This is a genomic window from Methylobacterium sp. Leaf111, assembly GCF_001423285.1.
In the GTDB taxonomy this organism is placed as follows: domain Bacteria; phylum Pseudomonadota; class Alphaproteobacteria; order Rhizobiales; family Beijerinckiaceae; genus Methylobacterium.
The window spans coordinates 1-57671 of sequence record NZ_LMNE01000001.1; the positions used below are offsets into that span (position 1 = coordinate 1).

General features: G+C 67.5%; 44 protein-coding genes and 1 pseudogene (1 of these 45 running past the window's edge). 24 read left to right on the forward strand and 21 right to left on the reverse strand.

Annotation, left to right across the window (positions count from 1 at the left end; translation table 11 throughout):
- The first annotated feature begins 3 nt into the window (after positions 1-3).
- From dxs to ASF41_RS00040, 8 genes and pseudogenes are all read left to right on the forward strand, one after another.
- Positions 4-1878, forward strand: a complete 1875-nt coding sequence (gene dxs / locus ASF41_RS00005; protein WP_082503984.1) for a 1-deoxy-D-xylulose-5-phosphate synthase — start codon at positions 4-6, stop codon at positions 1876-1878.
- Positions 1875-2162 (forward strand): annotated as a pseudogene (locus ASF41_RS00010) (transketolase C-terminal domain-containing protein); the annotation flags it as partial. The gene dxs and the pseudogene ASF41_RS00010, both read left to right, overlap by 4 nt.
- 162 nt (positions 2163-2324) lie before the next feature.
- Entirely contained in the window at positions 2325-3347 is a 1023-nt protein-coding gene (gene hpnA, locus ASF41_RS00015; RefSeq protein ID WP_056217413.1) for a hopanoid-associated sugar epimerase, read from the forward strand.
- A complete protein-coding gene (hpnC, locus tag ASF41_RS00020) occupies positions 3347-4258 on the forward strand; it encodes a squalene synthase HpnC (protein WP_056489783.1) in 912 nt (303 codons plus the stop codon). Before hpnA ends, hpnC begins: the two co-directional genes overlap by 1 nt.
- Positions 4255-5109 (forward strand): presqualene diphosphate synthase HpnD, encoded by an 855-nt coding sequence (hpnD, locus tag ASF41_RS00025; protein ID WP_056350290.1) that lies wholly within the window; start codon positions 4255-4257, stop codon positions 5107-5109. Before hpnC ends, hpnD begins: the two co-directional genes overlap by 4 nt.
- The gene (hpnE, locus tag ASF41_RS00030) at positions 5109-6413 is read left to right on the forward strand and encodes a hydroxysqualene dehydroxylase HpnE (protein ID WP_056489786.1); all 1305 of its coding nucleotides are present in this window, start codon (positions 5109-5111) and stop codon (positions 6411-6413) included. The genes hpnD and hpnE overlap by 1 nt, the downstream gene beginning before the upstream one ends.
- Positions 6414-6452: 39 nt before the next feature.
- Complete coding sequence (gene shc / locus ASF41_RS00035) at positions 6453-8450, forward strand: squalene--hopene cyclase (RefSeq protein WP_056217401.1); 1998 nt, start codon at positions 6453-6455, stop codon at positions 8448-8450.
- Positions 8451-8517: 67 nt separating this feature from the next.
- Positions 8518-9222: a phosphorylase gene (locus tag ASF41_RS00040; RefSeq protein ID WP_056489789.1), complete on the forward strand. Its 705-nt coding sequence runs from the start codon at positions 8518-8520 to the stop codon at positions 9220-9222.
- Between the two features lie 39 nt (positions 9223-9261).
- On the opposite strand, the gene ASF41_RS00045 is transcribed toward ASF41_RS00040, so the two are convergent.
- A complete protein-coding gene (locus ASF41_RS00045; protein ID WP_056489792.1) occupies positions 9262-10548 on the reverse strand; it encodes a DUF5666 domain-containing protein in 1287 nt (428 codons plus the stop codon).
- Positions 10549-10559: 11 nt separating this feature from the next.
- Positions 10560-11393, reverse strand: a complete 834-nt coding sequence (locus ASF41_RS00050) for a DUF6502 family protein (RefSeq protein WP_056269487.1) — start codon at positions 11391-11393, stop codon at positions 10560-10562.
- A gap of 200 nt (positions 11394-11593) precedes the next feature.
- Between ASF41_RS00050 and ASF41_RS00055 the strand changes: the two genes are divergently transcribed.
- Both ASF41_RS00055 and ASF41_RS26370 read left to right on the forward strand, forming a co-directional pair.
- On the forward strand, positions 11594-11821 hold the full coding sequence (locus tag ASF41_RS00055; RefSeq protein ID WP_056489796.1) for a hypothetical protein: 228 nt from the start codon (positions 11594-11596) through the stop codon (positions 11819-11821).
- Positions 11821-11952: a hypothetical protein gene (locus ASF41_RS26370; RefSeq protein WP_280138114.1), complete on the forward strand. Its 132-nt coding sequence runs from the start codon at positions 11821-11823 to the stop codon at positions 11950-11952. The genes ASF41_RS00055 and ASF41_RS26370 overlap by 1 nt, the downstream gene beginning before the upstream one ends.
- A gap of 267 nt (positions 11953-12219) precedes the next feature.
- Here ASF41_RS26370 and ASF41_RS00060 read toward each other — a convergent pair whose 3' ends face one another.
- The 3 genes from ASF41_RS00060 to ASF41_RS00070 form a co-directional block, all read right to left on the reverse strand.
- Positions 12220-13068 (reverse strand): BLUF domain-containing protein, encoded by an 849-nt coding sequence (locus ASF41_RS00060; protein ID WP_056489799.1) that lies wholly within the window; start codon positions 13066-13068, stop codon positions 12220-12222.
- 43 nt (positions 13069-13111) lie between these two features.
- Positions 13112-14836, reverse strand: coding sequence for a bifunctional diguanylate cyclase/phosphodiesterase (locus tag ASF41_RS00065; protein ID WP_056489802.1), 1725 nt, complete (start codon positions 14834-14836; stop codon positions 13112-13114).
- Between the two features lie 466 nt (positions 14837-15302).
- Positions 15303-15557, reverse strand: coding sequence for a hypothetical protein (locus tag ASF41_RS00070; RefSeq protein ID WP_056217382.1), 255 nt, complete (start codon positions 15555-15557; stop codon positions 15303-15305).
- 838 nt (positions 15558-16395) lie between these two features.
- Here ASF41_RS00070 and ASF41_RS00080 point away from each other — a divergent pair.
- The gene (locus tag ASF41_RS00080) at positions 16396-18627 is read left to right on the forward strand and encodes a VTT domain-containing protein (RefSeq protein WP_244479505.1); all 2232 of its coding nucleotides are present in this window, start codon (positions 16396-16398) and stop codon (positions 18625-18627) included.
- Here the strand turns inward: ASF41_RS00080 and ASF41_RS00085 are convergent.
- Entirely contained in the window at positions 18594-19379 is a 786-nt protein-coding gene (locus tag ASF41_RS00085) for an endonuclease/exonuclease/phosphatase family protein (protein ID WP_056489808.1), read from the reverse strand. The genes ASF41_RS00080 and ASF41_RS00085 overlap by 34 nt on opposite strands.
- A 17-nt stretch (positions 19380-19396) precedes the next feature.
- Complete coding sequence (locus ASF41_RS00090; RefSeq protein WP_056269502.1) at positions 19397-19648, reverse strand: hypothetical protein; 252 nt, start codon at positions 19646-19648, stop codon at positions 19397-19399.
- A 403-nt stretch (positions 19649-20051) separates the two neighbouring features.
- Between ASF41_RS00090 and ASF41_RS00095 the strand changes: the two genes are divergently transcribed.
- The 9 genes from ASF41_RS00095 to ASF41_RS00135 all read left to right on the forward strand — a co-directional run bounded on the left by ASF41_RS00095 (position 20052) and on the right by ASF41_RS00135 (position 30078).
- Positions 20052-21659, forward strand: coding sequence for an ABC transporter substrate-binding protein (locus ASF41_RS00095; protein WP_156653169.1), 1608 nt, complete (start codon positions 20052-20054; stop codon positions 21657-21659).
- Positions 21660-21951: 292 nt separating this feature from the next.
- On the forward strand, positions 21952-22932 hold the full coding sequence (locus ASF41_RS00100) for an ABC transporter permease (RefSeq protein ID WP_056489811.1): 981 nt from the start codon (positions 21952-21954) through the stop codon (positions 22930-22932).
- Positions 22929-23891, forward strand: coding sequence for an ABC transporter permease (locus tag ASF41_RS00105; protein ID WP_056489814.1), 963 nt, complete (start codon positions 22929-22931; stop codon positions 23889-23891). Before ASF41_RS00100 ends, ASF41_RS00105 begins: the two co-directional genes overlap by 4 nt.
- Positions 23892-23915: 24 nt before the next feature.
- Positions 23916-24899, forward strand: coding sequence for an ABC transporter ATP-binding protein (locus ASF41_RS00110; RefSeq protein ID WP_056489818.1), 984 nt, complete (start codon positions 23916-23918; stop codon positions 24897-24899).
- An 11-nt stretch (positions 24900-24910) separates the two neighbouring features.
- Positions 24911-25930, forward strand: a complete 1020-nt coding sequence (locus ASF41_RS00115) for an ABC transporter ATP-binding protein (protein WP_056269968.1) — start codon at positions 24911-24913, stop codon at positions 25928-25930.
- Positions 25931-25969: 39 nt separating this feature from the next.
- Positions 25970-27463, forward strand: coding sequence for an amidase (locus ASF41_RS00120; RefSeq protein ID WP_056491148.1), 1494 nt, complete (start codon positions 25970-25972; stop codon positions 27461-27463).
- A gap of 31 nt (positions 27464-27494) precedes the next feature.
- Entirely contained in the window at positions 27495-28388 is an 894-nt protein-coding gene (locus ASF41_RS00125; protein ID WP_056269517.1) for a polysaccharide deacetylase family protein, read from the forward strand.
- 92 nt (positions 28389-28480) lie between these two features.
- A complete protein-coding gene (locus ASF41_RS00130; RefSeq protein WP_056489823.1) occupies positions 28481-29227 on the forward strand; it encodes a PIG-L deacetylase family protein in 747 nt (248 codons plus the stop codon).
- Positions 29227-30078 (forward strand): galactosyltransferase-related protein, encoded by an 852-nt coding sequence (locus ASF41_RS00135; protein ID WP_056491151.1) that lies wholly within the window; start codon positions 29227-29229, stop codon positions 30076-30078. The genes ASF41_RS00130 and ASF41_RS00135 overlap by 1 nt, the downstream gene beginning before the upstream one ends.
- Before the next feature lie 12 nt (positions 30079-30090).
- On the opposite strand, the gene ASF41_RS00140 is transcribed toward ASF41_RS00135, so the two are convergent.
- Genes ASF41_RS00140 through ASF41_RS00150 form a run of 3 tightly spaced genes read right to left on the reverse strand, consistent with a single transcriptional unit; the run spans position 30091 to position 33336 of the window.
- Positions 30091-31152 (reverse strand): glycosyl transferase, encoded by a 1062-nt coding sequence (locus ASF41_RS00140; protein WP_056489826.1) that lies wholly within the window; start codon positions 31150-31152, stop codon positions 30091-30093.
- Complete coding sequence (locus ASF41_RS00145; protein ID WP_056489829.1) at positions 31149-32261, reverse strand: glycosyltransferase family 2 protein; 1113 nt, start codon at positions 32259-32261, stop codon at positions 31149-31151. Before ASF41_RS00145 ends, ASF41_RS00140 begins: the two co-directional genes overlap by 4 nt.
- The gene (locus ASF41_RS00150; protein WP_056491154.1) at positions 32254-33336 is read right to left on the reverse strand and encodes a glycosyltransferase family 4 protein; all 1083 of its coding nucleotides are present in this window, start codon (positions 33334-33336) and stop codon (positions 32254-32256) included. Before ASF41_RS00150 ends, ASF41_RS00145 begins: the two co-directional genes overlap by 8 nt.
- A 1012-nt stretch (positions 33337-34348) precedes the next feature.
- Here ASF41_RS00150 and ASF41_RS00155 point away from each other — a divergent pair.
- Positions 34349-35416 carry an HD-GYP domain-containing protein gene (locus tag ASF41_RS00155; RefSeq protein ID WP_056489833.1) on the forward strand — a complete coding sequence of 356 codons (1068 nt, stop codon included), beginning with the start codon at positions 34349-34351 and terminating at the stop codon, positions 35414-35416.
- A gap of 58 nt (positions 35417-35474) precedes the next feature.
- On the opposite strand, the gene ASF41_RS00160 is transcribed toward ASF41_RS00155, so the two are convergent.
- The 5 genes from ASF41_RS00160 to gltB form a co-directional block, all read right to left on the reverse strand.
- Positions 35475-36857 carry a class II 3-deoxy-7-phosphoheptulonate synthase gene (locus ASF41_RS00160; RefSeq protein WP_056269536.1) on the reverse strand — a complete coding sequence of 461 codons (1383 nt, stop codon included), beginning with the start codon at positions 36855-36857 and terminating at the stop codon, positions 35475-35477.
- Between the two features lie 182 nt (positions 36858-37039).
- On the reverse strand, positions 37040-37345 hold the full coding sequence (locus ASF41_RS00165) for an RNA polymerase sigma factor region1.1 domain-containing protein (protein ID WP_056269539.1): 306 nt from the start codon (positions 37343-37345) through the stop codon (positions 37040-37042).
- A 65-nt stretch (positions 37346-37410) separates the two neighbouring features.
- Entirely contained in the window at positions 37411-39714 is a 2304-nt protein-coding gene (locus ASF41_RS00170) for an FdhF/YdeP family oxidoreductase (RefSeq protein WP_056491161.1), read from the reverse strand.
- 115 nt (positions 39715-39829) lie between these two features.
- Positions 39830-41260, reverse strand: coding sequence for a glutamate synthase subunit beta (locus tag ASF41_RS00175; RefSeq protein WP_056350318.1), 1431 nt, complete (start codon positions 41258-41260; stop codon positions 39830-39832).
- Between the two features lie 197 nt (positions 41261-41457).
- Positions 41458-46173 (reverse strand): glutamate synthase large subunit, encoded by a 4716-nt coding sequence (gene gltB, locus ASF41_RS00180; protein ID WP_056489836.1) that lies wholly within the window; start codon positions 46171-46173, stop codon positions 41458-41460.
- 622 nt (positions 46174-46795) lie between these two features.
- Here gltB and ASF41_RS00185 point away from each other — a divergent pair.
- The gene (locus tag ASF41_RS00185) at positions 46796-47710 is read left to right on the forward strand and encodes a hypothetical protein (RefSeq protein ID WP_056489839.1); all 915 of its coding nucleotides are present in this window, start codon (positions 46796-46798) and stop codon (positions 47708-47710) included.
- 70 nt (positions 47711-47780) lie between these two features.
- On the opposite strand, the gene ASF41_RS00190 is transcribed toward ASF41_RS00185, so the two are convergent.
- The 6 genes from ASF41_RS00190 to ASF41_RS00215 form a co-directional block, all read right to left on the reverse strand.
- Positions 47781-48071, reverse strand: coding sequence for a formate dehydrogenase subunit delta (locus tag ASF41_RS00190; protein WP_056350325.1), 291 nt, complete (start codon positions 48069-48071; stop codon positions 47781-47783).
- A gap of 41 nt (positions 48072-48112) precedes the next feature.
- Positions 48113-48982, reverse strand: a complete 870-nt coding sequence (gene fdhD / locus ASF41_RS00195) for a formate dehydrogenase accessory sulfurtransferase FdhD (protein ID WP_056350327.1) — start codon at positions 48980-48982, stop codon at positions 48113-48115.
- Positions 48969-51830, reverse strand: a complete 2862-nt coding sequence (gene fdhF / locus ASF41_RS00200; RefSeq protein ID WP_056489842.1) for a formate dehydrogenase subunit alpha — start codon at positions 51828-51830, stop codon at positions 48969-48971. The genes fdhD and fdhF overlap by 14 nt, the downstream gene beginning before the upstream one ends.
- 13 nt (positions 51831-51843) lie before the next feature.
- Positions 51844-53403, reverse strand: a complete 1560-nt coding sequence (locus tag ASF41_RS00205) for an NADH-quinone oxidoreductase subunit NuoF (protein ID WP_056489845.1) — start codon at positions 53401-53403, stop codon at positions 51844-51846.
- Positions 53400-53873 (reverse strand): formate dehydrogenase subunit gamma, encoded by a 474-nt coding sequence (locus tag ASF41_RS00210; protein ID WP_056380087.1) that lies wholly within the window; start codon positions 53871-53873, stop codon positions 53400-53402. Before ASF41_RS00210 ends, ASF41_RS00205 begins: the two co-directional genes overlap by 4 nt.
- A 167-nt stretch (positions 53874-54040) precedes the next feature.
- Positions 54041-54949: a LysR family transcriptional regulator gene (locus ASF41_RS00215; RefSeq protein WP_056380118.1), complete on the reverse strand. Its 909-nt coding sequence runs from the start codon at positions 54947-54949 to the stop codon at positions 54041-54043.
- A gap of 314 nt (positions 54950-55263) precedes the next feature.
- Between ASF41_RS00215 and coxB the strand changes: the two genes are divergently transcribed.
- Both coxB and ctaD read left to right on the forward strand, forming a co-directional pair.
- Positions 55264-56103, forward strand: a complete 840-nt coding sequence (gene coxB, locus ASF41_RS00220; protein WP_055954876.1) for a cytochrome c oxidase subunit II — start codon at positions 55264-55266, stop codon at positions 56101-56103.
- 89 nt (positions 56104-56192) lie between these two features.
- Positions 56193-57671, forward strand: partial view of a cytochrome c oxidase subunit I gene (gene ctaD / locus ASF41_RS00225; RefSeq protein ID WP_056350335.1) — the 5' portion only. Its footprint extends 153 nt past the window's final position; 1479 of the gene's 1632 nt are visible here — the first part of the coding sequence; its start codon is at positions 56193-56195; its stop codon lies beyond the right edge, outside the window.

Genomic DNA, 57671 nt, shown 5'->3' on the forward strand with positions numbered 1-57671 from the left:
GCGGTGGCGGACGCGGTGCGCACCGAGATGATCGACGCGGTCTCGGTCACGGGCGGGCATCTGGGCTCCGGGCTCGGCGTGGTCGAGCTGACGGTGGCGCTGCACCACGTGTTCGACACCCCCGACGACCGCATCGTCTGGGACGTCGGCCACCAGGCCTAYCCGCACAAGATCCTCACCGGCCGGCGCGACCGCATCCGGACGCTGCGCCAGCCCGGCGGCCTGTCGGGCTTCACCAAGCGCTCGGAGAGCGTCTACGATCCCTTCGGGGCGGCCCATTCCTCCACCTCGATCTCGGCGGCCCTGGGCATGGCCGTGGCGCGCGACCTCGACGAGGCGGCGGCCAAGGCCCAGGGCGCGCCGGCGCCCAAGCGGCGCAACATGGTGGCGGTGATCGGCGACGGCTCGATGTCGGCGGGCATGGCCTACGAGGCCATGAACAATGCCGGCGCCCTGCACTCGCGCCTGATCGTCATCCTCAACGACAACGACATGTCGATCGCGCCGCCCGTGGGCGCCATGTCGGCCTACTTCGCGCGCCTGGCCTCGGGGGGCACCTACCAGTCCCTGCGCGAGACCGCCAAGCAGCTGGGCAAGCTCCTGCCCAAGGGCCTCTACCAGCGCGCGGCCGCGGCCGAGGAATACGCCCGCTCCCTGGTGGTGGGCTCGGGCACGATGTTCGAGGAGATGGGCTTCCACTATGTCGGGCCCGTCGACGGGCACAACCTCGACCACCTGCTGCCGGTGCTCAAGAACGTGCGCGACTCCGAGCAGGGTCCGATCCTGCTCCACGTCGTGACCCAGAAGGGCAAGGGCTACGCCCCGGCGGAAGCCTCCGCCGACCGCTACCACGGGGTCGTCAAGTTCGACGTGCTCTCGGGGGTGCAGGCCAAGGCCAAGCCGAACGCGCCGGCCTACACCCGGGTGTTCGGCGAGAGCCTGATCAAGGCGGCGGATGCCGACGACAAGGTGGTGGCGATCACCGCCGCGATGCCGGGGGGCACGGGCATCGACCTGTTCGGCAAGGCGCATCCGGAGCGCACCTTCGATGTGGGCATCGCCGAGCAGCACGCGGTGACCTTCGCGGGYGGCCTGGCGACGGAAGGCTACCGGCCGTTCGTGGCGATCTACTCGACCTTCCTGCAGCGGGCCTACGACCAGGTCGTGCACGACGTGGCCCTGCAGAACTTGGCCGTGCGCTTCTGCCTGGACCGGGCCGGGCTGGTGGGGGCGGACGGGGCGACCCATGCGGGCGCCTTCGACCTGGCCTATCTCTGCTGCCTGCCGAACATGACGGTGATGGCGGCCTCCGACGAGGCCGAGCTGGTGCACATGGTGGCCACCGCGCATGCGCACGACACGGGCCCGATCGCGCTGCGCTATCCGCGCGGCGAGGGCGTGGGCGTGGACCTGCCCGAGCGCGGATCGGTGCTGCCGATCGGCCGGGGCCGGATGGTGCGGGCGCCCGAGGGGGCGCGGGTGGCGCTGCTGAGCCTGGGCACGCGGCTGTCGGAGGCGCTGAAGGCGGCCGACGCGCTGGAGGCGGAGGGCATCGCGGTGAGCGTGGCCGATGCGCGCTTCGCCAAGCCGCTGGACGAGGCGCTGATCCTGGACCTGGCCGCGCGCCACGAGGTCCTGGTGACGCTGGAAGAGGGGTCGGTGGGGGGCTTCGGCGCCATGGTGCTGCACCTGCTGGCCGAGCGGGGGGCGCTGGATGCGGGCCGGGTCCGGGTGCGCACGCTGACGCTGCCGGACACCTACCAGGACCACAACGCGCCGGACGCCATGTACGCCGAGGCCGGCCTCGACGCCGCCGGCATCCTCCAGACCGTCAAGAACGCCCTGCCCGAGCGGAAGGCGCGCTGGACGAGGCGCTGATCCTGGACCTGGCCGCGCGCCACGAGGTCCTGGTGACGCTGGAAGAGGGGTCGGTGGGGGGCTTCGGCGCCATGGTGCTGCATCTGCTGGCCGAGCGGGGGGCGCTGGATGCGGGCCGGGTCCGGGTGCGCACGCTGACGCTGCCGGACACCTACCAGGACCACAACGCGCCGGACGCCATGTACGCCGAGGCCGGCCTCGACGCCGCCGGCATCCTCCAGACCGTCAAGAACGCCCTGCCCGAGCGGAAGGCGGGACAGTCGGGACGCCTGCGGCTCGCCTGAGCCGCCGGGCGGACGCACGGAGCATCCGGGCTTTGCGGCCCGGGTGTGTCCCCGTTGCGCTTGTCCGACACCGGTTTCGATGACAAAAGCGCGCCATCCTCGGGTCCGAAGTCCGCTTCGGGCTCCGCGCACGCACAAGATCCTCAGACCCTTACGAGAGAAATGCCACAGGCGACCCCTTCCGGCCCGTTCGATGCCGGCCCGGTTCTCATCACGGGCGCGAGCGGTTTCCTGGGAGCGGCCCTGGTCGACGTCTTCCGCAAGGCCGGCTTCCCCGTCCGGATCATGGTCCGGGCCACCTCGCCGCGCACCAACCTGACCTGGACCGACGTCGAGATCGTCGAAGGCGACATGCGCGACCGCGCGGCGGTGGCACGGGCTCTCCAGGGCCAGCGCTATCTCGTCCACGCGGCCGCCGACTATCGCCTCTGGGCTCCGGACCCGGAGGAGATCGTCGCCACCAACCGCGACGGCGCCGTGATCCTGATGGAGGAGGCCCTGCGGGCCGGCATCGAGCGCGTCGTCTATACGTCGAGCGTCGCCACCATCAAGCCGCACGACGACGGCGCGTCGGCCGACGAGACCCGTCCCCTCACCCCCGCCACGGCCATCGGCGCCTACAAGCGCAGCAAGGTCGTCTCCGAGCGCGTGGTCGAGGAGATGGCCGCCCGCAACGGCCTGCCCGTGGTCATCGTCAATCCCTCGACGCCGATCGGCCCGCGCGACGTCAAGCCGACCCCGACCGGCCGCATCATCCTGGAAGCCGCCTTGGGCCGGATGCCGGCCTTCGTCGATACCGGACTGAACCTCGCCCACGTGGACGACGTCGCCGCCGGCCACCTGCTGGCCCTCCGGCACGGCCGGATCGGCGAGCGCTACATCCTCGGTGGTGAGAACGTGCTCCTGTCGCAGATGCTGGCGGACATTGCCGGCATGGTCGGCCGCAGGCCCCCGACGGTGAACCTGCCGCGGGCGGTGGTCTACCCGATCGCCTTCGTCTCCGAGCAGATCGCCCGCTTCACCGGCAAGGCGCCCTTCGCCACGATCGACGGCATCCGGATGTCCCGCTACCGGATGTTCTTCTCCGACGCGAAGGCGCGGGCCGAGCTCGGCTATACCGCCCGGCCCTACCGCGAGGGCCTGTCCGACGCGATCGCCTGGTTCCGCCAGGAAGGACGCCTGTGATGAGCACGACGATCCAGACAGCCACCGAGGCGCGCACCGGCAAGGGCTACCGCGACGAGAACTTCCCCGTCGCGTCGCACCTGATCCATCCGAAGCATCGCGGCGCGATCCTGGCGTTCTACGATTTCGTGCGCGCCGGCGACGACGTCGCCGACCATACGGGCCTGACGTCGGAGCGGAAGATCGAGCTCCTCGACGCCCTGGCCGACGACCTGACGGGCACCCGCTCGGCCGATTCGGCCGCCGAACCCCTGCGCCGGGAACTCGCCGCCCGCGGGCTCGCGCCGACGCACGCCCTCGAACTCCTCGACGCCTTTCGCCTCGACGCGCGCAAGAGCCGCTACGCCGACTGGGACGAGCTGATCGCCTATTGCCGCCTGTCGGCCATGCCGGTCGGCCGCTACGTGCTCGACGTGCACGGCGAGGATCGCAGCGTCGTCTGGGGCCCGTCGGACGCGATCTGCGCAGCCCTGCAGATCATCAACCACCTGCAGGATTGCGGGAAGGATTTTCGCAAGATCGATCGGGTCTACCTGCCGCAGGAGACCCTCGACTCGCATGGTGCCGCGATCTCGGAGCTGGCCGCCGAGAAGGCCTCCCCGGCGCTCCGCGGCGTCATCCGCGAGCTGGCGCAGCGTACCATGGGGCTGCTCGACGAGGGCGCGGTGCTGCCCGACCTCATCGCCGACCTGCGCCTCAGCCTGGAGATCGCCGCCATCCATCGCCTCGCCGTCGTGCTGTGCAAGGGGCTGATGACGCGCGATCCCCTGAGCGAGAAGGTGCATCACGGCAAGGCCGCCTTCGCCCTGACCGCGTTCGGCGGCATCGCCGCGACCCTGGCGCGCCGACCCCTGCGAGGCCGGACCCTGAAGGTTCAGGCCGCGAAGGTCGCGCGAGGGAACCGGGCATGAGCGCAACCCTGTCTCCCGCCGCCGAAACCGCGTCCCCCCCGGTCGACGCCCTTCCGGCGAAATCTTCGTCGTTCTACACGGCGATGCGCCTGCTGCCGCCGGATCGCCGCGCGGCGATGTATGCGGTCTACGCCTTCTGCCGGGCCGTCGACGACGTCGCCGACGACGGCGGCCCCGCCCCCGTGCGCGCCGCGGAGCTCGACCGCTGGCGCGCCGACATCGACGACCTCTATGCCGGACGGCCGGCGCCGCGGGTGCAGGACCTCGTCGTGCCGATCCGCCGCTACGGTCTCCTGCGCGAGGACTTCCAGGCGGTGATCGACGGCATGGCGATGGATGCCTTCGAGGACATCGTCGCGCCCGACGAGGCCACCCTCGACCTCTATTGCGACCGGGTCGCCAGCGCGGTCGGCCGCCTGTCGGTGCGGATCTTCGGAATCGCCGAGAAGGAGGGCATCGCCCTCGCCCACCATGAAGGCCGTGCCCTGCAGCTCACCAACATCCTGCGCGACATCGACGAGGATGCGGAACGCAACCGCCTCTACCTGCCGCGCGAGAAGCTGGCCGCCATCGGCCTGACCGCGCCGACGCCGCAGGCCGCCATCGACCATCCGCGCATCGGCGAGGTCTGCATCGCCGTCGCCCGCGAGGCCGAGGCGCATTACCGGGCGACCTGGGACATCATCGCCAAGTGCCCGCGCAAGGTGACCAAGGCGCCGCGCCTCATGGCGGCGGCCTATCGGTTGTACCTCGACGCCGTCCTAGCCCGCGGCTGGGAGAAGCCCCGCGCCCGCGTCAAGCCGAGCAAGCGCGCGCTCCTCGGCGTCGTCCTCCGACACGGGATCGTCTGATGGTGGGCACGGTCCACATCGTCGGGGCGGGTCTCGCCGGGCTGTCCGCCGCCGTCTCACTGGTGGAGCGCGGTGCGCGCGTCGTCGTGCACGAGGCGGCCAAGCAGGCCGGCGGCCGCTGCCGTTCGTACTACGATCCGACCCTCGGGCTGACCATCGACAACGGCAACCACCTGCTCCTGTCGGGCAACACCTCGGCGCTCGCCTTCATGCGCACGATCGGTGCACCGGAGAGCGCCCTGTCCGGCCCGGACGAGGCGGCCTTCCCCTTCGCCGACCTGAAGACCGGTGAGCGCTGGACCCTGCGCCCCAACGCGGGGCGCGTGCCGTGGTGGGTCCTGCAGGCCTCGCGCCGGGTGCCCGGTACGGCGGCGCGCGACTACCTCGCGCCCCTGGGCATCCTGAAGGCCGCGGCCGGCAAGGCGCCGGGCCAGGGTGGCACCATCGGCGAGAGCATGGCCTGCGAGGGCATGCTCTACGACCGCCTGTGGCACCCGGTGCTGCTGGCCGCCCTCAACACCGATCCCAAGGAGAGCGACACCGGACTCGCGGCGACGATCCTGCGCGAGACCCTGGGGGCCGGCGGAAAGGCCTGCCGGCCGCTGGTCGCCGTCGGCGGCCTCTCGGCGGCCTTCGTCGATCCAGCGGTGGACTATCTGACCCGGCGCGGCGCGCAGCTGCGCTTCGGCCACCGCCTGCGCAGCCTCGCCCTCGGGGACGGCCGGATCGCCGGCCTCGTCTTCAGCGACGAGACCATCGCGCTCGCCCCCGAGGACTCGGTGGTCCTCGCCCTGCCGCCCTGGGTCGCCTGCGACCTGCTGCCGGGCCTGCCGACGCCGCAGAGCCACCGCTCCATCGTCAACGCGCATTTTGCTGTGATTCCGCCGCCGGGATCGCCGTTACTGCTCGGCGTGGTGAACGGAATGACGGAGTGGCTCTTTGCCTATCCGGATCGTCTATCCGTGACCATCAGCGGCGCCGATCGCCTCTTGGATGTGCCGCGCGAAGATTTGGGACGTCAGATCTGGTCCGAAATCGTGACTTTGACCGGTCTTGCACCCGAACTGCCCAGCTGGCAGATCGTCAAGGAGAAGCGGGCGACCTTCGCGGCAACGCCGGCCGAGGCCGCGCGGCGCTCCGGCGCCGTCACGGCCCACGAGAATCTCGTCCTGGCAGGCGATTGGACCGCGACCGGTCTGCCATCGACGATCGAGGGAGCCATCCGTTCAGGAACAACCGCCGCATCGGCCCTCGCCCGGAGGACCGGCACATGCGGACAGGCACGAGCGCGCGGCGCGGCGTGAGATAAGGCGGCCGCCTGCGCGGCCGGTGAGGCGAGGACGATGCGGGACGCATTCAGGAAGGTCGAGGCGCTGCAGCGCCCGAAGACTCAGGAGATCTCCCTCGAGGATGTCGAGCGGGGAGTCGTGCGCGCGACCCAGGCGCTGACGGCGCTGTCGCATGCCGACGGCCACCTGTGCTTCGAGCTCGAGGCCGATGCGACGATCCCGTCCGAATACATCATGTTCCACCAGTTCCGCGCCACCGAGATCGCGCCGGAGCTGGAGACCAAGATCGGCAACTACCTGCGCCGCACGCAGGGCAAGCACGGCGGCTGGGCCCTGGTCCATGACGGCCCGTTCGACATGAGCGCCAGCGTGAAGGCCTATTTCGCCCTCAAGATGAGCGGCGATTCGATCGAAGCCCCGCACATGCGCCGGGCGCGCGAGGCGATCCTGTCCCGCGGTGGCGCCGCCAATTCGAACGTCTTCACCCGCTTCCTCCTGGCCCTTTTCGGCGAGGTCCCGTGGCGCGCGGTGCCGGTGATGCCGGTCGAGATCATGCATCTGCCGAAGTGGTTCCCCTTCCACCTCGACAAGGTCTCGTACTGGGCGCGCTGCGTGATCGTGCCGATGCTGGTGATCCAGGCGAGGAAGCCGCTCGCCCGCAATCCCCGCGGGATCGGCATCCCGGAGCTGTTCGTCGCCCCGCCGCAGACCGTGCGCACCTGGCCCGGCAGCCCCCACGCGACCTGGCCCTGGACGCCGATCTTCGGTGCCATCGACCGGATGTTGCAGGTCTCGCAGGATTACTTTCCGAAGACGCCGCGGGCGCGCGCTACGGACAAGGCCGTGGCCTGGGTCAGCGAGCGCCTCAACGGCGACGACGGCCTCGGGGCGATCTTCCCCGCCATGGTCAACACCGTGCTGATGTACGATGTGCTCGGCTACCCGGCCGACCATCCCCAGGTGCGGATCGCCTGCGAGGCGATCGAGAAGCTCGTAGTCGTCAAGGAGCACGAGGCCTACGTGCAGCCCTGCCTGTCCCCGGTCTGGGACACGGCGCTGGCCGGCCATGCCCTCCTCGAGGCCGGGGGCCCCGACGCGGAGCATCAGGCCCGGCGCGGCCTCGATTGGCTGAAGCCGCTCCAAGTCCTCGACATCAAGGGCGACTGGGCCGCGGGCCGGCCGAACGTCCGCCCCGGCGGCTGGGCCTTCCAGTACGCCAACCCGCACTTCCCGGACCTCGACGACACCGCCGTGGTGGTGATGGCGATGGATCGCGCCATGCACCAGCACGGCCTCGTCGCCGACGTGCCGGATTACGGCAACGCCATCGCCCGGGCCCGCGAGTGGGTCGAGGGCCTGCAATCGAGCGACGGCGGCTGGGCCGCCTTCGACGCCGACAACAATCACCATTACCTGAATCACATCCCGTTCTCCGACCATGGCGCCCTGCTCGATCCGCCCACGGCCGACGTCACGGCCCGGGTCGTCTCGATGCTGGCGCAGCTCGGCGAGACCCGGGAGAGTTCCAAGGCCCTCGACCGCGGCGTCACCTACCTCCTGAACGACCAGGAGGAGGACGGCTCCTGGTACGGCCGCTGGGGCATGAACTTCATCTACGGCACCTGGTCGGTGCTGTGCGCCCTGAACGCGGCCGGCGTCGATCCGGCCTCTCCGGAGATCCGCAGGGCCGTCGCCTGGCTGATCCGCATCCAGAACCCCGATGGCGGCTGGGGCGAGGACGCCTCGTCCTACAAGATCGATCCGGCCTTCGAGCCCGGCTACTCCACCGCCTCGCAGACGGCCTGGTCGCTGCTGGCCCTGATGGCGGCCGGCGAGGCCGACGATCCGGCGGTGACTCGCGGGATCAACTATCTGACCCGCACCCAGGGCGCCGACGGTTTCTGGTCCGAGGAGCGCTACACCGCGACCGGCTTCCCGCGGGTGTTCTACCTGCGGTACCACGGCTACCCGAAGTTCTTCCCCCTCTGGGCCATGGCGCGCTACCGCAACCTCCAGCGCAGCAACACCCGGACGGTCGCCTTCGGCATGTGATGCGAAGGCCCGTGATGCGAAGACGTCTGTGTCGAAGACTCCGGTTCGCGGTCGATCGCGCAACGGCATGAGCGCGATCGCCACGTCCGGTGCCCTCCCCGTCCTGGCCGTGACCGGCCTCGCAAAGGAGGCGCGCCTCGCCTCCGGCGCCGGCGTTCGCGCAATCGGGGCGGGCGGCGACCCGGAACGCCTGCGCGCCCTCCTAGCCGCGCGGCACGAGCCGGGATGCCGCGCCGTGGTCAGTTTCGGCATCGCCGGCGGTCTCGATCCGGCCCTGGTACCCGGCGACGTGCTGATCGCCACCGCCATTGTCACGCCGACGCAGCGCTACCCGGCCGATCCGGCCATCGCCGCGGCCTGGATGCGCGCGCTGGCGGGATCGGGCTCGACCGTCCGCGAAGCCGTGCTGGCCGGCGTCGATGCCGCCGTGATCGACGTGTCCGCGAAGGCCGCCCTGCGCACCGCCACCGGGTGCGCCGGCGTCGACATGGAATCTCACGTCGCGGCGGCCTATGCCGCGCGGCACGGGCTGCCCTTCGCGGCCCTGCGCATCGTCTGCGATCCGGCCGACCGCGCGATCCCGGCCTTCGCTGCGCAGGCGCTGAAGCCCGACGGCGAGCCCGACATCCGCGCGGTCCTCGCCGCCATCGCGCGCCAGCCCGGCCAGATCCCCGCCCTGATCCGCCTGGCGCGCGATTCGGGCCGCGCCTTCCAGAGCCTCACCCGGTGCCGGGCCCGCCTCGGAACGGCCCTCGGCGTCCCGGCCGCCTGACACCGCGCCTCTCGCAGAGCGCGCCACGACGGCAACGATTCAGCGTCCGCCCGGCCCGCCCGGACCACGTCCGGGGCCACCGCCGAAGCCGCCCGGCCCTTCCGGCCCCCCGGGCCCTCCCCCCGGACCACGTCCGAAGCCGCCGGGGCGCTCGAACCCGCCGGGGCGCTCGATGCCGCCCGGTCCACCCCCGAACCCACCCCCGGGGCGTGCATGCTCGCCGCCCGACGGCAAGCGGGTATCGATATCGAAGCGCGGTGGGCCGCCGGGCTGGCTCCCGGGCATGCGTCCGTCGAGGCCGCGTCCGTCGAGGCCGCGCCCCTCGAAACCACGGCCCTCGGATCTCGGGAGCGATCCCCGATCGGGACCCGTCTGAGGGCCGGGGCGCTCGGTGCCGCGCGTGTCGATGCGCAGGCTCTCGACGGCGAGGCGGCCGTCACGGGCCGGCTCGGCAATGACGACCGCGCGGACGCTGCCGCGGCGGGGCAATCCGGGATCGGGCCGACCGGCGATGTCGAGGCCGGACCCGATCTGGAGACCCCGTGCATTTCGGCCGACATAGGCCTCGATGGAGACGCGGCGCAGGCCCGGAACGAACAGGGCGCGCGATTCCTCGAACCCCGTCACCGTGAGGCTCGACCCCGCCGGAACGCCCGTGACGATGGCGCGCCGTCCGATCTGCCCGGCATCGACGCCGACGAGGCGGAGATTGCCGATCGCCGGACTGCCATCCGGCCCCCGTCGGACCGGACCGGCCACCCGCGCGGCTCCCTCCGACCGCCGTTCCACCAGACTGGCGACGACGACTCCGTCGGGGCGCCGCAGGCCGCTCACCGCGACGCGGTCGCCGACCCTCCATCCGTCACGCTGGGTCGTCGGCAGGGCGACCCGTTGGCCGAGGACGGTCAGTCCGCCCTTCCGGAGGGCCTCGACCGGTCCGACGACCTCGCTCGTGACGTCGATGCGGCGCGTGGCGAGGATGCCGCCGGTCTCGAGAGCGACGACGCGGACCACGTGCCCGATCCGAAGGTCGCTCACCGCCGCCGGTCGCCCGTCGATCCGCACGGGGACGTCTTGCGGATAGGTGATGCGCAGGTCGTTGACGATGATCGATCCGAACTTGCGGATCGTTCCGATCACGCCCGTGCCGCCCAGGCCGCGGTCGCCCTCCGACTCCGATCCGTCACCCGGCGGGTGGCTCGGGCGCGCGCCGGTGCCGCCGATGCCCTGGTCGCGGATCGGTGGGAGCGGGTCGGCGCGGGCCGCAAGCGCGAGGGGCGCCACGGCAAGCAGGCGCAAGGCGTCGCGGCGGTTCGGTGCGCGCATGGACGCCGTCCTCACGCCTTCGCCGCCGCGGCCGGCGCATCCTCGGCATAGACGTAGACGCCGAAATTCCAGCGATGGGCGCCGCCGGCATCGGTCTCACAGGCCGCGTGGGCCTCGCGGTTGGCCTGCTGCAGCGCCTCCATGGCGATCTCGCGGGCGCGGGCCTCGAGGCGATCGGCCAGCTCCTTCGACAGGCCGTCGTAATGGACCGCACGCTCGAGGAAGCGCGGGGTCGGCGCAGTGATGTTGGCGACGCTCGCGGCGATGTGGTCGTGCAGGTTGCGGCCGAAGTAATAGAGCTGCGACTCCCCACCGCCCTTCGGCACGTAGGCCGCCTCCGCGAGGACGATGTGCCCGTCGGCATCGGCGACCACGAGTCCCCGGTCGAGCCACTCGTCGAGAACGGCGCGGGGGCGCAGATCGCGGGTCACGGCCGCGACGAGATCCTCGAAGGACGGGCCCTTCCCGTCGCTCGCCCGCGTCAGGGGCCGGGGTTGGCCGTCCGGGTCGGTGAAGGCGGGATCGGCGAGCCAGCGCGCGATGATCCGGCTGGTCCGCGACACGGAGGACGGCACGGCGCTGACGGGAGCGCCAGCGCCGCGCAGACGGCTGACCTCCTTGCGGTGGATCCCGGTCAGCAGGCTGACCCGACTGTCGGTCTGCTCCTTGCCCGGCAGCGCGAAGTCGTACTCGGCGACGTTCACGTAGAGTTCGCGCAGGAGCGTGGTGAGCGCCGGAAAGGTGATGCCCCGTGCCACGAAGAGGCGCACGAGCGGCCGGAGCAGACGCGCGACGGGGGCGTGGAGGTTCGCCCCCTCGGAAGGTGTCTCGGTCGGATCGGCCATGCGCACACCATAGCCGCCGGGCTGTGGGAGACAATCCCACGGCGTGCGTCCCGACACCCGATCTCCACCGACCCTGATTGACGTGGGAAATTTGCCCACATAGAAACGAGGTCGTGAGTTCAGGTCGGAGTTCCGCCATGGCCGAGTTGAGGCCCCTTTATCCTACGGACGCCTTGCCGCCGCTGCGGGCAGGCGCGCCGATGCGCTCCGCAGGTCCGGCGGCCCGGCCGCTGGCTCCCCTCGCGCGCGGCTTGGCCGTCCTGGCGGTCGTGGCGCTGGGCACCCTCGTCCTCGGATCCGCGGGCCAGCGGACGCAATCGGCGGCAAAGGACGTGACGGCGGCGACGGACATGCCGCGGGTCGCCACCACCCGCCTCGCTGCGCCCCGTCGGATGGCTGCGGCGTCCGACCTTTCGCGGGCGAACTGATGTCCGGCGTCGCGCGCCGTTCCCCCAGCCGGACGGATCCTCGACAACCGCGCCTGATCGTCGACCTGCTCCTCTGCGCCGTTCCGGCGGTCGCCACCGTCGTCCTGCTGATCCTCGGCCTCCAGGGCTGAGTCTCACGGTCATCGGCGCCCCGATCCCGACACCCCCTCCGGCCACCGCCATCACAGACGAATCGCAGCACGCCCGATGTATCGCGCCGATCCCCGCCTGAGCCCGTCGCTGCAGGCCTGCCTACCCCGTCGCCGGCCCCTTCGGACACGGCTCGCCGATGCGCGAACCTTCTCCGCCTGGTGGCGCGCGCTCATCGGCCGGCCGGGTGGCAGGCCGGCGGAAGCGCATCGACGCGCCTGACACGCTCGACCTGCGTCCCGGCCCCGTCACGCGGCTCGGACGGACGCCGCGACGACGGGCGCGTCGGGCGACCTGCGGACCGCCTCGGCCTCGCGGCACAGGGCCAAGGCCAGGCAGCGGGCGCGCTCCACCCAGATGTCGCGCTCCTGGCGGAGGGCCTCGACCGCGGCGCTGTCCTGTGCCCGCGCGATGCGCAGGTCGTCGATCTCGTCGCGCAACGCCGTGGTCCGGCGCCGCTCCTGAGCCAACGCCTCCCGCAGCACCACCAGCGCAGCGTGATCGGACGCGGCGGGATGGCCGGCTGGACCGGGCGGGTTGACCGGACGCAGGTCGGCCACCTCCGCGCGGACACGGTCGACGTCGAGACCGGTCCTGTCGGGCGCCGGAGCCGCCGCGGGGGCGTCCGCGGTGCCCGGATCGACGGGCACCGGCGCGGAGGCGGGAATGCCCTCCTCCTCGATCACCAGACCGTGGAGCATCCGGAACACGGCGTCGCCGTCGAGGCGGGACAGGTCGAACCCGCTCTCGCGGGCGAGATCGCTCCACAGCGTCTGTCCGGTCTCGGCCTGACCGACGAAGGCCATGGACCAGTTCGCGAAGCCCCGCGCCTCGGTCGGCCCGCATTCGAGCACCGTCACGTCGCCGTGCCGCTGATCGCGCTGGATCCGCTCGAAGGTCCGCTCCACCCCCTGGCGCGGGCCTTCCAGCACCTGCGCGAAGGCGCCGCCGTTGAACATCAGGGCGCCGGTCACGCCGACCTCGGCGTTGTTCCGTTGCGAGGTCTCGAGGATATGCGCCACCGCGTGGCTCGCTTCGGCGTCGGGCACCTGAAGCAGGTTCTTGCTGGCATAGACGAGACGGTAGAGGTCGCTCATTTCCGATCTCCGGAAAGGGGGAACAGGGTCGGGAGCGGCCGCCTCACGCCTGGGCGAGGCCGTGCGGGCCGAGGTCGGTGAAGAGGGCCAGGAGCGCCTCGGCCGGGATTGGACGGCTCACCAGGTAGCCCTGGACGTCGGTGCAGCCCTCGGCGCGGATGCGGCGCATCTGGTCCTCGGTCTCGACGCCCTCGGCGACGGTGGTCATGCCGAGACTGCGCCCGAGACCCGCGATCGCGCGGATCACCGCGTCTCCGTCCGGCTTCTGGGTGATGTCGGCCACGAAGGAGCGATCGATCTTGATCTTGTCGAAGGGGAACGAGCGCAGGTAGCTCAGGGAGGAGTACCCGGTCCCGAAATCGTCCATGGAGACGCGGATGCCGAGGGCCCGCAGCCGGTGCAGGGTCCGCAGGGTGCGCTCGTTCTCCTGGAGCAGCACGCCCTCGGTGATCTCGATCTCCAGGCGGCTCGCGGGGAGTCCGGAACCTGCCAGTGCGGAGACGATGACCTCGACGAGACGATCGCCCTTGAACTGCGCGGGCGACACGTTCACCGCGACGGTGATCGCCGCGGGCCACGTCACGGCATCGCGGCAGGCCTGGCGGATGACCCATTCGCCGATCGGGACGATCAGCCCGATCTCCTCGGCGAGGGGAATGAACTCCCCCGGGGGGACCATGCCGCGCTCCGGGTGATGCCAGCGCAGCAGCGCCTCGCAGCCGGTCACGCGATCGTTCTCGAGATTCAGCTGCGGCTGGTAATGGAGAGAGAATTCGCGCCGGCCGAGGGCCTGGCGGATGTCGAGTTCGAGGCGACGCCGCGCCTGCATGCGCGCGTCCATCTCGGCCTCGAAGAAGCGGAAGGCCCCGCGCCCATCGAGCTTCGCCCGGTAGAGGGCGAGATCGGCGCATTTCAGGAGACGATCCGCGTCGGTCCCGTCGCGGGGCGCCACGGCCACGCCGACGCTGGCGCCGATGGTGAGCAGTTGCCCCTCGATCATGTAGGTGCGGCCGATCAGGTCGACGATGCGGCGCGCCAGGACGCGCGTCTCCTCGAGGTCCGTCACGCCGTGCTGAACCACGACGAACTCGTCTCCCCCGATGCGGGCGACCGTGTCGCTGGGACGGAGCGTGGCACTGAGGCGGTCGGCGACCTTGGCGAGGAGCGCATCGCCGATGGCGTGACCCAGGGTGTCGTTGACGGGCTTGAACCGGTCCAGGTCCACCAGAAGCACCGCGCAGGTGCCGTCGGAGGTCTCCACCTGGACGAGCGCATCCTCGAGGCGTTCGCGCAGGTGAAGGCGGTTCGGCAGGCCGGTGAGGGGGTCGAGGCGCGCCCGCTCGCTGGCGGCAATCTCGGCGGCGCGGCGCAGGGTGACGTCTTCGACGGTGATGGTCCAACCCTGGCAGGCCCCGCGGGAGGGGCCGAAGGGCTGGATGCCGATCTCGAACGTCAACCCCGCGCGCAGGATCTCGAAGGCAAGGCCCTCGCAGCGCTCCAGGGCGCGCCGCACCTGGGCGAACAAGGCGTTCCTGCGGAGGGGCAGGAGGCGGCAGAGGGTGTGCAGGGCCTGACGGAGACTGGGACGATCGGGCAGGCCGAACCCACCCACAAGCTCCCGCGCCGGCCCGGTGCAGAGGACCAGCCGGCCCCGCTCGAACACGATGAACCCCTGTCGCACCACGTCGAGATACGGCGCCAGACCGAGGGCGGCCTCAGCCGGCCCTGGAATCGTCTCCGGTCTCGCCAGAACCTGGACTGCCTGCATCACGTCGCCGCTCCGGTGCGCATCCGGGGTGCGCCAGCACGGAGAGAATAGAGCCCTGAAAGTAAATTATAGGTTCTTGCACCACGGATTTTCAGATCCGAAAATCATCGCCGATGAAGGAGGCTGTCGTACAGCACTACGCCGTCCAGACCCCACCCGATCCCGTAGGATCAGCGGCGATGGAAGCGAGCATTACAGACTATCGTCACCTGTCTGAAGGTAACGATTCTACACTTTATCGTTCTCTGTGCTTCAGCGTTCGAATGGTCTCGCCGACACGATCGGGGGGCAAGGCATCGGCGAGACCCGGTCGATCCGAAGACGGCGCGACGGGGAGACCATGTCCGACGATTGCGGACCACACATTCACACACATCAACGCCATGGAGGATCGCCACGCACGAAGACCTTTCCGTCGCGATCCGCAACGCGGTGTGATCGAGACGACGCGCGAACGCGGGCCGTCTCAGCCGAAGGATCGGCCCTCCGACAATTGCCGGGCAATCCAAGCCTGCGCTTCGTCGAGATCCGCGAAGATCGGCGCATGCGGATCCTCCACGCACCCGAAGCCCGCCTCCAGAAACCAATGTCCCGCCTCGGAGTCATGCTCGCTGGAGAGCTGGACGAGCACGGCGACGAGAATCCCATCCTCGAAAACCAACCGGCTCTCGCGGTCATTGCTGCCCGTCGCGATCTGAACGGGCTGGAGTTTCATGGTCATGCCGTGGCCAGCGTTCCCAGGTACAGGGACTTCGGATTGGATTCCGCGATCGATTTCAGAGGCTGACGATTGCGGAGCTTCCGCGTCCCACCCTTGCGTTCAATCACGCCTCGGCGCCCGAGTTCCTGAAGCGCACGACCCACGTGCACATTCGAGAGGCCGACGGGATCGGCGGGATCATTCGGCTGACCGGGGGCTCGACCGCTGACTTCCCATGTGTCTCGACCGGGTCGCAGGCGACGGCCTCCCCCAAAGCCACGAGACCCTGGCGGCGATGCGGAGCGCTCAGCGCTGCTGGGTGATGCTGGCCGGGGCGGCCGATCGGCGCCCGGTCGAGGCGGGCGGATGCGCCGCGCCCCCGGGCCTAATCGGCGGCGTGAGACGGATCCTTCGCGCGCACCGGCTCCACGTCGTCGAGGGAGGGGACGTAGGCGCACCAGGCGCATCGGCCGGCCTCTGCCCCGCGCGGGGTGTTCGCCTGGGAGCAGAGCGGGCAGACCTCGAGCCGAAGTCCCCCGTCGCAGAGGACGCCGCGCCCACGGCCGCGGAAGGTGATCTCGGCATCCTGGGGAATGGCTTTTGAATCCTGCGTTGTCGCGCCCCATCGCCGGGCTCGCGGCGCATGGCCTGATCGTCCGGCCAGCCGGTGGGCTGGGTTGCGCGAGCGATAGCGGATGCGCCGCGAGGGTGCAAAGGTGGATGCTGCAGCGCATCGCTTCGACGCGCGAAGCATTCTGTGTGACCGTGCCGGAACAGCCGGGGGAACGGGAGACGCGGTGAGACGAAGCCGGAGAAGCGGAGCGTTCATCGATTTTCGGCGTGACGCGAGCGCGGCCGTTTGACATCAACCGTTATGCGCTCCTGGCTTCTCATCCTGCTCGGTCTGGCGGCAACAGCTGCCGTCTGGTTCCTCCTGCCGGTTCAGGACTGGCTCCAGGCCTTCGGCGCCTGGACGGCAGGACTCGGCCCCCTCGGTCCCATCGCCTTCGCGGCCCTCTTCATCCTGGCCACGCTGCTGGTGATCCCGGGCACGCCGCTGACGATCGCGGGCGCACTGGCCTTTGGATGGTGGTCCCTGCCGATCGTCCTCGCAGCGGCGACGATCGGGTCGGTCCTGGCCTTTCTCGCGGCGCGATCCGTCCTGAGGCAGCGCGTCGAGCGCGTCATCGCCCGGCGTCCCGCGATGGTCGTCACGATGGAGGCGGTGGGCGACGGCGGATGGCAGTTGCTGACCCTGATGCGGGTCAGTCCCTTCGTGCCCTTCAATGCGCAGAACTACATCCTCGGCCTGACGCGCGTCCGCATGCGGGACTTCCTCGTCTCGACCCTCCTCGGCATGATCCCCGGGACGATTCTCTGCGTGTATCTCGGCGTGATCGGCCGGACGGCGGCCGACTCGGCCGCCCACTGGATTCCGCTGGGGCTCGGCCTGGCCGCGACCCTCGCCGCCGTCGCGGTGACGCGTCGCCGGGTGCAGGCGAAGCTCGCCGCGCGCGGACTGCATCCGGCTTCGCGAGCCTCCCGGGCGCCCGGCCCCCCCGCGCCGGGGCCACCCCGCCCCGAGGGGCGCTGGCTGCGGCCAGGCCAGACCTGCTGGCGCATCGAGCAGGCCCATCGGGTCGCCGTGCTCCATGACGGCGCCGCGTATTTCGCGGCCGCCCGCAGCGCCATGCTGGCGGCGCGCCACTCCGTCCTGCTGATCGGCTGGAGTTTCGACCCGCGTCTGCGCCTCGCGCCGGATGGCAGCCATGCCCCGGAGGGGGAAACCCTGGCGGACCTCCTCCAGAGCCTGCGCACCTGCCGGCCGGACCTCGCGATCCATCTTCTGATCTGGGACATGCCGTGGCCGCTCTCGGCCGGACGGGACCTGACGCCCGCGGCGGTCCGCGCCCTGCTCGGTCCCGGCATCACGTACCGGGTCGATGCGACGCTGCCCTTCGGCGCCTGCCAGCACCAGAAGATCCTCGTCGTCGACGATGCGATGGCCTTTTGCGGCGGCGGCGACTTCGAGGCCAATCGCTGGGACACGCCGGCCCACCGGGACGGCGATCCGCGCCGGCGCCTCCCGAATGGCGAGGCCTATCCGCCGCGCCACGACATCATGATGGCGGTCGACGGTCCGGCGGCGGCCGCCCTGGGGGACCTTGCGCGCCAACGCTGGCTCGATGCCACCGGCGAGCGGCTGACGCCCCCGCCCACGCGGGACGGCACGCCCTGGCCGGCCACCGTGACCCCGCTCCTCAGGGACATGTCGGTCGCCCTGTCGCGCACCCGGCCCGCCGGCCGGAAGCGCGTGGCTCTGCAAGAGAACGCCGCGTTGTACGCTGCCGCCATCCGGGGCGCCGCCCACGTCATCTACCTGGAGAACCAGTACCTCACATCGCCCCTGATCGGCGACGCGCTGATGGAGCGCCTCGGCGAGGCCGAGGGACCGGAAATCATCATCGTGGTGGCCGAGCGTAGCCCGAACGCCTTCGACCGGCTGACCATGGACAGCGCCCGGCGGGGACTGATCCACAAGCTTCGGGCGGCCGACCGCCACGACCGCCTCCGCATCCTGGCGCCGCATACGCCGGAGGGACGCCCGATCCTCGTGCATTCCAAGGTCGGCATCTTCGACGATCGCCTGGTGCGTGTCGGGTCGACCAATCTCAACAACCGCTCCCTCGGCTACGACAGCGAGTGCGACCTCGCCCTCGAGGTCCTGCCGGTCGAGGACGCGCCCCTCCTGCGATCCGCCATCCTGCGGCTGCGGGACGGCCTGCTGGCGCACCATGCGGGCTGCCCGCGCGATATCTTCGAGGAGGCCGTGCGCCGGCGCGGCTCCCTGCGCGCAGTGCTCGACGACCCCGTCCTGGTGGCGCCCCGCCGGCTCTGCCCGGTGGTGCCCTCACCCCGCGGCGCCCTGGCGCGCGTGGTGGAGTCTTGGCATCTCGGCGACCCCGCGAGCGTGCGCGACGCCTGGCGGCCCTGGCGCCGGACCGGCGCCCTGGATCAGGTCCGGCGGGGCGAGCACCCCGCAGAGGCCCCCGCGACTCAGGCCTCGGGGGCGGCGGCCGGCGTGTCCTGAGGCCGCCGCACCGCCCGCGGCGGCGCGGCGAAATCCAGCGTGGCCAGGAGAGGGAGATGATCGGACGCGCGACGCGCGTCACCGTCGCGCAGCACCGCCACGTGGTCCACCCGGAGGCCGGGGCCGACGAAGACGTGGTCGAGGCGCAACACCGGATAGCGACTGGGGAAGGTTGCGCGCCCCGCCCGGCTGCGCGCGATTGCGCGGGCGTCGCTGAGCCGCGCGGTCAGTTGACGGTAGGCCCGCGACCACGGCGTCGCGTTGAAGTCGCCCGCCAGGACCACCGGTCCCGCCGCCGATGCCGCCGCGAGCCAGTCGGGACCGAGCAGCGCCGCCAGCTGCCCTTTCTGCTCCGCCGCGACGAGGCCGAGATGGGTGTTGAGGACCTGAAGGCGGTGTCCGTCGCACGCGACCTCCACCCACAGGGCGCCCCTCGGCTCGAGACCGGGCCGACCGGCGAGCCCCGGCAGGCCCCCGGCCCTGATGAGGCGGGAGGGATGCCGCGTGAGGATCGCGTCGCCGTAACGCTCCGTCTCGACCCGGAGCGCGGCGTGGAAATGCGCCCGCAGGCCGAGCTGCCGGGCTAGGGCCTGGGCCTGGTCGACGCCGCCGGTCCGGGCACGGCCGAGATCGACCTCCTGCAGCGTGACGATGTCGGCGTGGCTCGACCGGATGGCACGGGCCACGCGCTCCAGGTCGACGCGCCCGTCGGTGCCGCGGCCGTGGCGGATGTTGTAGCTGAGGAGGCGCAAGGGCGGGGCGACCTCCGTCAGGCCGAGGGCTCGGCCAAGCGGGTGCGATGCCGGTCGAGGGCGGCCCGCAATTGCGGCAGGAACGGCGAGTGGCTGTCCCACGGCCTCACCGCCTCCTGCAGCCGCTCCAGGGCCTCGATCTGGGCGGACAGGCCCTGGGCCTGGGAGAGATACGCCCAGATCGCGTCCTCGGCCTCGCCGATCGCGACGGGCTGTTCGGCCAGCAGGAGGCCTTGGAAGCGCTGCAGCGTGTGGTCGAGATCGGCCATGTCGAACTCCCTGGGTCCTCGGTGACGATCGGCCCGGCACGAACCGGGCGCGGTGCACGCCCCGCGCCGAGCCCAGGTACCGGCGCGCCGGCTCCGTCGGGTGCCTGATCGTGAATCATATGGAGCGGCGCCCGCGCTCGGGGAGCGTCGCCCGGGCCCGACTTGAGAATCAGGGCCGTGTCATCCGGATGCACCCGCCGCTGCGTTCCGACCACGCTGGGTTGGGACTTGACCGATTCGTGGCTATTGACCGATTTTTGGGCATGAAATGGCCCGGTCGATGGGCGGTGGCGGGTCCGCGGCTTCGGCGTGGACGGCGCGGAGAACCCGGTTCGGGCTTGGCCCGATCCATGCCAAGGTGTCGGCAGTCGCGTGGGAAGCAGACTCGGAGAGGATAGGTGCCTTGTTGAAGTCCACGGTCAAAGCGTTCGTCTCGGCCACCGCCCTCGCCGCCGTGCTGGGCCTGTCCGCCACCGCCCCGGCCGCCGCCGCGAACGTCTTCCGCTTCGCCTTCCAGGGCGACATCAAGTCCCTCGACCCCTACTCCCTGAAGGAAAGCTTCACCATCGGCATGCACGGGGCGGTCTTCGACTCGCTCATCACGCGCGACAAGGACCTGAAGCTCGCGCCCATGCTGGCGGAATCCTGGGAGAATCCGGAGCCGACGCGCTGGCGCTTCCACCTGCGCAAGGGCGTGAAGTTCCATGACGGCTCGGACTTCACCGCCGACGACGTGATCTTCTCGGCCACCCGCGTGCGGGCGCCGGGCTCGAACTTCACCACCAACGTGCCGTCCGACGCCGAGTGGGTAAAGATCGACGACCACACCGTCGACATGAAGTTGAAGAGCCCCAACCCCATCGCCCTGTACCAGTTCTCGACCTGGTACATCATGTCGAAGTCCTGGGCCGAGAAGAACGGCGCCGTCGCGCCGACCCTGCCGAGCGCCACCTCCACCAGCTACGCCGCCCTGCACGAGAACGGCACCGGGCCGTTCATCATCACCGAGCACCAGCCCGGCGTGCGCACGGTGTTCAAGAAGAACCCGAACTACTGGGGCAAGGTGGAGTCGAACCTCGACGAGGCGGTCTTCACCACCATCCAGAACGACGCCACCCGCGTCGCCGCCCTGATCTCCGGCGAGGTCGACTGGATCGACCCCGTGCCCCTGCAGGACGCCCAGCGCGTCAACGGGAGCGGCACCGCCACGGTGATGGCCGGGCCGGAGCTGCGCACGATCTTCCTCGGCATGGACCAGTCCCGCGACGAACTGAAGGACTCGAACGTCAAGGGCAAGAACCCGTTCAAGGACGTGCGCGTGCGCGAGGCCTTCTACCGGGCCATCGACGAGGAGACGATCGCCAAGCGCGTCATGCGCGGGCAGGCGGCGCCCTCCGCCCTGCTGATCGCGCCGGTGCTCTTCCCTCGCGCCTCCGAGTTCAAGCGGCCGGACTACGACCCGAAGCGCGCCAAGCAGCTCCTCACCGAGGCCGGCTATCCGGACGGCTTCTCGTTGGGCATGGATTGCCCGAACGACCGCTACGTCAACGACGAGGCGATCTGTCAGGCCATGGTCTCGATGCTGGCCCGGGTCGGCGTGAAGGTGAACCTCAACGCGCAGCCCAAGGCCAAGTACTTCGCCAAGGTCCTGGCGCCGGCCTACGACACCTCGTTCTACCTCGTCGGCTGGACCCCCTCCTCCCAGGATTCGCACAACATCCTGTTCGAGATCGCCGGCTGCCGAAACGGCTCCAAGCCCGGCCGCGGCAACTGGAACCTCGGCAATTACTGCAACCCGAAGGTCGACGCGCTCGCCGATTCCGTCGAGGCCGAGAGCGACCAGACCAAGCGCAACGCCGAGATCAAGGAGGGGTTCGACACCATCCAGGCCGATTGGGGCTTCATCCCCCTGCACCAGCAGGCCCTCGCCTGGGGCGTCTCCAAGAAGGTCACCCTGGTCCAGCGGCCGGACAACATGCTGATGCTCTACTGGGTCTCGAAGCAGCCGTGACACCCATGACCGATCTGTTTCAGGATCTGGCACCGACCCGCGTCTCCGCCCGGCGGGGACAGGGCGATCGCATCCGCTGGCGTGTCCGCCGGGATGGCGCGTGGAGCACCCCGTCATTCCGGGGCCGCGCAGCGGAGCCCGGAATCCAGAAACGAAGGTGGCGCGGGACGTCACACCGTCGGCGGTCCCGGATTCCGGGCTCGCCTGCGGCGCCCCGGAATGACGCCGCGCTTCGGTCTGCGATCGCTCGGCGCGCCGGTCTTGGCGATGTGCACGACGGGATCGCCCGCCCATGATCGCCTTCATCCTCCAGCGCCTGCTCCAGTCGGTCGCGGTGCTGTTCGCCGTCGGCCTGATCGCGTTCTCGATGTTCCGCTTCGCCGGCGACCCGGTGATCCAGATCGTGGGCGTCGACACGCCCTATGCCGAGCGCGTCGCCATCCGGAAGGATCTCGGGCTCGACGATCCGGTGGCGGTGCAGTTCCTGCGCTACGCCGGGAACGTCGCCCGGGGCGAGTTCGGCACCTCGTACCAGTTCCGCCAGCCGGTCTCGGCGCTGCTGGCCGAGCGCATGCCCGCCACCCTCGAACTCGCGCTCTGCGCCACGCTGTTCGCCCTCACCGTCGGCATCCTCATGGGGGTCTACTGCGCCCTGCGGCGGGACACCTGGCTCGCCAAGGTCTTTCTGGCCATCTCACTCATCGGCATCAGCCTGCCGACCTTCCTCATCGGCATCCTGCTGATCTTCCTGTTCTCGGTGACGCTGGGCTGGCTGCCCTCGTTCGGGCGCGGCGACACCGTGCGGCTGGGCTGGTGGACGACCGGGTTCCTCACCGCCTCTGGCCTGCGCGCCCTGATCCTGCCCTCGGTCACCCTGGGGCTGTTCCAGATGACCCTGATCATGCGGCTGGTGCGGGCCGAGATGCTGGAGGTGCTGCGCACCGACTACATCCGCTTCGCCCGGGCGCGGGGGCTCACCACCCGCTCGATCCACCTCGGTCACGCCCTGAAGAACACCCTGGTGCCGGTCATCACCATCGCGGGCCTGCAGCTCGGCTCGGTGATCGCCTTCTCGATCATCACCGAGACGGTGTTCCAGTGGCCCGGCATGGGCCTGCTCTTCGTCCAGGCGGTGCAGAATGTCGATATCCCCATCATGGCGGCCTACCTGCTGCTGGTCGCCGCCATCTTCGTCGTCATCAACCTCGTGGTGGACGTGCTCTACACCATCGTCGATCCCCGCCTGCGGCTGTCCACGGGACGGGCCTCATGAGCGCTTCCGTGCAGGACACCCCCCTCCTCCCGCCGGCGCCGGTGAAGCGCTCGGCTCTGGCCCGCTTCCGCGAGTCCGACGTCTATGCCAGCTTCCGCCGCTCGAAGCTGGCGATGGGGGCCTTCGCGGTCACCCTCGTCCTGATCCTCCTGGCGCTCGCCGCCCCCGTGATCTCGCCGCAGAACCCGTACGATCCGGCCCAGCTCGAGCTGATCAACTCGAACCTGCCCCCGCTCTGGTACGCCGACGGCGTCGCGCCCTTCACCCTCGGCACCGACGACCAGGGCCGCGACGTGCTCTCGGCGGTGTTCTACGGCCTCCGCCTCTCCCTCATCGTCGGGCTGCTCGGCGTCGTCGTCTCCGGATTCCTCGGCATCGTGCTCGGGCTGGTGGCGGGCTATTTCGGCGGCTTCGTCGACACCCTCATCATGCGCATCGCCGACGTGCAGCTCACCTTCCCGGCCATCCTCATCGCCCTGGTGGTGGACGGCGTCGCCAAGGCCGCCGTCGGCAGCCAGATGGACACGAACGCCGCCATCGGGCTCATCGTGCTGTCGATCGGGCTGTCGTTCTGGGTGCAGTACGCCCGCACCGTCCGCTCCTCGGTGCTGGTGGAGAAGAACAAGGACTACGTCCAGGCTGGACGGCTGATCGGCCTGTCCTCGCCGGTGATCATGGTGCGGCACGTCCTGCCCAACGTCCTCGGCCCGGTCTTCGTCATCGCCACCATCAACCTCGCACTCGCCATCATCACCGAGGCGACCCTGTCCTTCCTGGGCACCGGCCTGCCCGATTCGATGCCCTCCCTCGGCACCCTGATCCGCACCGGCAACCGCTTCCTGTTCTCCGGCGAGTGGTGGATCGTCGCCTTCCCGGGCCTGGCGCTCGCCGGGCTCGTCCTGGCGATCAACCTGCTGGGCGACTGGCTGCGCGACGCCCTGAACCCGAAACTCCAGTGATCGCGCCGGCATGACACAGCTGCCATGACAGAGCCCGTCCTCTCGGTCCGCAACCTGCGCGTCGCCTTCGCGGGCCGGCGCGGCACCCTTACGGCCATCGACGACGTCTCCTTCGACATCGCGCGGGGCGAGATCCTCGGCGTCGTCGGCGAGTCCGGGGCCGGCAAGTCTGTCACCGGCTCGGCCGTCATCGGCCTCATCGACCCGCCCGGCGGCATCGTCGGCGGTCAGGTCCTGCTCAACGGGGAGCGCATCGACAACCTGCCGCCGGAGGCCCTGCGGCGCATCCGGGGCCGGCGCATCGGCATGATCTTCCAGGACCCGCTCACCAGCCTGAACCCGCTCTACCGGGTCGGCCGGCAGATCGTGGAGACCATCCGCACCCACACCGACCTGTCCGAGAAGGCGGCGCGGACGCGCGCCATCGACCTCCTGGCCGAGGTCGGCATCCCGGCCCCGGAGCGGCGGATCGACGGCTACCCGCACGAGTTCTCCGGCGGGATGCGCCAGCGCGTGGTGATCGCCCTGGCGCTCGCCGCCGAACCGGAGCTCATCATCGCCGACGAGCCGACCACGGCCCTCGACGTTTCGGTCCAGGCCCAGATCATCGCGCTCCTCAAGCGCCTCGGCAGCGAGCGGGGCACCGCCGTCATGCTGGTGACCCACGACATGGGCGTGATCGCGGAGGCGGCCGACCGGGTGGCGGTGATGTATTCCGGCCGGATCGCCGAGATCGGCCCCGTGCGCGACGTGGTGCAGAACCCGCTCCACCCCTACGCCAAGGGCCTGATGGGGGCGATTCCGACCCTGGCCCAGGAGACCGACCGCCTCGCCCAGATCCCCGGATCGATGCCGCGCCTGTCCGACATTCCGCCGGGCTGCGCCTTCAACCCCCGCTGTCCCTCCGTCTTCGGGCGCTGCCGCGTGGAGCGGCCGGACCCGATCCCGGTCGGCGCCCATCGGGTCGCCTGCCACCTCTACGACCGGTCGGAGGCCTCCGCCGCATGAACGCGCCCGTCATGCCTCCGCCCCGGACGGGCGCCCGCGCCCCGGAGGCCCCCTACGTCGCCATCGAGGGCCTGCGCCGCACCTTCGACGTGTCCCGTCCCTGGCTCGCCCGGGTCATCGAGCGCCAGCCCAGGCAGATCCTCCGCGCCGTCGACGGCGTCAGCTTCGAGATCCGGCGCGGCGAGACCTTCGCGCTCGTCGGCGAATCCGGCTCGGGCAAGTCGACGGTGGCCCGCATGGTGGTGGGCCTGCTGCCGCCGAGCGCCGGGGACGTCCGCATCACCGGCGTCTCGATGACCGATCCGCGCGAGGCCGCCGCCCGTCGGCGCCTGCGCCGCCGCATCCAGATGATCTTCCAGGACCCCTACGCCTCGATGAATCCGCGCTGGCGGGTCCGAAAGATCGTCGCCGAGCCGATCCGGGCCTTCAACCTGCTGCAGGGCGAGGTCGCGATCGGGCGCCGCGTCGGGGACCTCCTCGGCCTCGTCGGCCTGCATCCCGACGACGGGGTGAAGTATCCGCACGAATTCTCCGGAGGCCAGCGCCAGCGCATCGCGATCGCGCGGGCGCTGGCCTCCGAGGCGGAGTTCCTGGTGGGCGACGAGCCGACCTCGGCCCTCGACGTCTCGGTCCAGGCCCAGATCCTCAACCTGATGCGCGACCTGCAGGACCGCCTCGGACTCACCTACCTGTTCATCAGCCACAACCTCGCCGTCGTGCGCCACATGGCGAACCGGATCGGCGTGATGTATCTGGGGCGCGTGGTCGAGATCGCAGACGGACGGGAACTCTTCCGTGCTCCGAAACATCCCTACACGCGCATGCTGCTCGATGCGGTACCGGATATCGGGCTCACCGGGCGCAAGCGCATCCCCGTCTCCGGCGAGATCCCGAACCCCATCGATCCCCCCTCGGGCTGCGCCTTCAACCCGCGCTGCCCCTTCGCGAACGAGCGCTGTCGCATCGAGGTCCCGGCCCTGGTCGAGGGTGTGGCCTGCCACGCCTTCCAGGAGCGGCGGCTGCCGGCCTGAGAGCCGGTGGTCCATGCGGGCGCGTTCCAGAGCCAGATCATGAGCACAGCCCCCTCCATCGCCGCCACCGAACCGGCCTCCGGCACGGCTTCGGACGACGATATCCTCGGCCTCGGCGCCGTCGACCTCGCGGCCGCGATCCGCGCCCGGCGCGTCTCCTGCGTCGAGGTCATGACCGCCTGTCTCGACCAGATCGACCGGGTGAACCCGACCGTCAACGCCATCGTGGCCCTGCGCGACCGGGCGGAGCTGATCGCCGCCGCCGGGGAGCGCGATGCCCAGGCCGCGCGCGGCGAATTTCTCGGGCCGCTGCACGGGTTTCCCCACGCGGTGAAGGACATCGACGCGGTGAAGGGCCTGCCCTTCACGCAAGGGTCGCCGATCTTCCGGGACCGGATCGCGGCGGCCGATTCGATCATGGTGAAGCGCCTGCGCAGGGCCGGCGCGATCTTCACCGGCCGGACCAACATGCCGGAATTTGGCCTCGGTTCGCAGACCTTCAACCCGGTCTACGGCGCCACCCGCAACGCCTACGATCCAACCAAGACCTCCGGGGGCTCCAGCGGGGGCGCGGCGGTGGCGGTGGCGCTCCACATGCAGCCCGTCGCCGACGGCAGCGACCATGCTGGCTCCCTGCGCAATCCCCCCGCCTTCAACAACCTGTTCGGCCTGCGCACGGGCTACGGCCGCATCCCCATCGAGACCAAGGACGCCTTCACCCCCGGCCTCGGCGTCTCGGGCGGCATCGGGCGCTCGCCCGCCGACATCGGCCTGCTGCTCTCGGTCCAGGCTGGCTACGACGCGCGGGTGCCCTTCGCGAACACGCAGGACCCGGCGATCTTCGCCGAGGACCTGAAGCGGGACTTCACGAACGCCCGCATCGCGTGGTTCGACGATTTCGGCGGCTACCTGCCCTTCGAGCCCGGCGTGCTCGACCTCGACCGCAGCGCGCTCGCCGCCTTCGAGTCCCTCGGCGCCAAGGTCGAATGGGATCGTCCGCGCTTCGACATGGCCAAGGTCTGGCGTGACTGGCTCACCCTGCGCGCCTGGATGACCGCCTCCAACCTGCGCCCCCTCTACGACGAGCCGGCCTATCGGGCGCTGCTCAAGCCGGAGGCGGTCTGGGAGGTCGAGCGCGGCCTGGCGCTCTCGGCCGATCAGGTCACCGCCGCGCAGGAGGGCCGCACCGCGTGGTACGAGGCCGTGCGGCGGTTCCAGGAGCGCTACGACTTCCTGCTGATGCCCTCGACCCAGGTGTTCCCGTTCGACGTCGAGGAGCGCTGGCCCAAGTCCGTCGGCGGCCGGACCATGGACACCTACCATCGCTGGATGGAGGCGACGATCCCCGTCACCATGAGCGGCCTGCCCGCCCTCAACGTGCCGGCCGGCTTCGACCCCGCCGGGCGCCCCTCCGGCATCCAGATCGTCGGCCCCAACAACGGCGAGCGCGCCTGCCTCCAGCTCGGGGCCGCCTACGATGCCGAGACCCGATGGGTGACCCGGCGCAGGCCCGCGCTGCTGAATCCCTCCTGATTTCCTTCGCGCTCCTCCTTCGAGACCCCCGATGACCGACACGCCCGCGCCGCATCACGGCCGCTACGCCTACAGCGCCCTGCCCGACCGGCCGGTCTACGACTGGCCCGGGGGCAAGCGCCTCGCGGTCTATCTCGCGCTCAACCTCGAGGGCTTCGATTTCGGCCGGGGCCTCGGCGCGGAACTGGCCCCCGGCGGTCCACAGCCGGACGTGCTCAACTACGCCTGGCGCGACTGGGGCAACCGCGTCGGCGCCTGGCGGATCAAGGACACCCTCGACGCGCTGGAGATGCCCGCGAGCGTCCTCGTCAACAGCCGCCTCTACGCCGATTGTCCCGGCCTGATCGAAGCCTTCAGGGCGCGCGGCGACGAGATCGTCGGCCACGGACGCACCAACGCCGAGCGCCAGGGCGACCGGGAGGAGGCCGAGGAGCGCGCCCTCATCGCCGAGGCCACCGCTGTCCTGACGGCCCAGGAAGGTAAGCCGCCGAAGGGCTGGCTCGGGCCCTGGATCTCGCAGAGCCATCGGACGCCGGACCTCCTGGCGGAAGCGGGCTACAGCTACCTCCTCGACTGGTGCCACGACGACCAGCCCACCTGGTTTTCCACCCGCGACGGCGGCCGCATCCTGGCGGTGCCCTACCCCCAGGAACTCAACGACATCCCCGCCATCGTCGCCCGCAAGGAAACCGGCCAGCAATTCGCCGACGCCCTCGTGGAGGCCTTCGACGAGATGCTGGAGCAGGCGCGCACCGCCCCCCTGGTCATGGGCATCGCGCTGCATCCCTACATCGTCGGCCAGCCGCATCGCCTCCGCCCCCTGCGCCGCGCCCTCGCCCATATCGCCGCCCGCCGCGATGAGATCTGGCTGACCACTGCCGGCGGCATCGCGGCCTTCGCGGCGGAGAGCGGTACCGCCCGGTAGCGGGTCGGCGTCGGCCGACTGTTCAGACATCGATCAGACTGGACCGTTTAGACAGGCTGCTCGCGTCCCCGACGCCTGCCCCGAGTCCACTCATGCATGCCGACGCTTTCCTCGCCGCCGCCGAACGCCTGCCGGTCGCCGACCTCGACGCCCTGACCGGCGGCAAGGGCGTCGTCGTGGTGGCGCCTCACCCCGACGACGAGAGCCTCGGCTGCGGCGGCCTCATGGCCGAGGCCCGGGCGCGGGGTCGCGAGGTCCGCGTCGTCATCGTCAGTGACGGCTGTGGCTCGCACACGCACTCGACACTCTATCCGCCGGCAAACCTGCGTGACCTGCGCGAAACGGAGACGGTATACGCCGTTGGTATACTGGGCGTCCCGCCGGAGGCCGTGACCTTCCTCCGCCTGCCCGATGCCGGCGTCCCGAGCGCCGGCCCAACCGCCGAGGCCGCCGCCGCCCGGATCGCCGCCATCGCCCATGAGGCCGATGCCGGAGCCGTCTGCGTCACCTGGGGCCACGATCCCCACTGCGACCACCAGGCCGCCGCCGCCATCGTCCGCCTCGCGCAGGCCCATCTCGGCCCGATCCGAATTTTCGCTTATCCCGTCTGGGGTTGGACCCTGCCCGAGGGTACCGAGGTCGGCCCCGCTCCGACCGGCCTGCGCCTCGACATCGGTGCCCACCGCGCCGCGAAGACCGCCGCGATCGGCGCCCACCGCTCCCAAACCACCGACCTCATCTCCGACGACCCGACGGGCTTTCGCCTGGAGCCGGCCATGGTCGATCGCTTCACCGGCCCCTACGAGATCTTCGTCGCCATGGACACGCCCACCCCGTGATCGCCGACACCACCCTCATCACCCTGAACAAGGGTCGCGACGCCCATCTCGCCCGCCTGCTCGAGGGCGTCGCGCGGGGTCCGCATCCGCAAGCCTGCGTCGTCGTCGAAATGGGTGCCGAGCCCGCCCCCCTACCGGATTACGGCTTCCCGATCCGCCGCATCGTCCTCGACAGCCCCGGTCTGCCGCTGGCCCGCGCCCGAAATGCTGGACGTCGCGCGGCCGAGACCGGACGGCTGGTCTTCCTCGATGTGGACTGCATTCCCTCGGCCGATCTTGTACCGCGCCTCAGCGCCGATCTGGCGGAGGCCGAAGGCCTCATCTGCTGCGAAATCCGATACTTACCGGCCGGAGCCGTCACGGACGGCTGGACCGAAGCCGGGCTTCGGGCCGCAGGACATCCCCATCCCGTCCGCCGCTTTCCCGAACAGGGATTGGCGCGCAGTGACAACCCCGGATTGTTCTGGTCGCTCGCTTTCGGCGTCAGGGCCACCACCTTCGACCGCCTCGGCGGCTTCGACGAGGGCTTCGACGGCTACGGCGCGGAGGATACCGACCTCGCCTTCCGCGCCGATGCCCTCGGGATCCCGGTGCTGTTCAGCGCAGGCGGGCAAGCCTTTCACCAGCACCATGTCGCCTGTGATCCGCCGCTGCAGCACTTCGCCGACATCGTTCGGAACGCGCAGCGCTTTCGGGCGCGACACGGCCTCTGGCCGATGGACGGATGGCTCGATGCCTTCGCCGAGCGCGGACTCATCGACACGCAGTGGCGCGACGACCTCGTCGTTCTGCGCCAACCCGGCGCCGACGAGATCGCCGCCACGCGGCTTCCCGCGGACCGTCCCTTCTGACGGGCTCGGCGCCTAACGGCGCCGAGCGTCGAGGCGATCCGCGAGGTCGCCGATGAAGGCACCGGTGCGGTCGATCACGCCCGGACGCGACAGGCCGCCGATCACCCGCGGATCGAGCCGTTCCGCGGCCGCGATGATCTCCGGCCACGCCGCAGGCTCGGGCCAGAACGCGCAATGCAGTGCCGCGCCCATCGCGGCGAGGGCGCGGGACTTCTCGATCTGCTCGTCGAAAGCGCGCGGTTCGGGAAGGCAGATGAAGCGCTTTCCCGCCGCCGAGACCGCCGAGACAACTCCGTCACCGCCGCCGCCGACCACCAAGTCCGCTCGGGCGATGTAGGTGGCCGGATCGGCGACCCAACCGTGCAGGTGCAGGTTTGCCGGCATAGGCAGCCCCGCCCCGTCGACGGGGCCGAGAACGTGCCAATGCCGATCCGGTACGGCCGTCGCGGCCGCAGCGAGATCCGCGCGCCGACCGCCGGTCCCGCCGCGCCCATAGATGACGAGGATCGATCCATCCGCATCCGTCACTCGGTTCGATGCAGGCTCATCGGAGAGCAATCCGGCGTAGAACGTCTTGGCGCGAACCCATTCCGGCATCTCGGCCGAGTCGAGTTCCGGCGGGAAGAACGCGAGCAGACGCTCAGCGCTGCGGAAGGCCTCGAGATGCGGGGTATCCGTGCGCGTGCCGGCGAGCCGGACGACCAAGGTCGGCACGGACATCAGGCGTGCGAACAGCGCAATTTCCACGGACACGTCAACGACGACCAGCGCAGGATCTGCGGAGGCGATCCACGCTGCGAGCCGGCCCATTCGTGCGCGTACGTTGTCGGCACCGACGGGCGCGTAATGCAGGCCATGCGGCCGCTCGGCCGATCCGTCCCTCCCGTCGAACTCGCGGCCAACCCGATCGTCGGGCAGATCGAGGAGCGATCCCGTTGCGGTAGCGGTGTCGAGATCGGAAAACGTTCCGATCAGCGTCATCGGGCGATCGAGCGCCCGCGCGATCAGGCAGGCACGCTGCCAATGACCGGCGCCCTGGTGGTGGACGTAGTAGCCGACAGGACGCCGGCTCATGCGACCTGTGCGGCACGAGCGGGTTGTGAGTCGACCAGCATCGCTTGAAGGCCCGCCAGGGCCTCATCGAGAGGAACCGGGACCGCTTCGGGGATGCCCTCCCCCAGGCTCGCCTCGATCCGCTCGACCAGTGCGATTCCGTTCGGGCAGGTCTCCCAGCCGATGGTGGCAAGATCGGCTTCGGTCATGCCGAGGGCGCGCAGGGCCGCGGCGGGTCCGGCGGGGTCCGTGAAGCATCGCGCCAGCCTATGGCGTCGCGCGATCAGAGCGCGCCAGTGAGCCGCCGAAGGAAGGCTATAGGTTTCAAGCCCCTGCACGACACGGGTTCGGCGGAGCATCTCGGTCGCCATTCCGCCCGTCACCCGGCCGGTTCTCCGATCGGAGACTGCGATCGATACCCCGGGGCAATGCCTGACGCGCCCGCCATGCCAGCGCACCCGCGCAACCAGGGCATTGTCTTCGCCGCAGGGGAGCATCGGCAACCCACCCACGTGACGATAGAGGTCGGCGCGCAGGGCAAGGCTGGCGGCGACATGATCGCCATGGCGGGGGGCTGGATCGTGGGCGGGCGGGTCGAAGACCTCCTCGAGGTGCCGCACAGCCACCCAGTATTCCTCGATCCGCGCATGGAGCGCGGCAAGACGGGGGTCGGCCGCCGGCGTCTCGCCATGAAGCACGAGGCGTCCACCCACGACCTCGGCGTTTCGCAACGCTCGCAGATTTGCCATCACCCAGTCCGCGGGCGCAACCGCGTCCGCGTCGGTACTAAGGAGGACGCCCTCGGTCACGCCTTCTTGCTCCAACCAAGCAGCGCCGGCATCGAGGGCACGACGCCGCGCGGTGCCGACATGGGCATGGGAAGACGCAATCGTCGCCTCGAGAATCCGTAGGGCGAGGTGCGGAATCTCGGCGTTTCGTTCCAGTCCGTGCAACAGCGCAACGGTGTCATCGGTGCAGTTGTTGGCGAGAACCACGACGCGCAGACACGCGCCATCCCCGGTGCCGTACTGCCGATCGAGAGACCGTATCAGACGCGGCAGCGCATTCGCCTCGTTCCGGGCAGGCACACAAACGACAGCGCGCCCGAGGGAAAGATCCTGCTCAGGCATTGCTGGCACGGGCAGTGATCGCAGTGCTGGCCACTCGCTGGAGCTCGAGTGCGTAGAGGGCCTCGTACTGATCGGTCATGGTGTCGGCATCGAACAATTGCTCCGCCCGACGGCGGCAATCGGCTCGGGAGAGAGTGATGGCCTGCGTCACAGCCCGACCGAGATCGGCGACATCGTCCGCCGCGGCCAGGACCCCGCAGGAGGCATCGAGGATGTCCGGGATCGCGCCACGCCGGAAGGCAGCCACGGGTGTCCCGCAGGCCAAGAATTCGGCGAGCACAAGCCCGAACGGCTCTTCCCACCGCGGCGTACAGAGAGCCACATGGGCTTTCGCGACCTGAGCCGCGAGCGCGTCGTGTCCGAGATGCCCGAGGTAGGTCACGTCGTCGCCCAAGCGTGGAGCAATTTCATTGTCCCAATAGGCTGGATTGGAGCGTGGTCCAGCAAACTTCAGGGGCAGGCCGGCGGCGCGTGCCGCGTCGATGGCCAGATGCGGCCCCTTCTCGGGAACGAGCCGACCCATCCAAATCGCGTGCGGCTCGCCCGCCGGCTTCGCGGCATAGGCAAAAGCCGTGAGATCGATGCCATTGCCGATGACTTGCGGATTGCCGATCAGGTCATGCCATTCTCGAGCGAGGGACGGAGAAACGGCCGCGAAAGTCATATCCCGCGCCCGTGCCCGCACGCCACGGACGAAAGGCTCGAAGGGCGGCGTATGCAGGGCTGTCGCCATCGGAACGGAAAGTTCACCGGCGCGAAGCAGGGGGAGGAAGTGGAGGCTGTTGTTGTGGACGATATCGTACCCACCGGACACGACCGCATCCATGATCCTGGCATAGGCAGAATGTTCCGCGGCATCGATCCGCGCCTCCGAAACATCATCGAACGCGCATCCGGTGGAAGGGCAGATGGCAACCAGCCGGAAATCGCCCCGCGACCCTTCCGAAGCATAGAGCGTGACATCGTGGCCACGGGCCTGGAGTGCTGACGCAAGTAGATGCGTGTGCATCTCCAACCCTCCCGAGAACGGCTGTGCGATCGGGAATTTCAGATGCGCGATGATGGCGATCTTCACAGGATGCAGGACACGATGTTCGAGGAGCGGAAGCGTCGGATTGGCATCATCCACGCCCTAGGTTCCCGCACCACGGGGATGCGAGCTCGGGATACATGGCCATGACGAACCCCAACGTAGCGTGAACAACGGGGAGATTCGTATTTGGTGCACCACCACGTTACCGGACGGGCGGCAGCAAATCTAATGACCGGATTTCCGGCGACTGTGTCGCTTCCTGTGCGGCCCGTTCGGCCCCTCCTTATAAATAGTAGGCGCCAATAGTGCGTCATCTGAGCCCAGGTAAGGAACACAGACCGTCGATGCGCGCGCAAGATCCTTCGGCGCATAGATTGAATTCCGTCCGTCAAAATTGCGCGATCATTCATATATAATTCTATAAATCTTTGAGATACTAGTAAAATAAAATCTTATAATTTCTTTCGAAAATATAAGATCACCAACTTGCGATACAAATAATTGGATTATATTGAATTAAAAAATTACGAATTATTAAAGTCAGAATTTTACTCATTCTAGCACGATTGAGATTTTTCAATTAATTGTTTTATAACACAATATATAAATAAAAGTTGATACCTTTAAAACTTTGAAGATAACTTAATGACGACTTAAGGAAATTATGACGACTGAAAAAATGCTATGCGAAAGCATGCTTATCGAACCTAAGGTTGTTAAGTCTCCACTCATGCCCTCCACGTTGTTCGCCTATCGAATTGATCTGTCCCCGCATCGTTTCTCGTCAGCAATTTACGGCTTGAGAACACTTACTGACCATTATCGTACCGTGCTATTATCGTTAAGTCGTATCATATGACAATTTACAAGCGCGGAGCATTTCCGGCGCGGGTGTCACAGATTGCACTGACTCAACCAACATTGATATCGTGCTTAAAAAATTTGTCGAATACGCGATCGGCAAAAAGAAGCCTTCCGAAGGCAAACTATATCACCAATATCCCATTAGCCATCGGGATACGCAATCAAGGTCGTTGGAGGAAGCCCGCACGTCATGGCGCAAGGAGCCATTTACCTGCTCACTGATCGTCCAGATCGGAGCGCGGCCTTGGAAAAACTCATCAGAACGATCGGACCTTGCGAGGTCATCGCTGCCGGCGACGATCATCCGTCGAACGTCCAGCCGCGCGCAATCGTATCCGATCTGACCTTGAGCCGACGCGAGTCGGTGAGCCGTCTCCGTAGTTTTCTGCACCACGGCAAGGCGACCGATATACCGGTCATCTGTCTCCTTCGATCGACAACTGACTCCGATCTGCGTCAGGCTCGCAACCTCGGCGCAACGATCTGCTTTCCCGCTTATACCGCGCCGCACCTCGTCGTGCAGGCACTTCAGGCGGAGATGAAGACAGCTGAGCCGGATCTCTGCGTACAGCCTGTCCTTCAGAATGTGTCACGCGCCAAGGAAATTCTGAGCGGCCTTTTCGACGGCGTCCGTGGGGGCGGCCCAATCTCTCTGGCGCAGGTCGATGCCGGGCTGGATCCAATCCTCGCTGCAGTAAAGGAAGGCGGCCTAACACGTTGGCTGGAGACCGTCTGGACGCATGACGATGCCACGTACCAGCACTGTCTCCTCGTTGCCGGTGTTGCGGCTCAGTTCGTGTTGCATCTCGGCTTTCGCACCGAGGATCGCGAACATTTCGTGCGGGCCGCCCTTCTGCACGATGTCGGCAAGGCGCAAATCCCGCTGGAGATTCTGAACAAGCCCGGGCGCCTCGATGCCGACGAGATGGTTATCATGCGCCGCCATCCGGTGATCGGTTACGACATCCTACGCCAGAGCGGGTGTGACGCGGCTACCCTCGGCGCCGTCCGCCATCATCATGAGATGCTGGACGGATCCGGCTATCCGGATGGTCTTGTGGGATCGGAGATCAGCGACACCGTCCGGTTGCTGACCATCTGCGACATTTACGCAGCTCTGACGGAGCGCCGCTCTTATAAGAAGCCGATGCCGCCGCTAGACGCACTGGCGATCCTCTCAGGGATGACCGGAAAACTCGAGATGAGCCTGGTGCAGCATTTTGGGAACGCGATGCTGGACCCCGGTTCCCAATCCTGAGAACGCAACGTCGGAACGAGCTGCAAGGCTCTTCCGACGTCGCCCGGTGAGCGGAGCGCTACTCGGCAGCGTCGAGGCGAGGACGTTCGATCGCCGAGCGCTCTCGCTTCACGAGTTCCGCGGTGAGGAACGCCACTTCCAAGGCCTGCTCGGCGTTCAGGCGTGGATCGCAGTAGGTGTGATAGCGATCGCGCAGGTCTTCAGCCGTCAACGCCCGGGCGCCGCCGGTACACTCGGTTACATCCTTGCCAGTCATCTCGAGGTGGATGCCGCCAGCGATGGTCCCTTCGGCACGGTGGACGCCGAAAAAGCCCTCGATTTCCTGCATCACCCGTTCGAACGGACGCGTCTTGAAACCTCCGGCCGAAATGGTGTTGCCATGCATCGGATCGCAGACCCACACCACCTTGCGGCCCTCGCGCGCGATAGCCCGGATTAGGCCGGGAAGGTGGTCTCCGACCTTATCTGCTCCGAAGCGACAGATCAGCGTCAGGCGCCCAGCCTCGTTGGCCGGGTTCAGCTGATCCACAAGTTGGAGCAAACCCTCGGCCGTCATCGACGGACCACACTTGAGTCCGATCGGATTCTTAATGCCGCGCGCATATTCAATGTGCGCGTGATCCGGCTGCCGGGTCCGGTCACCGATCCAGAGCATGTGGCCTGACGTGGCGTACCAGTCGCCGCTCGTCGAATCGACACGGGTAAGTGCCTCTTCGTAGCCCAGGAGCAAGGCTTCGTGGCTGGTGTAGAAATCCGTGGTGCGAACCTCTTGATGCGTCTCCGGATTGATGCCGATGGCCCGCATGAAGTCGAGGGTCTCGGTCATCCGCTCAGCGCAATCGGCGTAGCGCGAGGATTGCGGAGAATCCTTCACGAAGCCGAGCATCCACCGGTGCGAGTTCTCCAAATTGGCATAGCCTCCAGTCGCGAAGGCACGCAGCAGGTTGAGCGTTGCCGCCGATTGGCGATACGCTTCGAGCTGACGGCGCGGGTCGGGCACGCGGGCCTCCTCCGTGAAAGTCAGGCCATTGACGATGTCGCCACGGTAGCTCGGCAGGGTCACGCCGTTCATCGTCTCATTCGGTGAGGAACGAGGCTTCGCGAATTGACCGGCGATCCGCCCCACCTTCACCACGGGCGAGCCGCCCGCGAAGGTGAGTACGAGAGCCATCTGCAGGAATACCCGGAAGAAGTCGCGGATGTTATCGGCCGAATGCTCGTCGAAGCTCTCGGCGCAATCTCCCCCTTGGAGCAGGAACGCCTCGCCGGTCGAGACTCGAGCCAAAGCCGACTTGAGCTTCCGCGCCTCACCTGCAAACACCAGGGGGGGGAAGCTTGCGAGCTGTGACTCGACCGATTCCAGGGCGGTGGCATCCGGATAGGCAGGTACCTGTTGGATCGGCAGGTTTCGCCAGGTCTTCGGTGTCCAACGCTCGGCCATAATCGTCTCCGTTCCGCCTTTCGGTCGGCTCCGCGCGGCGGAGGGCCCCGCGGAGAAGCGCGGCTTATAAAGCGGTTCTTCGGCAGAGGCGAGAGATGCCGGGCCGTAGCTGCTATTCACCCAACGCGCGTGAGTCTGGATTGAAAAGAGCAATCGCCGATTTCGATTGAAATCACGTCCAATCAGTCTCCACCCGAATCGCCGTCTTCGATGGCGATTCCGTGCTCGGACAGGATCCAGAAGATCGCTTCCAGGTCTTCCGCCGTGACATCCCGCGGCGGCAACGCAGCCTCCAAGTCGGCATAGGTCAGGCGACGCTGGCGCAGTGCCTCGGCCTTGGCCAGGAGCACATCGACCACTGCCCGCATGTCCTTCGGCAGTCCGTCATGACTCGGGCTCCGCTCATTCGAAGCCGGATCCAACGCCTGGGCGAGCATCCGGTCGATGATGGTCTGGCGGCGGTCATGGGCGTCGTCGGAGCGGTCCATGCCGTCGATTATGGGTCTGTGGCGCCGGTCGTCGAGGGGACCAGCGGCGGAAATTCGACTTTGCGTCAATCCGCGACGGCGATCGGCGCCCCTTTCCGAATCCGCACTGGGATCGCCTTCGCGGCCGGCGTTTTCGCCTGCTGGTCGTAGTGCCAGAGTGGAATGAGGGCGTTGAGCTCCGGGTAATAGCCACCGACGTTACCTTCCGGGATGCCGTACTTGATCACCCGCAGGCCGTTGACCTCGCGCAGGAACTCATCATCGGCGTCAGCCGAAAGATCCACCATTTCGCCGTCGGCGAGTCCGAGGCGCTCGATGTCTTTGTCGTTCATGAACAGCACCATCCGAGTGCCCTTCACACCACGGAAGCGGTCGTCATAGCCGTAGATCGTCGTGTTGAACTGATCGTTCGAGCGAAGGGTGATCAGATCGAGCACGTCGCGGCGGTTGCTGCGCATGTCAGGGTCGGCCTCCAGGCCGCCCGGAACGGTGAAGTTGGCCTTGCCGGTTTCGGTCTCCCACTTGCGATCACGCGCCGCGACGGGCTTGTGGAGACCTCCGGGCTGAAACATCCGGCCGTTCAGGTCGTGGAAGACATCTGGGTAGGTCGCTTCGATCGCATCCCGAACCTTGGCGTAGTCACCGACCCATTCGTCCCAATCAACCCTCGGGTTCGGCGGCAGCAATGCCTTCGCCATCTCAGCAACGATCCACGGCTCGGAGCGCACCTGATCGCTGACCGGCTTGGTTTGTCCGCGGGATCCGTGGAAGCAGGAGGTCGAATCCTCCATCGAGACCGCCTGTGGGCCGCTAGCCTGCTCGTCGACCTCGATCCGGCCGAGGCAGGGCAAGATGTAGGACACGGCACCATGAACCAGGTGCGAGCGATTCAGTTTGGTCGAGATCTGCACCGACAGGGGCAGCGCGCGCCAAGCTTTCTCCATCCGGACGGTATCGGGCACGGCGCGGATGAAGTTGCCGCCAAGACCGATGAAGGCCTTCACCTCACCGGCAATGATACCCTCGCAGGCCTCGACGGTGTTGCAACCCTTTTCCCGCGGCGGCTCGAAGTCGTAGAGTTCCTTGAGTTTGTCGAGGGGTGCCAGCTCCGGCTTCTCCGTGATGCCGACGGTGCGCTGACCCTGGACGTTGGAATGTCCACGGACCGGACAGAGCCCGGCCCCGGGGCGACCGACATTGCCGCGCAGAAGCATGAGATTCACGAGCATCTGTACGCCCTCGGTCCCACGGCGGTGCTGGGTCAGGCCCATGCCGTAGACCGCAACGACCGAACGGGCCCGCGCATAGACCGTCGCCGCCGCCTCCAGCGCCTCCCGGGTGAGCCCCGAGCGCGTCTCGATATCCGCCCATGACTGCGAATCGCAGAATGCGACGAACTCCCGGAAACCGTGGGTGTGCTCAGCGATGAAATCGACGTCGAGGATACGCGGGCGGCCGACCTCCATCGCCTCGCGGTCGGCGGCAATCAAGACCTTGCACATGCCGGTGATCGCCGCGAGGTCTCCGCCCGCCCTCACCTGATGGTACTGCGTCGAGATTTCGGTGGAGCTGCGCGTTAGCATCTCGGTCGGCGATTGCGGGTTCGTGAAGCGCTCCAGGCCGCGCTCCCGCAGTGGGTTAAATGTGACGATTGGAACGCGCCGCTTTCGTGCCTCTTGGAGAGGGTGGAGCATGCGGGGTGCATTCGAACCGACGTTCTGTCCGAAGAACAGGATCAGATCGGTCGATTCGAAATCTTCCAGGATCGTGGTCCCGACAGGAGATCCGATCGATGATTTGAGTCCGACCGAGGTCGGCTCATGGCACATATTCGAAGAGTCGGGCAGGTTGTTGGTGCCATGCATCCGCGCCATCAGCGCGTACATGTATGAAGTCTCTAGCGAAGCGCGGCCAGAGGTGTAGTAGACCGCGGCGTTCGGATCGAGGGCGCGCAGCTCGCGTCCGATCTCCGCGAAAGCCTCTTCCCACGACACCGTCACGTACCGGTCGCTGCCGGGGTCATAGCGGAGCGGATGGGTCAGGCGTCCCTTTTCCTCGAGGGCGTAGTCCGTCCAGCTCAGCAGTTCCTTCACGGTGTGGCGCTGGAAGAAGTCGGGTCCGATCCGCTTGGCGGTCTGCTCCCAGACCGTGGCCTTTGCCCCGTTCTCACAGTACTCGAAGGTGTTGGGCTTAGCCGGCTTCGACCAGGCACACGAGACGCACATGAAGCCGTCCGGCTTGTTCTGCTTCATCAGCAGCGCCGCGCCGGAGACTGGGATCTGTTCCCGCGTCAGGATTTCCGCGAGGGAACCCGCAGAACCCCAGCCTCCCGCAGGCCCGTCATACGGTTCGATCTTGGGTTCGGCCATCGGTTCGGTCATGCGCGTATCCCGACATCTTGGGTGTCAGGACAGCAATGATGCGTAGACCCGGCGTGTTCCGGACTGCGACGGCGAGACGTCGCAATCTAGTCCGGCATCATCTTCAGCGCGGCAGGATGCTCGCGCCCATCAGGGCCTCGTCGATGGAACGCGCCGCCTGACGCCCCTCGCGGATGGCCCAGACCACGAGGGACTGACCGCGGCGCATATCGCCCGCTGTGTAGATCTTCTCGTTCGACGTCCGGTAGTCAAGCTCGTTCGCCGTCACGTTCCCACGCTTGTCCATGACGACGCCGGACTCTTCCAGCAGGCCCTTCCGGACCGAGCCGGCAAAGCCGATCGCCAGGAACACGAGGTCGGCGGGTAGCGTGAACTCACCGCCCGGGATCGGCTGACGCTTCTCATCAACGCGGGTGCAGACGACGCCGGTGAGCTTGCCCTTCTTTCCCTCCAGCCGGAGCGTCGCGGCCTGGAACTCGCGCTCGGCGCCCTCGGCCTGGCTGGAAGAGGTCCGCATCTTGGTCGGCCAGTACGGCCAGACCGAGAGCTTGTCCTCGCGCTCCGGTGGGCGAGGCCGGATATCGAGCTGCGTCACCGACAAGGCGCCCTGACGGAACGAGGTGCCGACGCAATCCGAAGCGGTGTCGCCACCACCGATGACGACGACGTTCTTGGCGGTGGCAAGGATGGGAGCCTCGCCGTTCCCCGGCATCGGCTCGGCACCGACGCGGCGGTTGGACTGCACCAGGAATGGCATGGCGTAGTGGACGCCCTCCAAATCCTGGCCGGGCAACTGCGGATTACGCGGGTCCTCGGCACCAGCGGCGAACAGCACTGCGTCGAATTCGGCGGTGAGTTCATCGAGCGGCTTGTTGATTCCGACATTGACGCCGTAATGAAAGTGAACGCCCTCACCCTCCATCTGCTTCACGCGCCGGTCGATGTGGCGCTTCTCCATCTTGAAGTCGGGGATGCCGTAGCGGAGCAGGCCGCCGGCCTTGGGCTCGCGCTCGAAGACGTGGACCTCGTGCCCGACACGGGCGAGTTGCTGCGCAGCTGCGAGCCCTGCAGGGCCGGAGCCGATGATCGCGACTTTCTTTCCGGTCTGATGATCGGCGGGCTCAGGCTTGACCCAGCCGTTGTTCCAGGCGCGGTCCGCGATCGCCTGCTCGATGGTCTTGATCGCCACCGGCTGATTCTCGAGGTTCAGCGTGCACGCCTCCTCGCAGGGCGCTGGGCAGATGCGGCCGGTAAATTCAGGAAAGTTGTTGGTTGAATGGAGGTTGCGTGCCGCTTCTTCCCAGTCGGACTGGTAGACGAGTTCGTTCCAGTCCGGGATCTGATTATGAACCGGGCAGCCCGTCGGACCGTGGCAGAACGGGATGCCACAATCCATGCAACGAGCCGCCTGCTTCTTGAGATCGTGTTCGTCGAGCGGCAGCGTGAACTCGCGGAAGTGGCGCACGCGATCGGCGGCGAGCTGATACTTCTGCTCCTGCCGGTCGAATTCGAGGAAACCCGTGACCTTGCCCATCGTCTGACCGTCTTTCGCGAGTCTGTCTGATCCGTCGCGCGGAAGGCGGCCTCGATGGCCTATTCCGCTGTCACCCGGCAGAACGGCCTCTCACCGCCCTGCCTCATGCGTCAGCCATCTCAAGGGGCTGACCCGTGCGGTTCCCAGTTCGTCAACGAACCGGGAACCGTCTCGATAGAATTTCGGTCGCGCAGCGCCTACTCGGCCGCCACCGGCATCCGCGCCATTTCCATTTCGCGCAGGGCTCGCCGGTACTCCACCGGCATCACCTTGACGAACTTGGTGCGGTAGCCGGCCCAATCATCGAGGATCGCCTTGGCACGCGGGGAGCCCGTGTACTTCAGGTGATTGGTGATGAGTTGAGACAGGCGTTCCTCGTCGTGGCCCGACATATCGGCCAGGATGTCGACACGGCCCTTCGTTTCCAAGTCGCCGTCCTGGTGGAATCGACGCATGAGGTCGTCCTCCTCCTCGACGGGTTCGAGATCGACCATAGACAGGTTGCAACGGGCCGAGAACGAGCCGTCCTCGTCAAGGACGTAGGCAATGCCACCCGACATGCCCGCCGCGAAGTTGCGTCCGGTTTCGCCGATCGACACCACCACGCCGCCGGTCATGTACTCGCAGCCGTGGTCGCCCATGCCCTCGACCACCGCGATGGCGCCCGAATTGCGGACGGCGAAGCGCTCACCGGCCGAACCGCGAATGTAGGCCTCGCCCGCGATCGCCCCGTAAAGGACCGTGTTGCCGGCCATGATGGTGTGCGAGCCCGGCGCCCGCAGGGCGTCGGAGGGGCGGATGATCAGCTTGCCACCGGACAGGCCCTTGCCGACGTAATCGTTGGCGTGGCCGGTGAGTACCAACGTGACACCCGCCGCGAGCCAGGCGCCGAAGCTCTGGCCGGCTGTTCCGGACAGCTCCAACCGGATAGTGTCGTCGGGCAGACCCTCGTGGCCGTACCGCTTGGCCACGACTCCGGAAAGCATGGCGCCGGCCGTACGATCCGAGTTTTTGATCTCCTCCCGCACCACTACAGGCTCGCCGCCGTCAAGGGCCGATTGCGCACCGGCGATCAGGCGTCGGTCGAGCACCGTATCGATCGGATGCTTCTGCTTCTCCGTGTGCCGGATCGCGACGTGCTCGGGCACTTCCGGGCGGTGGAACAGCTTCGAGAAGTCGAGACCGCGCGCCTTCCAGTGATTGATCACCTCCAGCGTGTCGAGGAGGTCGGCTCGGCCGATCAGGTCCTCGATCTTTGTGAAGCCCATGGACGCCATCAACTCCCGCAGCTCCTCGGCCACGAAGAAGAAGTAGTTGATCACGTGTTCGGGCGTCCCCTTGAAGCGTTTGCGCAGAACGGGATCCTGCGTTGCCACGCCCACCGGGCAGGTGTTCAGGTGGCACTTGCGCATCATGATGCAGCCGGCCGCGATCAGCGGCGCGGTCGAGAAGCCAAACTGGTCGGCCCCAAGCAGGGCCGCGACCAACACGTCGCGGCCCGTGCGGATGCCACCGTCGGCCTGAAGGACGACGCGCCCGCGCAGGTGGCTCAGCACCAGGGTCTGCTGGGTCTCGGCCAGACCCGTTTCCCAGGGGCCGCCCGCGTGCTTGATCGAGGTCAGCGGGGCCGCACCAGTGCCGCCGTCGAAGCCCGAGATCGTGATGTGATCGGCGCGCGCCTTGGCGACGCCGGTCGCGACTGTTCCGACGCCGACCTCGGAGACGAGCTTCACCGAGACGTCGGCCTCGGGATTCACGTTCTTCAGGTCGAAGATCAACTGCGCCAGATCCTCGATCGAATAGATGTCGTGATGCGGAGGCGGCGAGATCAGGCCGACGCCGGGGGTGGCGTAGCGGACCTTGGCAATCTTGGCATCGACCTTGTGGCCGGGCAGCTGGCCGCCCTCGCCCGGCTTGGCACCCTGCGCAACCTTGATCTGCATCATGTCGGAATTGACGAGATATTCCGTCGTAACGCCAAAGCGCCCGGAAGCGACCTGCTTGATGGCCGAGCGGCGCGAGCGCCCGTCCGCCATCGGCTTGAAGCGCTCGACCTCCTCGCCGCCCTCGCCCGAATTTGAGCGACCGCCGAACGAGTTCACCGCGATTGCCAGTGTCTCATGCGCCTCCTTCGAGATCGAGCCGTAGGACATGGCGCCTGTCGCGAACCGCTTGACGATATCGGCCGCGGGCTCGACCTGATCGACGTCGACCGGCGCCCGACCGATCTCGGCCGCCTGCTTGATGCGGAACAGCCCGCGGATCGTCTTAAGATGGTTCTCCTGCTCGTTCACCAGCCGCGCATATTCCCGGTAGCGCTCCGGCAGGCCGAGGCGCACGGCATGCTGCAGCGTCGCGACCGAATCGGGCGTCCAGGTGTGGCTCTCACCGCGCAGGCGATAGGCGTATTCACCACCGACATCGAGGGCAGTCCGATAGATCGGGGAGTCGCCGAAAGCATCGGCGTGACGCCGCGCGGTCTCCTGTGCAACCTCGGCCATGCCGATGCCCTCGATCGTCGTCGCGGTTCCGAAGAAGTCCCGCTCGACGAAAGCGGAATTCAGACCGATCGCGTCAAAGATCTGCGCACCGCAATAGGACTGATAGGTCGAGATGCCCATCTTGGACATGACCTTGAGCAGGCCCTTATCGATCGACTTGATGTAGCGGTAGACGATCTCGTCCGGCGTCAGGTCCGGCGGGAACTCGTCCTTCATCGCGATCAACGTCTCGAAGGCGAGATAGGGGTTGATCGCCTCGGCGCCGTAACCGGCGAGGCAAGCGAAGTGATGTACCTCGCGTGGCTCCCCCGACTCGACCACGAGGCCGACGGAAGTACGCAGTCCCTTGCGGATCAAGTAATTGTGCACGGCAGCAGTCGCGAGGAGCGCCGGAATTGCGATGCGATCCGGCCCGACGCCCCGATCCGACAGGATGATGATGTTGTAGCCGCCGCGCACCGCGACCTCGGCCCGATCGCACAGGCGATCGACCGCGCCCTCCATGGCCGCCGCACCGGTTTCGGCCGGGAAGGTTATGTCCAGGGTCTTGGTGTCGAACCGGTCCTCGAAATGGGAAATCGAGCGGATCTTCTCGAGGTCGCCGTTGGTCAGGATCGGCTGGCGAACCTCAAGGCGCTTCTTGCGGGAGGCGCCCTCCATGTCGAGCAGGTTCGGGCGCGGGCCGATGAACGAGACGAGGCTCATCACCGCTTCCTCGCGGATCGGGTCGATCGGCGGGTTCGTCACCTGCGCGAAGTTCTGCTTAAAATAGGAGTAGAGCGACTTCGGCTTGTCGGACAGCGCCGAGAGCGGTGTGTCGGTGCCCATGGAGCCGACGGCCTCCTGGCCGGTGACAGCCATGGGCGCCATGAGAAGCTTGAGGTCTTCCTGGCTGTAGCCGAAGGCCTGCTGGCGATCGAGGAGCGACACATCCGAACGCGAGGCCCGCGGGATCACGGGCTTCAGGTCCTCAAGGACGATTTGGGTGTTCTTGACCCACTCGGCGTAGGGGTGCGCGGCAGCGAGCTCGCTCTTGATCTCCTCATCGGAGACGATGCGGCCCTTCTCCAGGTCGATGAGCAGCATCCGCCCGGGCTGCAGGCGCCAGGATTCGACGATCTTCTCATCCGGGATCGGGAGCACGCCCATCTCGGACGCCAGCACCACGAGGCCGTCGTCGGTGACGAGGTAGCGCGCCGGTCGAAGGCCGTTGCGATCGAGGGTCGCGCCGATCTGGCGGCCATCGGTGAAGCAGACGGCAGCCGGACCGTCCCACGGCTCCATCAGGGCGGCGTGATACTCGTAGAATGCACGGCGTTCCTCGCTCATCAGCGGATTGCCGGCCCAGGCTTCCGGGATGAGCATCATCATCGCGTGGGCCAGCGAATACCCACCCTGGACGAGGAATTCGAGGGCGTTGTCGAAGCACGCGGTGTCGGACTGGCCCTCATAGGAGATCGGCCAGAGCTTCGAGATGTCGTTGCCGAATAGCTCCGAATCGACGCTCGCCTGGCGCGCCGCCATCCAATTGACGTTGCCGCGCAATGTGTTGATCTCGCCGTTATGGGCGACCATCCGGTAGGGGTGCGACAGGCGCCAGGTCGGGAAGGTGTTGGTGGCGAAGCGCTGGTGCACCAGAGCGAGGCCCGAAACGAAGCGCTCGTCCTGCAGGTCGCGATAGTATTCGCCGAGCTGATCGACCAGAACCATGCCCTTGTAGACGATGGTACGGGTCGAGAGGGACACGGGATAGTAGGTGTTCGCGCGCTCGTCCTTCAGGCCATAGACCTTGTTCGAAATCACCTTGCGAGCGGTGAACAGTCGACGTTCGAAAGCGTCCTCGTCCGACACCGTGGCAGGACGGCCGATGAAGATCTGCCGGTGGCAGGGCTCTGTCTCCTTGACCGTCACGCCGAGGTCGCTCGGATCGACCGGCACATCGCGCCAGCCGAGGAAGGGCAGTCCCTCGTCGGCCAGGGCCTTCTCGACGATCTCCTCGACGAGGCGACGGGCCTCGGAATCCTTCGGCATGAAGAACTGGCCGACCCCGTAATGTCCGGGCTCGGGTAAGGTGATACCGAGTGCCTCGACCTCAGCCTTGAAGAATGCGTGCGGAATCTGAACCAGTATACCGCACCCGTCGCCCATCTTCGGATCGGCGCCTACGGCACCCCGATGATCAAGGTTCTTCAGGATTTGGAGGCCTTGCTGAACGATGGCATGCGTCCGCCGGTCGTGCATGTCGGCGACGAAGCCCACGCCGCAGGCGTCGCTCTCGCGAGCCGGGTCGTAAAGCCCCTGAACTTTCGGCAGAGCCCAGTCGCGCACGATCAGCGGCGCGGTCCCCTCGCGGGTGGCGGGAACCGACGCCTGCAGCGCCCCGAACTCAGAAGATGCGACCACGTCCACCATCTCTCGCCTCCGACCTGCCCGCAAGCGAGCATGTTTCATGCCCAGAGCCCGAGGGGCTTCCGGGTTTGTCTCTCGACAGCGTCGGCTCTGGGCGGGTTCTTCGGTCAGGAAGCGCCCGCAACTCGCGGGCTCGACGCCGGCTTGGTTTCAAGCCGTGCGGGCCCGGATCGCCGCGATGGCGACCGGCTTCGAATCTCGTTTGGTCGCCGGCAACGTCACCTGAGCGAGATCCTCACAGCCATCCCGACAGATACCCTGCCGAGAATGGGACAGCGTTACTGTCCTACCGGTGGAAAGTGACAGATTTTAACCGCTCCAGCAAGGGCGTGTCCGGTGGCTCACTGCGGTTTTCCGGCGCATGGTTCCCTCCCGCCGCGAGCTTTCTCGCCGCAGGCCCACGGGTGATCGGAACGAGCCAGATCCGTTGACGCCGAACCCACGGTGGCAGCCTCGCAATCTCGCCCCATTCGGCCTGTTTACACGGCGTGCCGAGCACAAGCGGCGTGCGGGGATTGTCTCGAATCCCGGCGGACCTTGGAGCGGAGGACCTGCGACAACAGCAGGCCTCCGCACCGACATCTCTCTGGATCTCACAGCGATGTTTTCGTCTCGCAGGAAGCCCATGCGTGCATCCCCCTCATCCCGCGCCTTGTCGGCCGGCATCCTGGCCGGTGTCATGACGCTTTCAGCCGCGCCTGCTGCCCAGGCGCAATACGCCTACGAGCCTGACCTCCTTCTACCGCCCCGTGCCGTCGTGTGGCGGCTGAATGACCGCGGATTCACCGACGTCACGCGTCCACGCTTCGATGGGCAGGCGTATATCCTAGAGGCATCGAATCCTTATGGTGATCGCCTCCGGCTCTTCGTCGATGCGCGCGACGGTCGAATCATTGGACGCCATCGGCTGGACGTAGCGCCCTACGCACCTCCGCGGATCATGCGCCGTGCACCCGGCTATGGCTGGACCGAAGACGACGAGGCGATCCGTCAGCCGATCCGGCAAGCCGAAAGAATCATACCGCCCGCGGACATCCCCTTCCCGCAGGATCAGGCTCGCCGTGCGCGCCCCGCTCCGGCGGGCCTTACGGACCTTGCGAATCGATCGGAAACCGGATCGCGGACCGTTCAGCCGGCGCCGCCCGGACCTGCCGATCGGAATCCCATGGGCCTGAACCCCGATGCTCGCGGGGCAGACGCAAAGCCGAAGTCCGAGACACCTCGAAAAGTCGTCCGCCTCACCCCAACGGTCAAAGCGGGTTCGCCTGTTGTCACACCCGGGGCGCCGAAGCTGTCCGATGTGCCCCCTGCCGGATCAAAGGCCGACGCTGCCCCCGCCGCCGTAAACGCCGCGGTCTCATCTCCGAAGGTCGATGGACCGGCCGCCGCCATGACGCCGGCCTCGGTGCAGCCGCCTCCGGTGCCGAAGCCGATGGCACAGAACTGGAAGGACGTGCCGGCGGACGCCAAGCGACCGGTCCGGGTGATCGGTGGCGCGACGATCGTGCCAGGTACCACGAAGGAACCGGAGAAGGACTGAAGTCAGCGCTGCAGGTAATGAGACGCGAAGGACCGCGTGGTCCTTCGCATTTGACGATTCCGGAATTGGATCAGCCGGCGTCGCTGGCCCCTGCACCCTGCAAATGCGGGTCGCGGGTGGCGGCACGAACGGGGCTATCGGCAGCCGGGGTGTCCTGAAGGGCCCTGAGCGCGAGGGGATCGAGGCCACTGTCCGGATCGAGTCCACAGGCCTCGAGGGCTCTGCGCATCTTCGGCGTCCAGAACGCCACGATGTGTTTGTGAATGCCGGCCACGGCCTCCTCGTCCGGATAGGACCGGAAGAAGGTGGCGATCTGATTGGCCATGCGGACCAGTTTTTCGTCGGACGTCAGGGCGCTCATCGGTACGAAAACTCTGTCGAGGGAACGGGAATCGCGTGGCGTCAGGGCTGCGCGGGCAAGTCGAGACGTTCGCGTCCAGTGAAGACCGTCAGGGTATCTGAGCGGGCGATGGCGCAGAGCGTCATACCGTGAAGACGCGCCCGGTCGATCGCCAGCGAAGTCGGGGCAGAGATTGCCACCAGCACCGTCACGCCGAGGCTCGCCGCCTTCTCGACCATCTCGAAGGAACAGCGGCTGGTGATGACGACGAATCCATCGGCCGGGTCGGTCTTGCGCTGGATCAAGGCGCCGATCAGCTTGTCGAGGCCGTTGTGCCGCCCGACATCCTCGCGCAGCGCCCCTAAGCTTCCATCGAGATTCGCCCAGGCCGCGGCATGGACCGCCCGCGTCTCGGCGTTCAACACTTGCGCGTCGCCCATGGCCATCAGAGCCCGCTGGATCGCCGCGATGGTGACCCGGCTGGCGCCGTGCAGAGGCGCGTCGGTCTTCGGCAGTGACGCGAGATCGTCGATTCCGCAGACGCCGCAGCCGGTACGCCCCGACATGGCGCGCTTACGCGAGAGGTGTTCCCGCAGGCGCCCGGGCACGAGATCGACGAGAAGGCGCATGCCGCCCGCCGTCGTATCCGCCTCGACCTGAACCGACCGGATCTCGTCGGCGGTGGCGATGATGCCCTCCGTCAAGCTGAACCCGTAGGCGAAGTCCACGAGATCTGCCGGCGTCGTCATCATCACGGCGTAAGGCACCGCGCCGTAGATCAGGTTGACCGGCATCTCGACCGCAAGGGGCCGGGTGCCGCTCCGTGGCTCCTGGTCATCGTAGGCGACGACCAGGGTCGGGACGCGCCGAGCGGTCTCGACCGCCGGATGATCCTCGTTCGCCGTCAGGCTGGTCTGGTCACTCGGCCGCATTCAACTGTGTCGCAATCCGGGTCAACGAGAAATCCTCCTCGAAGAACCGCGCCTGCCAGTCGGAGGGGCGGTTCGTCCGCCGGATCTGCACCGCCGTGACCTTGTACTCGGGGCAGTTGGTGGCCCAGTCCGAGTAGTCGGTGGTGATCACGTTGGCGCCGGTCTTGGCGTGGTGGAAGGTCGTATACACCACGCCGGGCTGCATGCGCTCGGACACGATGGCCTTCAGGGCAATGTCGCCGGAGCGACTTTCCAGCGCAACGAGGTCTCCGTCGACGATCCCGCGCACCTCCGCGTCGAAGGGGTGGATCTCGAGCACGTCTTCCTCGTGCCAGCGCGAGTTCTCCGTACGACGGGTCTGCGCGCCGACGTTGTACTGCGACAGGATGCGGCCCGTGGTCAAGATGAGCGGGAAGCGCGGGCCCGTACGCTCCTCGGTGGGCACGTACTCGGTGATCATGAACTTTCCGAGACCGCGCACGAAGCGGTCCACGTGCATCATCGGCGTGCCCTTCGGGGCGGCCTCGTTGCACGGCCACTGGATCGAGCCGAGTTCGTCGAGCTTGGCGAAGCTCACGCCGGAGAAACTTGGCGTCAGGGATGCGATCTCATCCATGATCTCGCTCGGATGGCTGTAGTTCATGGGATAGCCGAGGGCGTTGGACAGCAGCATCGTGCCCTCCCAGTCGCCGACGCCAGAGAGCGGCGGCATCACCTTGCGCACGCGGGAGATGCGGCGCTCGGCATTGGTGAAGGTGCCGTCTTTCTCGAGGAAAGAAGCGCCGGGTAGGAAGACGTGGGCGTACTTCGCTGTCTCGTTGAGGAAGATGTCCTGGATGACGATGCATTCCATCGCCATCAGCCCGGCGGTCACGTGGTGCGTATCAGGATCCGATTGGGCGATGTCCTCGCCCTGAATGTACATGCCCTTGAAAGCACCATCGACGGCCTCGTCGAGCATATTTGTGATGCGTAGGCCCGGGTTCTGGTCCAACGACACGCCCCAGAGCGACTCGAAGGTCTCGCGGGTGGCGTCGTCGGAGACGTGGCGGTAGCCAGGCAGCTCGTGCGGGAAGGAGCCCATGTCGCAGGAGCCCTGGACGTTGTTCTGGCCGCGCAGCGGGTTCACGCCGGCACCCAGCATGCCAATGTTGCCGGTGGCCATAGCGAGGTTGGCCATGCCCATGACCATGGTCGAGCCCTGGCTGTGCTCGGTAACACCGAGGCCGTAATAGATGCCGGCGGCACCGCCCTTGGCGTAGAGCCGCGCAGCGGCACGCAGCTCGGTCGGATCGATGCCCGTGTAGGTCGCCTGCGCCTCGGGAGAATGGCGCTCGTCGGCAACGAAGCGCGCCCAGGCTTCGAAGTCGCCGAGGTCACAACGCTCGCGGACATAAGCTTCGTCGACGAGGCCTTCCGTGACGATGACATGCGCCATCGAATTGATGAAGGCGACGTTCGAACCCGGCTTCAACGGCAGATGATGGTCGGCCTGGATGTGGGGCGACTTCACGAGGTCGATCTTGCGCGGATCGGCGACGATGAGCTTCGCGCCTTCGCGCAGGCGCTTCTTCATGCGGGACGCTAAGACGGGGTGGCCATCCGTTGGGTTCGCGCCGATGACCAGGATCACGTCGGAATGTGCCACGGACGCGAAGTCCTGCGTGCCGGCCGAGGTGCCGAGCGTCGACATCAGCCCGTAGCCGGTCGGCGAGTGGCAGACGCGGGCGCAGGTGTCGACGTTGTTGTTGCCGAAGGCGGCGCGCACGAGCTTCTGGACGAGGTAAGCCTCCTCGTTGGTGCACCGGGACGACGTGATGCCGCCGACCGAATCCTTGCCATACTTGGCCTGGATGCGCTTGAACTCGGACGCTGCTCGGTCGATCGCGACCTCCCAGGAGACTTCCTGCCAGGGGTCCGTGATCTTGTCGCGGATCATCGGTTTGGTGATGCGGTCCTTGTGGGTGGCGTAGCCATAAGCGAACCGGCCCTTCACGCAGGAATGGCCCTCATTCGCCTTGCCACCCTTGTAGGGCACCATGCGGACGATCCGGGTGCCTTGCATCTCGGCCTTGAACGAGCAGCCGACGCCACAATAGGCACAGGTGGTGATCTCCGAATGGTCCGGCTGACCGTACTCGATGATCGACTTTTCCTGCAGGGTCGCGGTCGGGCAGGCCTGGACGCAGGCGCCGCACGACACGCACTCGGAGTTGAAGAAGTCGGTCGGGCCGGCAGCGACGCGGCTGTCGAAGCCTCGACCGGAGATGGTCAGCGCGAAGGTCCCCTGCGTCTCCTCGCAGGCGCGGACGCAGCGATTGCAGACGATGCACTTCGACGGATCGTAGGTGAAGTACGGGTTCGACGCGTCCTTCGCTAGGTACTGCTCGGAGGTCGGTTTGACGTGATTGGCGCCGTCATAGCCGTAGCGTACGTCGCGCAGGCCCACCGCGCCCGCCATGTCCTGCAACTCGCAGTCGCCGTTGGCTGCGCAGGTCAGGCAGTCGAGGGGGTGATCGGAGATGTAGAGCTCCATCACGCCCTTGCGGAGCTTGGCGAGCTTGTCCGTCTGGGTCGAGACGACCATGCCGTTCTCGGCAGGCGTCGTGCAGGAAGCGGGCGTGCCGCGACGTCCCTCGATCTCAACGAGGCAGAGACGGCAGGAACCGAAAGCCTCCAGCGAGTCTGTGGCGCAGAGCTTGGGGATCTGCGTGCCGGCATGCATGGCGGCGGCCATCACCGACGTGCCCGCGGGCACCGTCACGTTCATGCCGTCGATGGTGAGCGTGACGGTCTGCTCGTTCACCCGGATCGGGGTGCCGTAGTCGATCTCTTTGATGAGGGCCATGGATCGCGCCTCCTTATTCAGCTGCGACGGACATCGGTCCGCGCTGCTGGAAATCTTCGGGGAAGTGGGTGATGGCGCTCATGACGGGCATCGGCGTCAGACCGCCCATGGCGCACAGCGAACCGTCGGTCATCACGTCGCAGAGGTCGGCGACTACGGCGAGATTTTCGGTCGGCCGGATCCCGGCGATGACCTTGTCCATGGTCTCGACGCCGCGGGTTGCGCCGATGCGACAGGGTGTGCACTTGCCACAGGATTCCACGGCGCAGAACTCGAACGCGAACCGCGCCTGCTTGGCCATGTCGACGGTGTCGTCGAAGACGACGATACCGCCGTGGCCGACGAGACCCTTATTGGCCGCCATCGCTTCGTAATCGAGCGGCGTGTCGAGGAGGTGGTCGGGGAAGTAGGCGCCCAGAGGACCACCCACCTGGACCGCGCGAATCGGACGCCCGCTCTGCGTGCCGCCGCCGAAATCCTCGATGATCTCGCGTAATGTGATGCCGAAGGCGTACTCGATCAGTCCGCCGTGCTTGATGTTGCCGGCGAGCTGGATCGCGAGGGTGCCGAGCGAGCGACCCATGCCGTACTCGGCATAGGCCTTGGCGCCATGCTGCAGAATGTAGGGCACGGCCGTGAAGGTCATCACGTTGTTGACGAGCGTCGGCTGGCCGAGAAAGCCCTTCAGGGCCGGAATCGGCGGCTTGGCTCGCACGATGCCGCGGCGGCCCTCCAGGCTCTCGAGCAGGGACGTTTCCTCGCCGCAGATGTAGGCGCCGGCGCCGAGGCGAACTTCCAGATGAAAGGCCTTGCCGGAGTTCAGTACGTTCTCGCCGAGGACGCCGGCCCTGATGCCGTTGGCGATCGCCTCCTTGAGGGTCGCGAAGGCCTGAGGATACTCGGAGCGCAGGTAGATGTAGCCGCGGGTGGCATCCGTGGCGAGACCCGCGATGGTCATACCCTCGATGAGGTTGAAGGGGTCGCCCTCCATCATCATGCGATCGGCGAAGGTTCCAGAATCCCCCTCATCGGCATTGCAGACCACGTATTTCTGCTCTGCCTGAGCGAGCATCACCGTGTTCCACTTGATCCCGGCAGGGAACCCGGCGCCGCCGCGGCCACGAAGACCGGATTCACGCACTTCCGCGATGATGCCGGCCGCATCGAGCTTCAAGGCGGCTTCGAGGCCCCGGTAGCCGCCATGCGCTCGGTAATCCTCTACCGAGACCGGATCGACCACGCCGCAGCGTTGAAAGGTGAGCCGATGCTGACGCGCGAGATAGGGGATTTCCTCCGGTCGCCCGAGGCGGAGGGGATGGGCACCGCCCTCGACGAGGCCCGCATCGAGGAGGCTGTCGATGTCGGCGGGTGTCACCGGTCCGTAAGCGATACGGCCCCCCGGCGTTGCGACCTCGATCATCGGCTCGAGCCACAGGAGGCCCCGGGACCCGGTGCGGACGATCGTGATGACGAGGCCACGGCGCTCGGCGCCGTCGAACAGCGCGCGGGCCACGCGATTGGCGCCGAGCCCGAGGGCCACGGCATCGCGCGGAACGGTGATCGTGATGCTCACGATGTCATCTCCGTCAGGGCGGCTTCGAGGGAATCGGCGGTGAGCCGGGCCAGAGGCTCGTCGTCCACGAGGGCTCCGGGACCGTTTGCGCAGAGACCGAGGCAGTAGACAGGCTCGACCGTGACCTGGCCGTCGGCGGTCGTCCCGTGCCAGTCGACCCCGAAACGCGACAGGATCTGGGCGTGCAGCGCGTCCGAGCCCATGGCCTGACAGGCCTCGGCGCGACAGAGTTTCACCTGGTGGCGCCCCGCCGGCGCGCGACGGAAATCGTGATAGAAGGTGATGCATCCATGCACCTCGGCACGCGACAGGTTCAGCGCGTCGGCGATCAGCGGCACAGCACCTTCGTCGACGTAGCCGAAGGTCTCCTGCAGCGCATGGAGGATCGGGAGCGTCGCCCCCTCCAGGTTAATATGTTCGGCGATGATCCTGGCGGCCCGCGGCTCGTTCCAGGGTTCGTTCGGCACCATTATTCCTACCCGGACTGAGATTGTTCTCGTTCCAAGGTGGTATATCGCCAACCCCCGATCAATCGCACTGATCGGTGGATCGACAACGGATTTTTGTCGAAAACGAATGCTGCGACGCGAAAAGGCATCGCAACCCTGGTCCCTCTTGCCGCGTAGTCAAGCTTTTCTCACAGCGCGTCGATCATTTGGGTAATGGACGAAGCAACGGCCCGCGCTTCCACGATCAGCCCCGCGCAGAGGGGCGTCATCGGTTCGCGTTCCGGCACCACGAGACCGACGACGTGGCTGAGATCCGGATCGATGATCGGCACGGCTCTGACGCGGTCATTCAGACGGAACGTGTCGGCGAGAACCGCCGGCATGATGCTCGCCCATTTGGCTGTGCGAACGTGGGTCAGGAGAACGATCATCGAGTTGGACTCGAGAAGCGGTGCGGATTCCGTTCCCGCGTTGAGAAGCTGCCGGTCAATGATCCGCCGGTTCTGCATATCCGGGGTCAACAGACACAGAGGCAGGCTCGCCACCTCGTCCCACGTCACCGATTCCCGTTCGCCGAACACCCCGTCGATCGCGGTCAGCAGGCGGTAGCGCTCCCGATAGAGCGGCACGGCGGTCAATCGGCCGAGGGGCTCGTTCTCGAGATAGGTGATGCCGGCATCGATCTCGAGATCGGCGATCAGGCGCCCGATTTCCCCGGAGGTCGTCGATTGAACAGAAAAGCGGACGTTCGGGTGGCGCGCCCGGAACGGCGTCGTGAGCGCAGCGACGATCGGAGTCGCCGTCGGGATTGTCGCGAGTCGAAGCGTTCCCGAAAGACCGCGCCGCAGACTCGCAACCTCCTCTCGCATCGCCCGCGCATCCCCGACGATGCGGCGCGCCCATTCGAGAACGCGCTCGCCTTCCGGAGTGAACCCCTGGAAACGCGAGCCCCGTTGCACGAGAAGCACACCGAGCCGTTCTTCCAACTGCTTCACGCCGGCCGAGAGGGTCTGCTGAGAGACGTTGCAGACCTGGGCAGCCCGGCCGAAGTGACGCTCGCGGGCGAGAGCCAGGATGAATTCCAGTCGTTCAATCACGCGCGACCCCACAGCCGGCCTCGAAGCCGGGCGACGCTTCCTCACCTGGCATGATGAATACCGGAGGACACGTTACCGAGGCTGCGACATTTCGATAGACGGTGAACAGCTTGAGTCGAGACCTTCGAGCGGTCTGATGCGACGCTGTTGCGGTTGCGCGCCTCACGCCCTTGTGGTCTGACACGCCAATCGGCCCGACGTGGGTTCTTACCCGCAAACGGCCCGCGATCCGCGAAATGCACTTGCGATTTAGAACAAAGCCAGCAAGACGCGCGGCATCGACGATCACAATCACGGGGAGCCACGAGAGGCACATGCGGACGACGCAGGCGCAACACCGGTCATCATGGGGGCTTGCCGCGCTCGGCGCGTTCCTCGTTTCTTCGTCATCGGCTCTCGCGGCCGGCATCGGCCAGCCCGTGCCGTGGCAGATGGACCGTCAGGTCGCCGTCACCGAGAACGCCCGGGATATCCACTCGTTCGAGCACGGCATGCATTGGCTGTCGTTCGGCATCTCGCTGTTCGTGCTCGGCCTGATCCTCTATTGCGTCTTCCGCTTCAGCGAGAAGGCGAACCCGACGCCTTCGAAGACCACGCACAACACCATGATCGAGGTGGCCTGGACCATCGTCCCTGTGCTGATCCTGGTCGCCGTCGCGATCCCGTCGTTCCGCCTGCTGCGCACGCAGCTCTCCGATCCCAAGGCCGACGTCCTCGTGAAGGTCATCGGCCATGCGTGGTACTGGTCCTACGAGTACCCGGCTGTGGAAAACGGGGGCGGCTTCACCTTTGATGCCAACCTCGACGAGGACAAGCAGCCCAAGCTGCTGGGCACCGACAACGACATGGTCGTACCGGTGAACAAGATCGTGAAGATCCAGGTCACCGCCGCCGACGTGATGCACTCCTGGGCGATGCCGTCCTTCGGCTTCAAGATCGACGCCGTTCCGGGCCGCCTGAACCAGTTCTGGTTCAAGGCGGAGCGTGAGGGCACCTACCACGGCCAGTGCTCCGAGCTCTGCGGCGCCCGACATGCCTATATGCCGATCACGGTTCAGGTCGTGAGCGAGGAAGCCTACGCCAAATGGCTCGCCGAGGGTAAGACCAAGTTCGCCCGCATCGACGACCCGTCGAAGTTCGCCGACGCCCGGTAGGGGCGCGGATCCCGGACCCGGGCCCTCGAGCGGCGCCCGGATCCACCCATCGAGATGATCACGAGAAACCTGGACTAAGGTCTGCATCCATGGCGAACGCCGCTGCACATACGGGGCATCACGACGCCCACGACCACCACATGCCCTCTTTCTTCTCCCGCTGGTTCCTGTCGACGAACCATAAGGACATCGGCACCCTCTACCTGTTGTTCGCATTCTGCGCGGGCATCATGGGTGCGTTCCTCTCCTTCGGCATCCGCATGGAGATGGAAGAGCCCGGCCTCCAGTACTTCGCCAATCCCGGCACCTACAACGTGTTCGTGACCGGCCACGGCCTCATCATGGTGTTCTTCATGGTGATGCCCGCCCTGATCGGCGGCTTCGGCAACTGGTTCGTACCCCTCATGATCGGCGCGCCCGACATGGCGTTCCCGCGCATGAACAATGTCTCGTTCTGGCTCACGGTCGCGGGCTTCTTCAGCCTCGTCTGTTCGCTGTTCGTGGAAGGCGCCCCCGGCTCCTCCGGCGCCGGCACCGGCTGGACCGTCTACCCGCCCCTGTCGAGCTCCGGCCACCCGGGACCGGCCGTGGATTTCGCGATCTTCGCCCTTCACCTTTCCGGCGCCGGCTCGATCCTCGGCGCAATCAACTTCATCACCACCATCCTGAACATGCGCGCGCCGGGCATGACCCTGCACAAGATGCCACTGTTCGCCTGGTCGATGCTCGTAACCGCGTTCCTACTCCTCCTGTCGCTGCCGGTGCTCGCCGGTGCGATCACGATGCTCCTTACCGACCGCAACTTCGGCACGACCTTCTTCGACCCGGCCGGCGGCGGCGATCCGGTGCTCTACCAGCACCTGTTCTGGTTCTTCGGTCACCCCGAAGTCTACATCATGATCCTGCCGGCCTTCGGCATCGTCTCGCACATCATCTCGACCTTCTCGCGCAAGCCCGTCTTCGGCTACCTTGCCATGGCCTACGCCATGGTTGCCATCGGCGTCGTCGGCTTCGTCGTGTGGGCGCACCACATGTACACCGTCGGCCTGTCGCTTCAGACGCAGTCCTACTTCGTCTTCGCTACGATGGTCATCGCGGTGCCAACGGGGGTGAAAATCTTCTCCTGGATCGCGACGATGTGGGGTGGTTCGATCCGCTTCACCGCTGCCATGCACTGGGCGGTCGGCTTCATCTTCCTGTTCACGGTCGGCGGCGTCACCGGCGTCGTCCTCGCGAACTCAGCGGTCGATAAGTACCTGCACGACACCTACTACGTCGTGGCGCACTTCCACTACGTGCTCTCGCTCGGTGCGGTGTTCATCATCTTCGCCGGCGTCTACTACTGGTTCCCGAAGATGACCGGTCACATCATCCCCGAATGGGCCGGCAAGCTGCACTTCTGGCTCGCCTTCATCGGGGCGAACGTCCTGTTCTTCCCGATGCACTTCCTCGGCCTCGCCGGCATGCCGCGCCGCTACGCCGACTACCCGGAGGCCTTCGCAGGCTGGCACAAGGTCTCCACCTGGGGTGGACACATCTTCGCTCTCGGCATGGTGGTGTTCTTCATC

Coding starts and splice junctions, on each gene's coding strand:
- ASF41_RS00120 (WP_056491148.1), top strand. CDS start 25,970: ATGAGCACAGCCCCCTCCATCGCCGCCACCGAACCGGCCTCCGGCACG.
- ASF41_RS00045 (WP_056489792.1), bottom strand. CDS start 10,548: ATGCGCGCACCGAACCGCCGCGACGCCTTGCGCCTGCTTGCCGTGGCG.
- ASF41_RS00115 (WP_056269968.1), top strand. CDS start 24,911: ATGCCTCCGCCCCGGACGGGCGCCCGCGCCCCGGAGGCCCCCTACGTC.
- ASF41_RS00175 (WP_056350318.1), bottom strand. CDS start 41,260: ATGGGCAAGGTCACGGGTTTCCTCGAATTCGACCGGCAGGAGCAGAAG.
- hpnE (WP_056489786.1), top strand. CDS start 5,109: ATGGTGGGCACGGTCCACATCGTCGGGGCGGGTCTCGCCGGGCTGTCC.
- fdhD (WP_056350327.1), bottom strand. CDS start 48,982: ATGCGGCCGAGTGACCAGACCAGCCTGACGGCGAACGAGGATCATCCG.
- ASF41_RS00090 (WP_056269502.1), bottom strand. CDS start 19,648: ATGGCCGATCTCGACCACACGCTGCAGCGCTTCCAAGGCCTCCTGCTG.
- ASF41_RS26370 (WP_280138114.1), top strand. CDS start 11,821: ATGTCCGGCGTCGCGCGCCGTTCCCCCAGCCGGACGGATCCTCGACAA.
- ASF41_RS00125 (WP_056269517.1), top strand. CDS start 27,495: ATGACCGACACGCCCGCGCCGCATCACGGCCGCTACGCCTACAGCGCC.
- hpnC (WP_056489783.1), top strand. CDS start 3,347: ATGAGCACGACGATCCAGACAGCCACCGAGGCGCGCACCGGCAAGGGC.
- ASF41_RS00210 (WP_056380087.1), bottom strand. CDS start 53,873: ATGGTGCCGAACGAACCCTGGAACGAGCCGCGGGCCGCCAGGATCATC.
- ASF41_RS00165 (WP_056269539.1), bottom strand. CDS start 37,345: ATGGACCGCTCCGACGACGCCCATGACCGCCGCCAGACCATCATCGAC.
- ASF41_RS00105 (WP_056489814.1), top strand. CDS start 22,929: ATGAGCGCTTCCGTGCAGGACACCCCCCTCCTCCCGCCGGCGCCGGTG.
- ASF41_RS00070 (WP_056217382.1), bottom strand. CDS start 15,557: ATGACCATGAAACTCCAGCCCGTTCAGATCGCGACGGGCAGCAATGAC.
- ASF41_RS00130 (WP_056489823.1), top strand. CDS start 28,481: ATGCATGCCGACGCTTTCCTCGCCGCCGCCGAACGCCTGCCGGTCGCC.
- ASF41_RS00110 (WP_056489818.1), top strand. CDS start 23,916: ATGACAGAGCCCGTCCTCTCGGTCCGCAACCTGCGCGTCGCCTTCGCG.
- ASF41_RS00140 (WP_056489826.1), bottom strand. CDS start 31,152: ATGAGCCGGCGTCCTGTCGGCTACTACGTCCACCACCAGGGCGCCGGT.
- fdhF (WP_056489842.1), bottom strand. CDS start 51,830: ATGGCCCTCATCAAAGAGATCGACTACGGCACCCCGATCCGGGTGAAC.
- ASF41_RS00155 (WP_056489833.1), top strand. CDS start 34,349: ATGGCGCAAGGAGCCATTTACCTGCTCACTGATCGTCCAGATCGGAGC.
- ASF41_RS00050 (WP_056269487.1), bottom strand. CDS start 11,393: ATGGCCGATCCGACCGAGACACCTTCCGAGGGGGCGAACCTCCACGCC.
- ASF41_RS00145 (WP_056489829.1), bottom strand. CDS start 32,261: ATGCCTGAGCAGGATCTTTCCCTCGGGCGCGCTGTCGTTTGTGTGCCT.
- coxB (WP_055954876.1), top strand. CDS start 55,264: ATGCGGACGACGCAGGCGCAACACCGGTCATCATGGGGGCTTGCCGCG.
- ASF41_RS00170 (WP_056491161.1), bottom strand. CDS start 39,714: ATGGCCGAACCCAAGATCGAACCGTATGACGGGCCTGCGGGAGGCTGG.
- hpnD (WP_056350290.1), top strand. CDS start 4,255: ATGAGCGCAACCCTGTCTCCCGCCGCCGAAACCGCGTCCCCCCCGGTC.
- ASF41_RS00185 (WP_056489839.1), top strand. CDS start 46,796: ATGCGTGCATCCCCCTCATCCCGCGCCTTGTCGGCCGGCATCCTGGCC.
- ASF41_RS00055 (WP_056489796.1), top strand. CDS start 11,594: ATGCGCTCCGCAGGTCCGGCGGCCCGGCCGCTGGCTCCCCTCGCGCGC.
- ASF41_RS00040 (WP_056489789.1), top strand. CDS start 8,518: ATGAGCGCGATCGCCACGTCCGGTGCCCTCCCCGTCCTGGCCGTGACC.
- hpnA (WP_056217413.1), top strand. CDS start 2,325: ATGCCACAGGCGACCCCTTCCGGCCCGTTCGATGCCGGCCCGGTTCTC.
- ASF41_RS00190 (WP_056350325.1), bottom strand. CDS start 48,071: ATGAGCGCCCTGACGTCCGACGAAAAACTGGTCCGCATGGCCAATCAG.
- gltB (WP_056489836.1), bottom strand. CDS start 46,173: ATGGTGGACGTGGTCGCATCTTCTGAGTTCGGGGCGCTGCAGGCGTCG.
- ASF41_RS00065 (WP_056489802.1), bottom strand. CDS start 14,836: ATGCAGGCAGTCCAGGTTCTGGCGAGACCGGAGACGATTCCAGGGCCG.
- ASF41_RS00060 (WP_056489799.1), bottom strand. CDS start 13,068: ATGAGCGACCTCTACCGTCTCGTCTATGCCAGCAAGAACCTGCTTCAG.
- ASF41_RS00100 (WP_056489811.1), top strand. CDS start 21,952: ATGATCGCCTTCATCCTCCAGCGCCTGCTCCAGTCGGTCGCGGTGCTG.
- shc (WP_056217401.1), top strand. CDS start 6,453: ATGCGGGACGCATTCAGGAAGGTCGAGGCGCTGCAGCGCCCGAAGACT.
- ASF41_RS00160 (WP_056269536.1), bottom strand. CDS start 36,857: ATGGCCGAGCGTTGGACACCGAAGACCTGGCGAAACCTGCCGATCCAA.